The organism is Bacillus solitudinis (assembly GCF_002797395.1).
Classification (GTDB): domain Bacteria; phylum Bacillota; class Bacilli; order Bacillales; family Bacillaceae_D; genus Halalkalibacter_A; species Halalkalibacter_A solitudinis.
This window is the reverse complement of sequence record NZ_KZ454943.1, coordinates 2,902,543-2,947,646: the sequence shown is the minus strand read 5'-3', so window position 1 is coordinate 2,947,646 and position 45,104 is coordinate 2,902,543. Positions and strand designations below refer to the sequence as shown.

Here is a 45,104-nt window from a genome sequence, read left to right as displayed (position 1 = left end):
TACTAAGTCTGTTTAATCGGGAAATTTAATTTACATTGTAAGTTAAACTTGGGCGGGAGGGATTAAACTGGATAAAGATTTGGTTTTCGAAAAGTTGCGATTTGATTTTGAGACAAAACTTAAACGAAGTTTAAAAAATACCGAATTAGAACTATTGTTGTGGATGGCAAATAGGGTTGCTGGAAATGTGAGTGTTTAACTTGCATTAAATTACATACTGAGAAGCCCCCACAAGGAGGGGTTTTTTTATTATTTACAGATTGTTCTTTAACCCTCTTACCTCCGCTTCAAATTCAAGCCGCACACAATTTACTACGGTCATATCACCTCTACTAGCTTTTTCCAACCAACTCTTACCGATTGGGTTACGCTACCTTGCATCTATCCGATTTCCAAAAAATTAATCACTGGAGCTAATTCCTACAAATTTATTTGACCGTCTAACAATGTTAAGAGAACATCTAATCAGATACAAAAAATCTGAAAACCTTACACTAGAGAAAAAGAGATGACTTTTGGTACTAGACCTAAGTCGAATGAACACTTATTTTGTCGAATCTATTCCAATAAATAGAATAAGTTGTCATAATAAATTTTAGGAAAATAGGAGGGGTTCAATTTGAGTAAAAAAGAGAAAAAACCTTTAGCAATCGAGACTGCTAAAAGGCTTATAACAATTTATATGAAAGATACAGGTGAATCATATAAGGATATCACACAGGGAACTATTAAAGGTAAACTAGGTAATTTTTATATTTGTATAAATGAACAAGGATTTCGATTGTTTAAACTCTCAGCTAATCAAAAAGAAATTATTCAGGAAGGACAATACCACTGGAATGATTTTGACTCTGTAACAATTGATAAGTTTGCTACAACCACATTATTTAATTTTTCTGGCAAAACCCTTCTTGATTTAAAAATAAATATGCCTAATACTTTCATACAATCTATTAATTCACAAGAACATATTAAAATTGAAATTGTTAGTAGAAAATGGGTCAATAAAATACTTGGTTTTCGTTCTAAAAAAAGATGGAAAATGGTTACTGCTTCAATCTTTTATTCATTTATAGCACTTATGTTTATAGGTATCGCAAACTCAGAGCCTAGTACTGAGGTTACGGCTATTTCAGAGCCTTTACCTGTCGAAAATCTTGCAGAAGAAGTTAGTTCTAATGTTGAAGAACCCATAGAAATACCTGAGGAATCACCTACTGAATTTGAAGCAAAACTTGATATTGAACAAACAGATGGTCAGGTGACATTAACAGCAAACACAAATGCTCCAGACGGTTCTATTTTTGAAATGTCTGTACTCAATTCAAATTTTGATATTGAGTCTGATTTCATTGAGGTTAAAGATGGAGTGGCCGCTGTCACCTTTGATCTTTCTACTTGGGATGTCGGGTATCTTTCAGCCATGGTTAACTTTCCGTTTAATTATGACGAGAACCCACAACCTGAGGCGATAAAAACTGTATATGGTACAGCTGGTGAAAACATGACCGGTGATTTAGCATCAGCAAATAATATTGATGGTTTTAATGGTGGTATTCAACCTATTACTTTTCCTTATCCCGATGAAAAAACTGTAAAAGCTCAAACTGATAAAATTTTCAATGAAGCAATTTCGGAAATGATTTCTCTTTCTGAAGGTATTATTGTGGAAATCATGCCTCGCTTAGGAGGAAATGATTGGAGGTTAGTTGATGTAATTGTAAGTGATAATTGGTACTACTCTGCCCCGCATGAAAAAGAGAGATTTGCCGAACAAATAGGTGGACTTGTGCAACAAATAGTTTTAAATAGTGGAAAAGCGGAAGGTTCAATATCGGTATATTTTAAAGATACTTATAACAAAGAGTTAGCAACTCCAAAGATGTTGGGTGGATACAAAATAAAAGAGTAAACAATAATTAGTCCCTTAAATAGGGACTTTTACTCTATCTAATGTTGCGATTTGATTTTGAACTTAAACGAGGTTTAAAGATAGGGAAATAGAAACTAAAAACCTTGTTATTAAGCCCCCAACAAACTGAGGGCTTTTTCTTATTACAAGCTATTCTTCAACCCTCTAACCTTCGCTTCAAACTCGAGGCGCATACAATTAGCGACCGTCATTTCACCTCTCTTAGCTTTTTCTAACCAACTCTTATTAAGAGGGTTACGCTGCCTTGCATCCGTCCAGATTTCCAAAATTTTAATCACTGGAGCTAATTGAGTCTTTGTCATATTGTCATCCTCCTCTTTATTAATATCGATACCATTTTTATACTTAACAACGTCTGCTCTAACCTTGTCCATGTTAATAACCGGACATGCCTTCCAGCTGTACCCTGGCATTTCGCTATGGCCCTTTATCTCAAAAGCATTAGGTAACTTCTCAGGTAAATAAACAGCTAGTAACCAAAGTAAGCCTTGGTACTGTGGATCGGTGGGGTCTTCAAAACGAAAATCACCAGGTAAACAGATACCTAGTGAATGTTTGTTGCTATTGCCTACGTGAGGAGTGATGATATTAAAGTCCGCACACAACTTTATGGTTCCGTCTGGTTCCACTCCAAGGGGATATCCTCCTATGGACCAGTTATTTTTTGTGATGTGAAAATTAAGGTAAGACTCCATGTTAGTACCTGCTAATTTCCGTAAGGTAAGCCCGTGATGCACAATTACAGAACGAATGTCTTCTAGCTTTCTATAGGTGAGCTTTTTCGTTGGGTGACGCGGTGTTTTGGTTCGAATGTCCACAATGTTCATTGTTTATCATCCTTCCCTTTAATATCTGTCATTTGTTCAAATCGTTTAGTTAAAAAGTCTGGAAATGGCACGCCTAATCTATTCATATTTTCTAAAAGAGAAATACCTTCTGTACCAATCAAAAAGAAAATCATGGCATTGCGCATAAACCCCGAATCACTACCAGCTATCACATCAAGTTGATTGGCCACTATAACTAGGGATATCATTGCACCCTTTTTAACCAATCCAGCAAACGCCCTTTTTGAACTAGTTTTTTCTGTACTATTTTTATCTAAGCTTGCTGCTACTCCTGTTAAAAAATCCACACCCATTATGATAGCTAATGCAATAACCAAATTATCAAGACCCCCTAAAAGAAAAGCTCCACTTGCAAAAGCCCCGCCTGTTACAGTTGTATAAAGTGTATTCGTTTGGTATTTCATATTACATCTCTCCTCTAAGAGCCCTCTCTTAATGTAAGGGCAAAATAAAAAGAATCCTAGATTAAGGATTCTTGATAACCATTATGTTTAGACATGTTTTTTAGTTAGTGTTCTATTGCCTGTAAACTTTTTAGGTGTTCTCTAATTTGTTTTGTAAGAGACTTCTGCAGTTCAGCTACTTTTTCATGAAATTCAGTGTATACTTCCTTATGTTCTTCAGGAGTCAGTTTCGCATCTCTTGAAAATGTAAAAGTGGCACTGTACTTCACATCAAACTCATACATTTCGAAAATCTTGCCCTGTCGACTACAAAGATTTCTTAGTTCTATAAACTTTTCATACAATTTTTCTTCATAAAAAGGGGCATACTTAGTTATTATATTTGAAAAGTCATTATAATTTGTAGCAAATTCAGCCCATTTTTTTTTGTTAAACTCTTCTAATTCTTTTTCATCATAAGGTATATTTTGAACACCACTTGGATACAATTTTTTAGTGCTTACAACACAACTAGATAGTTGTTCCCATATTTCGAGATATATAGAAAATTCCTTGTCGTACTGTAATTTAGTAACATGAACAGATTTATCAATTAAAGAATTAGCAACATTAATTTTATTTTGTAACTGACTTTTAAAATTCTCAATTTCAAGCGTATGTTCCTTTTTTTCTTTCTCTAGTATCCTTGTTGCCCATATTCTCCCCAACCAACTTGAGAGACCTAATAAAATCACCCCACTCCCACCAAAACTTAAAATGATTGCTCCTGCAAGGTTCCATACTTCCGTCAACTATTCCACCTCATTAAAGCTCGTTTAAGAGCGCTTCTTCTTCACTTCTTCAATCATTTTTTCTTCCTCGATGAATTGCTTCATCTGGATATTGATCCACGTAGAAACTTTAATGCCTTTTTTACTAGCATACTTACAAAATTCCTCGTAAACCTCTTCTTTCAGTGTGATATTGCGCCGTGTTGTTACCAATAAACCACCTAAGAACATGGTAATATTGTCCAACACATACGATTATTTATCAATACAAATTTTTATTTACTTATACACATTAGTGCGCAGTATCATCCTAATACGAAAAAAGAACTGACAATATCAGTTCCGGTTTTAACTTATCCATTTAATTTTGAAAGTAAAGATACGTTTCTATTCAATAAATCATGTAGACCTGCCATGTCTTCTACAATCCTTCTAGAAACCATGTCTCTTGCTCCAATATGGATAAACGCAGGATTGGTTTTGATGGTTTCAGTAAGAAAATTTCTACCAAACTCTTCAATGTCACCAGAGACTTCAGATCTTAATTCAAAATTACTTATCTTCTCAGCATATAAGTTATGAACCTCTATGTTTCTAATTCTTTCTCCACCATTTTCAAAGTCATTAAGAAAGCGTTGGCAGTAGCAATAGTCATCCGCATGAATTATTCCGCGTTCATTTAGTTCCTTTAGAATTTTATGGCCAGCTCTATATTTTCTTTCTGTTTCTTCAAGCTTAGCAATAAATTCATTAGCTGAGTTCATTTCATCTGCAACTAAAAGATGCATTAAGATCTCCTCAATATAAACACATAAACATTTATAAGCGAAATTGTCCATTGCCAGTAGAACCATTAATTTTAGTTCATCTGTCTTTTCCACAAAAAAAGAAGGTAAGCCAGGCTCTAACCCCCAATGCATCATCCTTTTCCTATCTTCGATGATTCCCTTACGTGTTTTTATCTCAGCTTCTACAAATTGTTTATAAAATTTCCCCATAGACCCTCACCTCTATGGTGATTATAAACTAAGCTACTGTCTGTTCACCAGTAAGAATCTCAGTAACAACAGCACGAAGATTACCCACGTTTGGCACACTATCAATGGTCATCCGCCCCGCCAAGATTAAAACCGCATAAGATTGAGCAATACGAGAATTTTTAGTGAATGTCATTTTGAACATCTCCTTTGATATTTGATAAAATAATTTAATTAGTGATAACACTAGAAACTACCTCGCGTAGATTGCTAAAGATAGGTATGTCATCAATTGTTTTCTTACCGTTATTAATCAACAGAACATAGTCTTGTACGAGCTTGCTGTTTTCATTGAACATTAGGCGGTACCTCCACTCATAGCTATCATCATCTCAAATAATTCTGTGTTAGATTGAGCCATTTCTAACCGTAAATTTTCAATTTCGCTTGGTGGTATATCTTCTAAAATGGCTTGATGTGGTGTAACTGAAACATCTATGCCGATTCCATCAGCTATTTTCAATCTTTTATTGCTTGGTATATCTACCCACAAGAAAGGCACTCCTTGAGGCTCTCTTGATAATCCTTGGGATTGAGATATTACATAACCTGTGTCATCATAAACGATTAGTGTGTTCATTTATTTGCAACCTCCTTTTAAATATATAAATCTTCAAAAGCAATGTAAGTTAGTCCTGTATGAGCTTGAGTAGGTGCAGTTCCATCAAAAGATACCGTAAATGAAGTCGTTGTAGGTTCTGAAGCTACTCGTAGTCCTACCTGCGTGTGGTTTTTTACAATAGACCACTGATAAGTTGAATTATTTGGATTTTGTATTTTCCCAGAGTGTGTAATTATTGTTCCTGCGGGATTACTATTATCGTAGTAAGTTAAAATTATGAATTTGGGTACGAATGGCAACCCACTGACTGTAGCTGTCGTTGACCAACTAGCACCATAATTACCTGGTATTGTTCCCATTTTAAACCCTTTACCTGTGTTAATTAATGGCACTTTATCAACCAACGAATTTAATGTTTCAGAACCTACACTTGATTGTCCTTTTGCGGTTAAATTTGCAGCCAAATCATTCTTACTATTTTGGATATGCGTTTTTAATTGTATAAAGGTATCACCAACTGTTGCTGGCGAGCCAATAACAGACGCAATATCCGTTTTACCGTTATTGGCAAATGTAAAAAGTTCATCTAATACCGTTTCAACATTTGTACCAGTGAAATGTGAGTTTGCATCCGCTACTGTTATGCTAGTTGCGTTATGTGCATCAATCGCATCCTCCGCCTGATGCGCAGTAACTTCTTGCTGCAATCCATCATGTTCTGCCTTTGTAGTGACAAAAATCCGATCTCCTATTGCCATACATTTAAACCTCCTCTAAAAATATAACGCCGTTTTCAATGCCAAACTTATAAGACTTAATTACAACTTCATCCTTCACTTTTATTGCTTCATCGGTATACTTTACTGCTTCCTCATATTGCTTTTGCAAATGATTTAAATTGTTAGCATTTGCGGCTGGAGGACTATCATTTTGAAAGTTGATTTTTTCATACGCCACATTCCCCTCCCCCTTTACAGCATTTTAATTGAAATTCGATCTCGTTTTAGACTCGGATTTCCTTCTAATTCTGCATACCATTCATAAATCAAATCGCCAGTTTCTTTCGGTGTCCAATCATAAAAATATCCCCCATCGTCTTTCCTATTAGCTGGACCTAAACTGAACTCTTCTTTTTTCTGATAACCGCTGTTGTAAACTTTTAGTTTAACAAGGTCAGGTTCCGCTACATTGCCATCCCAATCGTAGAAGATGGACGAAAGGCGAACCGTATTCCCGAATTGATACATCATTCTTTCCTCACCTCGACTTTGCGAACAGAATGAGCTACAGATACATTTCTTTCTCTACCATTTGTGGTGAGCTTCCGACTTCTTCTATCCCCAATAACTTTTAGAGAAGCTTTGCTTGTCGTTAAACTACGAACCGCTTCTTCAACTTCTAAAGAAAGGCGTGCCGACTTTTTGATATCAATGGTTTTCTTCGCTAAATCTGATAGATTGCTCACTTCATCTTTCACTCGGACATAAATTGTCGCTATACCAATTGAAAATTCGTTGAATATCAGTTTCCCATAAAAATAATCTCCCTGATAAAGAAAAATCACATCATGGCGCTTACCCGAACTGTCCACAATGTGAATGTCTTGATACTCAGCCAGTATCTCATTTGAATCAACAATGATTTCAGTCTCAGCGTCTGAAACGGTATATGTTGGAGCAACAATCTCGATAACCGGGGGAGTCGTGTCCAATTCTAAAACAAAGCTACTCATAAGGCGTCCACTCCCCCTGTTCGTTTACTCCATAAATATTTATACGATACTCCCTGTCTTCTTGAAGCTCATAAAAATAAATGACAAATATCTGTTCAACTCCCGCTGGTAAAGTGTAATCTTGAGGGTAAAGGTCCTCGGAAGGATATAGATTTTCAGAAGGAAACAAATCATCTGATTTCCCAACCAACAATCCTGAAAGGTAGTTAATCCCTCCTGCACAAGCGCGGTATCCTTTTAATAGCTGGTCAGCTTTAAACGTTACAATACACGTATCATAGCCATCTTCATCACTTATTTTATAAGAAGATACGTTAATAATATTTATTTGAGGAGATGCCATTAGCTATCCCTCCTTACACGCTCCAGTTGCCTGCGGAATCTTTTACGAACACCTTGATAATCTTTTCTCCGTCACCAGCACTTGCTGTTTCAAGGTCCGCTCCATTGATAGAGCAATTAATAGAAGTGTCCGCGGCTCCTGTTGTGCCAAACATATTTGTTGATCCATTTGCTGTTGAAATTTGTGTTCCTGTATCATGTGCTGCACCTGTAGACGAGACAACTTTTACTTTGTACTCAGCGAAAGCTTGGTCTGACATAAAGCTGAATGCTGCAACATCCTTACCTGATTTTTTAGAAACCTTGGAAACGTCAGGTCCTGAAATCGTCACGATTGGCTTAGTTGTGTCAAGTGTAATAGAGTCACTTACTTGTGCCGATTCATTCTGGACATCATCTCGTAACTTAAGATAGAGTGTCTTTGGCCCATCTGTACTTGAAAGCTTAACTTGTTTCGTAGACTGATAGGTAATCCAAGTAGATTCAGCCTCTGTAGGTTGAATGGTCGCTTCATTTGTAGCATCGACTTCTCCCCAGATTTTCATTTGATAACCTGTCTTAGTTCCGTCACCTGTGTTAATTGCACAATTCACAAACACATCATTTGAAAATGCCGCACCGCCCTCGATTACAAAAGTTGGATTCGATGGTCCGGTCGTGTCGAGCGTTAGAAGAAAATAGTTAGACATTAATTAACCTCCTCGAAAAATAATTTGCCGTTATCAAAGCCCAGCTTGTATAAAACCCCTGTTGTTTCGTCTGTTTGATTGATGCGTCGTTCTAAATCTTTAATTGTCATAAATACCAGTGAACTATCAATGGTGGCTGTGACATTCTCCGCATTCCCTACAAGCGTTTGAACATCAATATTCTTTTCGATGATGTCACTTCCACCACCGGCTGGGATATATTCAGCGAGTGCACCTGCATTTGCATAGCAATAAAGTACTTCTCCTGCGTCAGAGTCTTGTGCGAAAACCCCGATTTCACGCCAATAAAATCCCTCTGTCATTTCTTGATTAGAGAGAACAGCGCCTACAACAGCACGCCCACCACTTAATATTTTTAATTTAGTAATATCCAACGATTTCTTTTCGTTTTTTAAAGCATTCAGTTCCAAAATAGATGAAGATCCTAATTCTCCATCTCCTAAAACGATTCGAGTGTAATTAAGTTGGACACCCGTCTGGGCTTTCGATTGAAGCGTCTTTCCTTTATTTGTGAGGGTTAAACCGCCAAATGTACTCATTATTAATCACCTACCTGCTTGTATGTCTCATAACTACCAATATGAACGAAGCCACCATAAAAAAGATTCATTTTTTCTATTTGTAAAATAATAACGCTCTCTAAATGAGAGCGAATGTTTTTAACTGAGTCTAGCGCACGAATAAAATCAGAAGCTCTTTCTTGTGTGACCGACTCATTGGGTGTCTCAACTCTAAACATATACGGTGCTCCTCCATAATCAAACCACTCTACCACTTCACCTTCATCAAATAAGGTTTCAATTAGTACCTCTACTGCTCGAGGGGTGCCTTTAATTTGATGGATATAAACACTTTCTTGAACTAGCTTTCTTTTAGTCTCTATAGAAAGAGATTGATCATAGAAGTCCACATGCAAATAATAAGCAAGGTGGTCGAGTATCGGTTCAGGTTGCTGGTTTACTCTAGGTAAGATAACTAAATCCTTTGCTTGCTCAGCAATGACTAGAAATCCTGAATCAACAGCTTTTGAAGCAGCTACAATATCAGGATTTGTCCTTAAATTTTCAGGTAGAAGGTCGAGTAACTTCACTTCGTAAATCGTTCGGTTACTCATTATTCTAGCCCCCCGTAAATTACTGTTTTTGTTCCAATTACAGCGACTTCATTTTCAGCTATTGTTGCAAATATGGGTGACACAACATCTGCTCGTTTTGCTCCTGCCAATATTATTCGAGCCATTAGTTCAGATGGGTTAACATCCCGGCCGATTTTACTACGTTGCCATGTAATGTATTCATCAATGGCCGCTTCTATTTGAGCTTTAAGTTCAGTCTCGGTTAACGAATCATCTGATCGAATGTAATAAGTCACATCAAGGTTATAGCTCACAGTGATAGGAGCATTAACAAGTACATTGTCAGTCAACGGTCGTCTCTCTTTATCACTTAAATACACATTTATCCCTTCTAGAAACGTTTGTGTAGGAAGGTCCCCATCTTTTAGAAGTAATCTAATATCGACAACACCTGCTGATGGAGAAGTAATTAGAACATCTTCCACTAATGGACTGTATTCACGAGTAAAATATTCATAAGCTCCTGTAGGACCAGCAACTGAAAAACCTTCTGGAGCCAAGTGAATACGATCTCGAAATGAATCGTCACCTTCCCTATCAATACCACCAAGACTCTCTTCAGTATTTTCAACAGTAGCTATCCAGGGTAATGGATCTACCAAAATATTGATTTGACCTGGAGTAAAACCATTACCAACAACACCTACTTGTAAGCATTCAGTTAAAAATTCAACACTCATTTGCCCTGCTGGGACCACAGTATCTTCCATCACAGCAAAATAAATATCTCCTCCTGGACTAACCCTAGTTCCTTGTGGAATGGTTTCATCTACTGGTCTAGCTTCACTTAAGTTGAATTTCGTCCTCACACGGCTTGCTGTGGCATCAAAACGGTTCGTTCGACTAAATGCACCTAAACCTTCAAGAAAGTCCCCTCTGGAGTATTTCAGGAGGTTTTGCTTAGCTGAATCATCGATTATTACACGCAACTGTAATTCTCTTAATGCTTGAGAATATAAAAAGATACGAATTGGGTCTCCAGGTCGTAGTATCTTTCTAACACCTGTTTGTTCAAAATAGGCTTGTTCATAGCCGCGGATCATATCATTCAAGATTTGATTAATATCCTTTTCTACAAAAGAAACTTCAGGTAAATCACTCAGCTTCAAGGTCAATTGTAATCACCACCTTTGGTATGATACGTCCTGTTTGTACATCCTCATCAAAAAGAACCTCTTGCACAGTTGCACGAGGTTCGAAACGTCTTGTTTTCTCCCTGTATTCAACAATTAAGAAACCTTTTGCAATAGGTAAAGGCTCGTCTAAAAAGTCTGTACTCACTCCGAAGCTACGGTTAAAGGGCACACTACCCAAAGGGGTGGTGTACAGCACTCTAAGATTCTCATAAACTTCCTCAGTTCCTTGTGCAGAAAAATCAATAGATTCGATGGTTACAGCTTCATAGTCGATCATCGTAATTCCTCCACATACTCTTCTAGTTCGATATCAACACTTCCACTAAACACTTCTCCTCGATTCATGACCACATTCCACATTTGGGAAACGCTTGAAACTTTCCATTTATCTACACCAAGTACTCGAGTTCCGATAACTAATACTTCTACCGTTCCAGATCGGCACTTCCTAAGCCATCGTTCCATTTCTTCACGAGGCTTTACACCATAATTTCCATTAAGGTTTACGGTAAACGATACGGTGTCTAAATCAGGTCCAATGAACTCCGAGGCGGGTTTCCGACCGATTACATCATGTTTAGCCCATCGGCTTTGTGTCTCACGTTGGAATCCTTGAAAGGTTAGAATACGCTTATCATTCGATTCAAAAATAATATCACCATAAAATCCTATCATGATCCACCTCCCAGCTGTTGAGGTGGATTCTCTCTCGAATAAAAACGACCTAAACAATAGCCTTGCTCTAGCGCATTGCCCTGGAACACACAAAGCACTTGGTCATTCACTGAAGGGAATGTAACGGACTCTAACACGGGTAAAGGAGAGCTTACTAAGTTGTCTTTATCAGGGAAAATGACTTCCACCGTCCCATTATTTAAGTTTCTTGAATTCACTCGACCAACACGTATTAAGTTACGAGCAAGTGTCATGGCATCCATTAGTATCCCTCCAGTACTTTTCGTGCTTCGATTGTCGTTTGAAATCCACCAATTGAATGTGTTGCTTTTTCAATGTAGTACTTTCCAGTAAATGCCCCAAACTCTTTAATGTTGACACAAACCCCACCTAACAGTTCTACATTGCCTACCAAAGTTAGACTAGCTATTGTTTCTCGCTTGTTTAACTTTCTAAGCGTCCGTTGTGCCAATCGTCTTGCTTCGTCACCGCTACGTACCTTTTTATTCACTTGATATATTTTGCTGTTCTCATCAATTTCTCCAATTGTATGCAGATAGGAGATAGTTTGACCTGAGGAAGAGTCATGATATTTCACATTAACCCCTGCATATTTGGTGTTTGCTAGAGAAGTTCTAAATGAATAACCGATAACCCTATCATTTGATTCACTATAGGTTACCACTGCCTTTCTTCTTTCGAATTCTCTTTCATCAAAAATAACAATCTTTGAATCTGTTAGCTTCATTGCAAGAGCTTCTTCCTCACACAAATCAGAGAGAAAGGAAGAATCAGACACTTCTGTTTGAGCTTTCTCCACAAAACGTGGATTGTTGGTACCCATGAATTGAAGTTGTAAACCTGCGCGTTTTGCTATGTCTCCTGCAATGGCTCTTAGTGTGATGTTTCTCCAAGACTTACTTCTAGCAACGGAAGAAAAATTACTATTCAGTGGTGAAGCTACAGCATTTAGTGTTATCACACCAGGTCTTCCCTCATAAGAAGGTTCATCAACAAAAAAGCGACCACATGGCAGAGACTGTTTGTCACCCTTTTGTCGCCAGTTGGTCGTTTGTATTGTTGGTAAGATGATGTCACCCTTCTCTGGGAACCAATCTCGTAACCATATCTTCTTATCGTCCTTTAAAGTAAGACTAACACTGTCACTATCCCCACTTGCATTGTCCGTATATTCAAAGCTTAATAAATCCTTAGAAACTTCATCCGTAATGTCAATACCTTGATAAGTAACTGCCACCGATGCTCGTCTTGCCTCCATTAAGACTCTCCTCTCTTCCAAGGAGGTAGATTAGAAATAGGAGTCACTTCAACATCGGGAATCGTCAGCTCAGTTCCTGACCCAAAAGTCAAGACACTTGCATGTTCGATGTTTGCTTCAATGATTTGTAAGGCTAGCTTTTCATCACCATATTGTTCAAATGCAATTTTGTCGAACGTATCACCAGACACCGTTGAATAGTTCACTTCTACCACCTCCTAATTATTGAATGAGAGTCGATTGCGTTCTTTATTATAGCGATCCATGAATCTCTTAAATTCTGCATAATTCATTCCTAAAGCTTGCCTAATAGTTTCTTGATCTGCATTACCTTCAACTGTAATGTTAGGGCTATAAACAAATGTAAAGTCATTGTCTGTTCCATTGTTATTATTTGTTGTTCCTTTGTCTCCTGAAGGATCATCCAGTAAAGCTTGAAGTTTGGATAATGGAAGAACCGCTTCTTGTTCAGCTCCTTCACCGATCATAGCTAAGGTTGCCCCTGTGGTGATACCGCCTTGGGCCAGCATTGGGATTTTTGGTATGTTTACTCCAAACGTTTTGCCACCAAGACCAGGTACCCAATCTGGAATACTTACATTAACATTATTTAAACCACTGATTGCCGCATTTGCGATACTTATTATTCCATTTACTTTTCCTTTGAAAATACCGACAACACCGTTCAAAATGCTTCCGAACCATCCTCCAATACCTGAAAACAAACCCGTTATCGCATTGTAGGCTCCTGTAAAAGTATTACTAATGGCAGGACCAACTGGTGAAACCCATCCGATAAAACTAGTCCAGAGACCAACGAAAAACGCACCTACCTCTTTATAGTTTTTTATTAAAAGATAACCGATCCCGATTAGAGCACCGATCCCTACTATGATTAACCCAATAGGATTTGCGGTCATGGCAATATTCCATGCTATTTGAGCTGCTGCAAGTGCGCCCTTGACTAAGATAATCGATTGAGTAACAGCACGATAAGTTATTAATGCAGCAGTAATTCCACCTACAATTGGAGCAATCCAAGACCAATTATTTGTAATGAAATTATACGTATTAACTGCACCATCTAATAGTCCTGCTAAGACATTAACAGCTGCAGGTATGCCATTTTGGAAAAACCATGAGATATAGGGCTTAGCAGTTTGGAATATCCCTTTTATATGCCCACCTAAATCAATAGCAGTTGCTTGTAACGCCTGTATAGTGGGCATGTTATCTTGAATGGCCACTTGTACCCTTCTAAAAACCGAGGTTCCCTTTTCTCCAACCCATCCTATTACATTTCCGGCAATCGTCATGGCGTTAGTTACTTTTTCTCGCAAAACTGGAAGTTTTGAAATACCATAATCCAAGAATTTCTGCATGACTGGCATCGCACTACCGGCAACGACATTGAATAAACCGCCGAGTGCCCGATTTGCCTGATCCATTGTATCTGTCCACAGAATGGCTGAATCTACACCTTCGTCACCGATAACAATACCAAGGTCATGTGCTTTCTTTTTCATTTCGTCTACACTACCAGCAGCGCCATTTAAAAGAGGCATAAGCTCTTGTCCGGCTTTCCCGAATAATTCAAAAGCTAATTGGGCCTTTTTTGATCCTTCGGGCATCTCCTGAAGCTTTTTTACCGTTTCCTCAAACATTTGCTCTTGCGTCTTCAATGCTCCTGAACTATCAGTGGCAGACAATTTGAGGGCTTTAAATGCTTCAGCGCCTTTGCCTGTTCCTTTTGTAGACTCATCCATCCGTTGATTTAACGTTTTAAGACCCGTTTGCATTTTTTCAATATCGGTTCCACTTTGTGAAAGAATGAATTCCCACTCTTGAAACCCTTCTCTACTTAAACCTATTTTTTGACTTAATTTGTCTATCCTATCTCCAGTGGCGGCAAACTTATTTGCCATCATGACAGCAGCGCCCGCGGCAGCAGTTCCGGCGGCTGCAATACCTACAGAAAGCTTTGCGGCTGTTTTAACAGCACCGCCAATATTTTTTTTCATATTAGACAATTGTTGGCCAGCAGCGGAAAAGTTTTTCTTTACAGAAGGATCTAATTTCGCTCCTAATTTAAAAGCAATATCGAAAATCTTTTGACTACTCATTTTCTTCTCCTCACCTCCTCTACCTCACTGATTACGTCAGAGATTTCGTGCAAGTTCATATCCAAAAATGTCTGAATACTTGTATGAGTAGAAAAAGAAAGACGGATGCATACTTTTCTAAGTTTGCGTCCGTCAATTGGTCTTAACCATTTTTGCTTATCTCGTTTGGCAAGACCTATACGTTCAAAAAATTCATCACCCTGTTTTTCACCTTTAGACCATCAGAAGCTGGAAGGTTTTCGAAAAATTCAACTGGCTTATCCGACCCCTTCGAAGCCACAATGCAAGCATAGCCTGTGGTCATTTCGTTCATGATCGCCATCTGTCCTGATGCGTTAAAGTGTTTATCAGCATCTATTAAATCTTTTGTAGTTAAATTTTCTATTCCTGAGATGTCAACTTCTGTGTACTCCTTACCTTCAAAAGAGTAAGGTTTCTTAAACGTGATTTTATAATCGTCCATCCTCTATTCTCCCCTTAAATCATATTTCGAATATTGCCAAGGATATCTTCTCCATCCACAATAAAGACAAAGTTCAACTTGTCATATTCAAGCACTGTTCTCCCATTCTCTTCAATCTTAATATAAAGAATCTCCATCACATTCGCCGTCTCAGTCATTCCTCCAACCGCAACCGATCCTAAGTTTAGATTTTTGGGCTGACCTCGAAAGGTTATTTTCAAAGCTCGCGGACGAGAAACACCCCCCGCCATATCGTAGCTTGATTGTGCTGCACGTAAAACGATTGAACGACCACGTTGACGGAATAACTTAAACGACTGTTCGGTAATAGTTCGGAATTGAATTTCTAATTCTTGTGCTCCGAAATGACCTGGTGTTACCGATTCAAACTCTCCAGCAATACCAGCACCGCTAATTGTTTCAGTCATTGCTTCAAAGTTAGGTAAAGTTACACTAGCATTAACGCCTACTAACTTATCAACATCGTCATAAACGTTATAGTTAATGACTTTCTCTGGAATTGGATTACTCATGCTTACTCACCTCCAAATAAAGAGTCTGTTAGAATAGTTGGATCAAATTCAAGTACATTTACAATTTCTTCAGCAGGTGTAAAGAAACCAATTTTTTGAATGAATTGGATCTTGCCGTCAAGAATCTGAGAGGTTGGATTGTCTGCTTCCCTAAATTCAATTCGAGCACCAGCAATTTGACCACGAGCTTGAAAGCCATTTGCACGAATGTTTTCACTGTCTACAATACTTTCAATTAATCGATAGTTTGTAGAATCATCAACTTTATCAAAGTAATTTTGAATAAATGAGTTGCCCCACCAATCAAACATACGACGAACAGCGATAAAACGATCTTTCGGGTCCATTACCTCTCCTGCATCTGCATCAAATGCAGCCGTATTATTACCCCAAATTCTCCATCCGTTCATGTTGACAGCTGTAATAATCCCTTTCGCATTCAAAACATTTCCCTGTACCTGGTCTAAAAATACTTCTTGTCCATTGTCATTTACCATAGCGCTTATGGAAATACGCTTATTAGATGGTGACTTAAAAGGTACACTTTCATTTTCCGCGTCTGTACGTGCCATTCTTGCTGCTACAATCGCACTGTACCAATAAGTTTTTCCTCTAATTTTCGCTTTTGGCCAACAAATAATAGACGACTTATCATCATATAAGTTTGTTTCTTTATTCGTAATTGCATTTTCTTTAGTCACACCCGTTACATCAAGAACAGTCGAAGCGTTAAAACTTCCATTAATCTTTTGCGACTTAGCAACGATAATAGCCCCTACTTCACTATGATGAGAGAAGCCAGGAGCCAATAAAATTGTTGGTACCACGTTTAGTTTTGGATAAATTAACGTAACAGTTTCTACTCCTGTATAAGTATTAGTAGCAGAATCATAACCTCCAATAATATCTGCGTTAGTAACAGCTGTAGGATTTAGTTTGTCAAAATCGACTTGTAATTCTGTTCCTGAAATACTTCCTCCGCTTAATACAGAAATAATTACATGACCTTTAGTATTAAAATTTGCAATATAATCTGTATCTTTAATATAGGTAGTTAAACCGTCGGAACTTTTAACTACAAGTGACCCAAGTAAAATTCCCTCTTGCTCAATTTTAGATTCTTGGTTTACCACCGGGATTAACAGGCTGGCTACTGCTTCTTTATGAGTAGCTGGATCAAGAACATTTACAAACACAATAGGCGAGACTTTCATTTGCTTAAAAGTTGCATCCATAGACTGACAGAGTGTGTACTTCTCCCAATCGTCTGAATACCCTAGCTTTCTTTTTGCCTCGTCAAAGGTACGTGCCAAAATCGGTTCATTTACAACTAAAGACATATCTTCTGCTAAATTAATAGGGGCTGTCCCAAATACAACTTGGATAGACGATAATGCCTCGACTGGTTGTTGAATCGATGTTGGATTCTCCAAAATAGTTATACCATGCTCATATGCCATCAATTATTCACTCCTTTCACATATTCAAGAGCCTTTAAATAAAGCTGATTCTCTCGAGTTCCTTGCATCTTTATATTTCTGCGAATACGACCAAAATCTTCCGTTTCAACAAAGAGTTCTTTTACAACGGCGCTTTTTTCCATATGCTTTTTTACGTGTTCGGGAGGTTCACCACGATAGATACTATATTGCTGAACATTCTTTAAAGAAGGACCACAATAAATAACTTGCTTTTCACTAGTTTTTTTTCTTTTGCTCATATATAACCCTCCACATCTTCACGTTTTGAGTGCGGTAGTTCAAAATTAGCTTCAATCCAAGCAAAATGATAAGGCCCATTTTCTTCATCACTGTATTTCCAATTAAGAGGGTATTGTAATTCGAAGCGTCCCTCTATCATTGGTTGTCGTTCTAAACTCTGAATGATTTTTTGGGCTATACTAATCGCATCTCTATAACCCTGATTATTACTCTCTTCATCGTATACACCGATAACCAAAAAGAACTTAGCTTGATGAGGGGCGCCAAAATCTTGACGATCGCCACCGTCAAGGTAGACGATCACACAAGGGTAAAGAGTGCTCTCAGGATTTCTTGTCGAGGATTTAGCTTTTGTTGGAAGGTGTTGCTCAAAGACTTGAATCGTTTTTTGTACACCTTCAGAAGAATTTAACAATAAATCAATAACCGCTTTTTCAACACGCTTTTTCAATGCTGATTGTAGTTCAAGTGGAGTCATCGCTACGCTCTCCCTTTTTCAAGAATACGATTAATTTCATGCTCCAGACGCTTCTCGAAAGTTTCTTGCCCTTGTTTTTGGATTTCCTCACGTGCTCTTTCATTCTCTAGCATTTGTGGGACAGACGGACCGAATAAACGTTTAATAGGTAATCTAGATTCACCTGTCCGTTTAAAAACTTTGGGACCACTAATATCGGCCACGAAGCCACTACCTAAAGACTTTGCACCGCCTTTTTTTACAGCTGCTTTAATTGGTGTTTTTCGTTTAGGATTGATTGTTTTTGGTGATATTTTGAATCGTTCAAGAGGTATTACTCCGCCTTTTGATTGAACAGAAGCACCTAGACTTGCCCGAGAAGCTCTGAACACCTTCAAAGTTGGGCTTATGTCTCCAGCTTTGATGTTGTAATCTTTCCGAATTTCCTTTCTAGAATTACTGTTCATGTTTGTTACCCCACGGTTTAAAGCACTAGAGATAGCATTAGGGGCTTTTTGCGGAAACTGACTAAGACGTTCTTGAACATCATTGAGCATCTTTTCATCAGATGTAACAAGCATCTTCATGCACTCACCCACTCAACAGTAATGGTAAAAAGTCCTTCATCTTCTTGGACGTCGATGACCTTCCACAATGACCCGTCAACTCTCACACGGTTACCTGAACGTGGGTAGAAAGAAAGCCCACTCTTAGAAACATGAAAAAGGAGCTCCTCGGTATGGATCCCCTCTGTATGATTATTCATTTGTCGTTCTTTTAACTTGTCACTATCAAGAACAACGTCTACTTCTTCGTCCTCTATGATAGCTTTCACAGCAAATTCATCAGAATTAATAAAGGTCAATAAATCCGAAAAAAAATAATCCCTTAATTTAGGCATTACTCTTCACCATTATCAAATTGAGATAAGACAGTTTCTACTTTTCCCTCTTCCTTGATTCGTTCGATCAGCTTTTCAAGACCGATTTGGGCATTAAAAGTCACCTCAGCATCTTTTGCAGCTTCTTTTAATTCTTCAAGTTCAATTCCTTCAAAGGAAAGTTCAAGACCTTCTTTTGAAGGAGGAGAATTATTTTCAGCCACAAAAAAAGCGACTCCTAAACCAACGAGACGCTGTGCTTGATTCTTTTCAATTTTTTCAATTAGCTCCCCCGCTTCATAAGAAGCGCCATCATGAACTACTGGTTCTTTTAACTTTATCATGATTGATTACCCTCCTATAGGACTGTCGCCACATACCAAGAATCCACTTCATGAGGAACTGGAAGCGGTCGACTGTGGATTTGTAAGAAACGTGCCGCCGGGTCTTTCTGAATCCATGAATCTGGAATTCGTTCTCCTTCGTATGTTGTAAAATTATCTGTTTTGGCATTTGTCAATGTAACAGCGCCGTATAGCATAGAAGAACGTGCTCTTGTCGATCCTAACATAAGCTTTCCAGAGGGAATCATAGGTTGTTCGCTATTAGCAACTTCATCAAAATACCACTCGTCGTAGCTGTAAATATCTAATCCTAAAGAAGAAATAGAACCGATATAAGTAACACCGTTTGGTAGAGTAGTAGGGTTAATTTGACCTAAAACAATTCGACGATTATCCATTACGTCTTTAACCTTTTCATGACCAATAAAAGAATCAACAACATCGGATGCCATAATTACTCTATCAGGAGTAATTCCTGAATTTTGGATGACGGTTGTTCTCCATTGTTTTAAATTTGCAATTGGATCACTACCTGCATCACTCCACAAAGCTGTACCACTCAATGTTGTTTTGTTTGTGAAATCAAAATCTAATGTTCGCTCAATTCCTTCTCCTTTAATCTCAACTTGACCAGTAAATAGGATTTGAGACACCATCCATTCTTCACGGCGAGAGATAGCTTCATCTATATCAGATAAATCTTGTGCCAGCAATTCTGCAGCTCTTTGATCAGGATTTTTTGCTGAATAAATATTTTCTCCTAGTGACCGCTTATTAATATCGTCCCCAGTGATAATTCTCATCGGTTTAATAGAAGCGGGCTTAAATGTCTTAGTAGTGAAACCTTCTCGATCCATTACCTTTCCAGCTACCCTCGATGATACAAACGGTGCTAATCTACGACGACCCTTATAGTAATCAACGTCTACATGTTCGGATGTGAACGTTTTTGGAGTTGAGAAAAATGTATCTTTTAAGAAAGTATGAACCGGCTTTCTCATTTCAATTGCAGCTAACATTGTACGTGTATCATAGATATTAATTGGCATCAATTATTCCCCCTTAAGCTTCCTGGTTAGTTTTTAAGAAAATACCGATATCGCGTAATTTTCTTGTGTGTGTTGCGGTAGTATCAGTTCCACCAAAAGTAAGAGCATTCTCATTGAATTCTCCTGTTAAATAAATAGCAGCAGGAGTTGCTCCGCCTGTTGCATCAACATCCTCAGCAAGAATAGCAAAAGGAGTTTGAGAACCGTCTGTAGCTACTGAATCAACAGCTTTTGCCTCTCCACTTGCGGTTACAATACCTAAAACTGTACCTCTCACATATGAAGTACCTGTTACAAGAGTAATAGCATCTGTTACAACAGGTTGAATTCCACCAGCAAACAAATTATCTCTTTCAAAAGTGTCTAATGTCGGCATTATTTAACCCCTCCTCGATTTTTATTAATCGCATTAGCGATAGCTTTAGCATGGTCCTCAATTTCTTTCTGTTCATTCCCATTACCTTCTGGAGCCGAATCTCCTTCAATCCCCTCTAAATCTCCAGCATCAGACTTTCTATTTTCTAAAAATTGATTCCCTTTATTCTTGTGGCTTTCTTTCTGCTTGTTTCTGGACTCTTTCATTGCCTTTGTTTGTTTCATAACAGCCGATTCAACAGTCATAGTAGGATCTGCCTTTGCCTCGTTCATAATTTCCTCAAAACCAGGCTCAGTGTATTCATCAATCTCTTTAATTCTTGCATTCTCAACAGTTGCCCCTTCTTGAATAGCTTGGTTATAAAGTTCAGGGTACTTATTCTTTAATTCTTCTAATGTTTTCAAGTCTTCTTCCTCCTCATTACCTTTATTTATTTTATTATCAGCAACATTTTGACTGCTGTTCTTAAACATGTTGAAAAATTCAGCCATCATATCCTTAAATGAGTTTTGAGGTTCTTGCTCATTATCAGGAAAAGCTGGTTTCTTTTTAAAGGCTGATAAATCATGTTTAACACTGTTTACTATGAGTTGCTTCCCTTTAACCGAAGCTGTCACTTCAACCGAATGCAGTAATTCATCAGCAAAACCTTTTTCAACTGCTTCTGCTCCTGTTAACCAGGTCTCATCATCCATCATTTGCGATAATTCTTCATGAGAAAGACCTGTCTTCGCTTCATAGGTCGCTAGAATTGAGTCTTTCACTTTTCCAAGTGTGTCCATTGTCTTTTCAAAGTCTTTCGCGCATCCAACAGCAATCGTCATTGGGTTGTGAATCATCATCATGGCATTTGCTGGCATTTTAATAGAATCACCTGCCATTGCAATTAAAGAAGCGGCAGAAGCAGCTAATCCATCCACATAGACGTTTACATTGGCTACGTGTGCCTTTAATTGACTGTAAATCGCTTGTGCAGCAAAGACACTACCGCCTCCACTATTAATACGTACATCAATTTCAGTGACATCTCCTAAGTTCTTCAATTCTTTCGAGAAATTATAAGCCGTCACATCCTCTTCCATCCACCGATACTCTTCAATATCGCCATAAATCAAGACCTCGCCTTTTGTTTCAGACAAGTTTTTAACTTGCCAACTGTTTTTATTGCTCGTCTGAGTCGGGCCCATCCGGATTTTGTTGAATAGGTTCCGCATATTGTGTTTGACCATTGCTAATCACTCCTCCTTCCCTTCTTAAATTTTCCTCCACAACACGTAGGCTATGGTTTCTGAAGAAGTCACCATTGCCAAGCTCAACCGTTTCTTGAGTCCTGGTGCTTAGTCCTTCTTCAATCCGTTTAGTAGCTGCATTCACCTCCTTAAGCGGATCTAATTGACCTTGGCTTGGTCCATTCCATTCAGCTCCACAATATGCTTTTCTGGCTACTGGGTCTTCAAAGAAACCAGGTGCTTCAATTCGCCCTTTCGCAATTCCTTCTGCTAACCACTCTTCATAAATCGGTTGGCAAAAATCAGCAGCCATCCAAGACCGACGCATACGATACATTTTCCAAGCTTCAAGCAGTGCACCGCGACTCGCTGAATAACTGCTAGTGAAATGCTTAAGTAATATCTCATAAGGGAGTTCTAACGCTGCACCAATTTGGCGACAAATAGATGTTACAAAACCATCAAAGGCAGTGTTTGGTCTGCCAGGGTTAGAATTTACCACATCTTCATTATCCGCTAATGCAACAATTGAACCGTTCCCCATCTGATAAGTACCTTCGTCCATATCGCCAACTTGATCCTCAACCGGAACACCTTCACCCATTGGTCTTTCATCAGGATTATTACTTTTAATAAATACCGTAAACATGCCACTCACGACTGCGGCCATCAGTTCTGCCTCAGAATAACGAGCTAATTGTTTTAAAGATTCAATCACTGGCGCTAAAATCGGCACGCCTCTTCTCTGTTCAGGTCGTTCTGATTCCATTAGGTGTAAGATGTTTGGTCTACCTGTTGTTCTTCCAAATTTAGAAACCCTTACCCATTCTTGTTTCGAGAAAGTGGTGGAGTGAGGATGCTTTTGAGCAATATGATAGGCCACAACTTCACCATACTTGCCGATTTCAACTCCATTTACAATCTTTCCATCAAATTCAGTCTTAGGGGTGCTCACTCGATCAGCTTCTAGGATTTGGACCCGAATGTCATAAGGCATGTTTTCTCTTGGTATAACTGGAAGTAAAACAAAACTGTCACCACTTAAAAGCCAAGATAAAAACGCTAATTGTTGAAGGGAATAAAAATTATTCATCCGCTGTGCATCACAATGAATACTGTCTGCCCATAAAGAAAACTCTCTTTCAACCTTTGTTTCCCATGCGTCCTTCTCTTCCATTGACATCCCTAAATAATCGTAATCAATTTGTGTATTCAATTTGAGCCCAGTACCGATAACGCTTGTTCTAATTGCTTTTAATGCACCTGTTGCAAGAGGAGCGCCCATAAAAAGGTCTCTTGAGCGGTCTCTAAGTTTTTCTATATTGTGCTCTATGTCCTCAAGAGCGGAACCGGGTTGGGACATCCACCCTGCAAGGCTTTTCTTTTGAGAGTTTGCTCCATGACTCCCATAGCCTTGGTTGACAATTTTAGCCTTACTCCTACGATTTACTAAACGGTTTGGTGCTCTTACTCGATTGGTTTTACTCAATTCGATTTACCTCCTTCCTAAAGGTCCAAGGGCATAGCTCTCATAACTTTCCTTCGCCCTCTACCTTGTAATCTAGAAATTTCACTTCGCCAATACGTAACCTGTTTTCGAATTTCTGATATATTCGCCCTTGTTAAACTTCTTGTCCCAATACTGTAAGATTGTCCCGTAGAAACAGCTAATTCGGCTTCTAACCATGCCTCTAAGTGTTTATGAGCTCTTTCTAAGTTGATTACTGTCATCTTCTCACCTCATTTACATAAAAATAGCCCTCTGCAATGTCGCAGAAAGCATTAAGTAACCCCTTTAGATATCATTCTTCTCCGTTTTCTTGGTGACTTTTTCGGTTGTTGTCCTGTATCGATTCGTTCTTTGATTGCTTCAAGTTGTGGATTAAGAATTTCAAAAGCTGCCATAGCATAATTTCTTAAGTCGAATGGTTCATTTCGAGCACCGGACCTTCTCTTTTCCCATTTAATCACTGGTTGTCCGTTTTTATGTCGGATAACACGATGCTCAGCGGTTAAACCTTTAAAATATTCTGCATCATAACCTTTATCGGTGTCAATGGGAAAGTAGCAATAGCCCTCTACCTCATCATCTTGGATACTTAATCTCGAAACCAAGGCATCCTTTCCAACATCAACAGCAAGTGTAAAGAGCCAAACACCTGAATCATCTCTTCTTTTTGGTCGTTGAATGAAGGTTTTTCCGCTTCCCCCCACCCCTTTAATAGCCCAAACGCGCTGATATTCACGTTCTTTACAGTAGGAGTACACTCTTTTTGTATGGTGACCCCCGGAATCAATGCAGGTGGTCATGATTTTAAGGTTTTGACCATCTTTTCTGCTATATTCTTTGAAAAGAACTTGGTCTAGTGAATCCCAAACAAACTCTTGACCGGGGTCCCCCATGATCACACCGTATTTAATGCCCCAAGACTTTTTCCCGATGGACCAACCGACAATTTCATACTCTAGGCGGTTATCCTGGACATCGACAGCTGCCGTTAATAAAAGAACATCATTAGGAACTTCACAGTCATATTGTTTGCGGCGATCAAGAAGGTCTTCTGATTCAATTCCGTCACCTTTAGGTTCCCACGTTTCACCCAATGCAGTATTAACAAATACTTTTAAGGCTTCTGGACCCTTTTTATTGGCTTCTTTAAAAGAATCAATAATTTCTTGCCATTTTCGCCAAGGACTGACCATCTCATTAAGGTGAAATCCTCTATTTTTAGCATTAGGATTGTTTGCAATCCACTTCCCCTCACTTGACTTCCACTCATATTCGTCATGCAATGTTCCGCAACTCTTGCAGGCCATGCAGGCGCTGTCGAAGTGAAGCTGTGGAAAGCGCAGAGGTTGATACTCTCCACAAGAAGGGCAAGGCAAATTCCAATGTTCCTGTGTACTAAACTCGAATTCAGTTTCAATTCTACTTGCGCCCTTATTGGTCGGAGTCGAAACAAAGACTTTCTTTCTGTTTTGAAAGTTATTGGTTCGTTTTTCAGCTAAAGAAAGTGGATCCCCTTCTGTTCCAGCACTTATGGGAAAACGATCAACTTCATCTGCTAGTAGTATTCTAATTGGCCGTGATGCAAGTCCAGAAGGTGCATTTGCTCCAACCATAGCAATATATCCACCCGGGAACGTCTTCTGCATAACAGTATTACCACTATCTCTACTCTTCTCATCTGAAGCCTTTTTTCTTAATGTAGGTGAATCGCGAATCATTGGTGCCAATCGTTCTTTTGAAAAAGATTTAGCAAGATCCACTGTTGGCTGCATTAATAAGATAGGAGCCGGATCAAAGTCAATGTAATAACCGACTACGTTTAAAAGAAGTTCACTTTTACCAACCTGGGCAGAGGACATAATGATCACCTTTTCTGAATCATAGTCGTTTATACTGTCCAATATTTCTTTTTGATAAGGTGCTCGACTAGTTCTCCACTGTCCTGGTTCCGATGATGATTCACTCGATAACTTTCTATACATATCAGCCCATTCTGAAACTGTTAAATCAGGTGGTGGTGTGATAACAGACTTTATAATCCCTTTAAAAAAGGATTCAGTATCACTTTTTCTTTTTTGAACCATTGTTGTGAAGCTCCTTATCAATCTGATCCGCGACTGATTCACTTTCTTCATCGATAGAAAGCGTATCTTTACTTTCCGCATAAAATACATATGGATCATAATCTGACAGTTCAGTTAGGGCTTCGTACACTGATTCTTTTAAAATGCCTCTAATTTCATTGAAATCACTTTTACCTTGTAACGGTCCTGCTGTTTTAGAGGGGATTGCAAGGATACGGGCACGAAATGCCCCTAGCATATTATTCATTACTCGCTTAACATCTTCAGAACGGTGGAGTTCCCCCTTCATAATCTGAAGTTCTAACTCTGCCTTTTGACGTCTAGCTCTCGTCCACAATGCTTCTTCTTCTGTCTTGTTTAATTCTTCTACCGTATCGGTGTTTAGGTGATTAATGTAAGCTCGAATAGAAGCTGGCAAGTCGAATTTCCCATGAGTGATTTTTACTAACGCCCCGTCATTTTCTAATTGCCGAATTCTACGATCACTTAAACCCAATATTTCCGACATTTCTTTTGTCGTAACTATAAAGCTACTTTCCTTCTTTTCTTTAACTACCAAGGGGTTCACCACCTTTCTAAGATTATTTCCCAAACGTTATAAACAGGAAACGGAAACGACCTTTTTGAAATAAAAACTAGACCATTTCCGGGCTCGTACGCACCCGCAGTAAAATTTATTGCTCAGAAGGACCCAATTTTATTGTTGTTACTGTTGCAAAAACCTTCCTTATCCTCCACACCATTCCGCATTGGTTCAAAGTGAATTGGTTCAGACTTTAACCTATCATACTGCTCAATCCCTTCTGGTGTGCCTTCCATCCTTACAATTGCTTGGTCAATCGTTCTTATTACAATCATTCCTAACACTCCTTAGACATAATAAAAAGCACTCATAATTAAGTGCTTCAAACAAAAATAGGTTTGATATTTTAATCTATCCATCCAAAAAGAGGAAAAATATACTATTTTGACGAATATTGTAATAAAGGAGGTGATTATAATGATTATGCAATATGTCGATTCATCTAATCTGCTCCACATAGGGTATGATGCAAATTCACAGACACTTAGGATTGAGTTTCAAAATCATACTGTCTATGACTACTTTGATGTACCACCTCATACCTATAAAGGTTTAATGGGCGCACCGTCCCACGGTGGTTATCATGCAAGGCATATTAAAGACGTCTACCGCTATAGACGCATCCTCTAATCTTGATTCACTATGATAATTGCTGGACCCGTGAATTCACGTTCGCCTTGTCCAGTAATTATTTTCACCTTTTCATAGGGTTCAATATCTAATTTTGAAATTCCTTCCCGCGTTGACAGTTCTTTTGTTAAATCCTTTGTTGATCCCGTTTCCATAATGACACCTTCTTTTCTTTAGTATTTATTCACACTAAAAAGCACTCCAAATTTAGGAATGTATTCATACACAAATATTTTATCGATTTTTAAAGCATTATAAGTGTAGGAGGTGTTCCTATCGAATGATGCTCAAGTACAAAGATTTGTTTCTTTATATTAACTGGCCTGCAATTTGTTCCATCATCTTGTTAGTTAAATGGATTGCAGGCCTTTAAGATATTTGAATGAGGGATTTCATGCTCCCTCTTCTCTCTTATTATGTCCTTAATAAATGAAATTATAATTAAATTAACAGTTGTATTTTCAAAACTATTCAAGACGTAATAAAAAGCACCCTGTTAGGAGTGCTTAACTTTTCTCGTATTCGTTTAGGACTATTACATAATTATTATTTTTCCAATGGTGTAATTGATCAAGTAAGACTATATTGGATTTCGTTTCGAACCCAGAAATCATATCTCTAATTATCTCCGCTAACGAACGGTTTTCAAATCCTTCTTCATCTAATTCTAAGTCACATATATGTTGCTCAATTAGTTTCATAACCTTCCTCCTATCTATATAATTAATATTCGAGAAAATAAAGTTATTTCCTCCTAATAGCTCTGCCTCTACGTTCATATCGGTCTTTATTCATTCCCATATGCTCTACAAAGTTAAGTCTCTTATGGTCTTTAATAATAGTAATTATAATAAAGTGAAATTTATTTATTTATTTAATAATTCATATCCATTTAAATAAAAAGTAAAATAGCCCCAGCCAGCTAATGCTGCTGTCATAAATATGGCCCCTAAGGGCCTCACCATAAACTTAGGTACATATCTGCTTATTATTCCCGCTAAAACACCTGCAAGAATTATCATAATAATTAAAAGCCACAATGGTTTAGTGCTAATTGCATCACTCAATCTAATACCTTCAAACATTTAATCACCTCCTTTCTCTCTGTCTAAATTACGACAAAAGAGGCTTTCGTCCTACAATTTTCTTTCGTCAAATACCGACAATTGCTAGGACATTTAATATAAATATAGAATTAGTTAGAGAAAGGAGATGAACTTATGAGTAAAAACCAACATGTTACACCCAACGAAAAGGGATGGAAAGTACAAGGAGCAGGTAACGAAAAAGCTACCTCGATTCACAGGACTCAGAAAGAAGCAATTGATGCAGCCCGAACAATAGCTCGTAATCAAAAATCCGAAGTTATAATCCATCGACCAGATGGCCGGATCAGAGATAAAGACAGTTATGGTAACGATCCTTATCCCCCAAAAGGATAACAAAACAATGCACCCTAGTTGGGGTGCCTTTTAACGTTTTAATTCATTTGACCACTATATTGAGTAGTTACATTTAAAAAAAATCATCATATTAAAAGTTTGCAATGCCCTGATTTATAGAGTTGTTTATTGAAAGGCTATTTAATTATTCCTTCATCCAAAACCATCTAAACAGGGCCAAATCTATCATAATAGAAAAATTTGGTGAATAGGAGTAAATCATGACCAATATCGTTAAGAATCAACATTATGTTCCTCAGTTTATGCTTCGGAAGTTCGCAAAAGGTAAAAAACATAGAATTTTTGTTTATGACAAATTTGAACTTAAAAAATTCAGTTCAAGTGTAAGAAGCATTGCAAGTGAAGAACACTTTTATAACTTTGATCATATTGGAGATATTTCTCTTGGTCAGCAATTTGAGAGCCAAACCAATAAGAGATATGAGGACAAGTTTGCGTCTTTTATAAATGAGTTTCTACCTCAATTACTTCACGTAAATGAATATCAAATAAATGAAGATGAAAAAAGTATAGTTGCAAAATTTATGGCATTTCAGCATATCAGAACTAGAAAGTTCAGAGAAGAGAGCATTCGTGTAAATACTGATGCAAAAAACATTTACATGGACCAATCTCCCGTTCATCCAGCATTTGCTCATCAGCTGATGTATATGGATTTGGAATTGACAGATGTATATGGGAAAAATGCAAGCTCTTATCTTGATAAAATCACCGATACACTTTTGACTAATTATGATTGGATACTCGGTAAGAATAACACATCAAATTATCTTTATACTTCCGATAGTCCGTTTGCTATGCGTGAATCTCTCCAAGGTGTACATAATCGAAAAGGCGTTACCGGCTCCGTTGATTACACTATACTTTCCGATGAAATTTATTTTCCATTAACCCCCCGGTTTATTTTTTTATTGTTTGAGAAAAATTCTTTGCCTCGACACTTTAAAAAAGACCAATTGAATATCTTAGGTAGTAATGAAGTAATCAATCTAAATAAAGCACAGGTTCGAAGAGCATTCAGACAAGTATTTTCAACCGATGGAAATTTTGAAACAGCCGATAATATTGAATTTGAAACAAGAAAAAAATTAATTAATGAAGGATTGGACCCCCGTATTCTTTTAACACCACAACCAAAGAAAAACGATGTCTAAAGCATCGTTTTTCTTTAACAGGTTTATTTCTTCGTCCTGAACGTCACATATCTTAGAGGGAGTTATATTCAGCCATCTCTCAAATCCCTTATCATAACTACGTTTAATTAGCCTTGAAAATTGAACGTCACAACTATAAATTTATGTGATATTAAGGGTAAAGAAATATCTATACAAGCACCTTTTATTTAACTGATTTTAAACTTCCTCATCGCATTATCCATAGCATCTTGGTCAATGCCAATGTATCGAAGTGTCTCTGCCTGGTCGGTGTGATTAAGCAGCTTTTGGAGAAGTGCAATATTCTTTGTTTGAGTATAGAAGTGATATCCGAAAGTCTTCCTCAACGTGTGGCAACCAATTTCATCTAACCCATGAGCTTCAGCTGCTTCACGTAAAATTCTATATGCCGTCTCACGTACTATTGGTTTATTTCTGCCTTTACGTGATTGAAAGAGATATTCGTCATCTTTCATACCAGAGCAGTACCTTTGCAGTTCCCGATAAAGATCCGGTGTGATGCGCTGACGTTTTTGCTTCTTCGTTTTAAACTCTCTCAAACTAAGATAATGACCACTGACATCCTTAACTTTGAGATTCAAAATATCTTTTATTCTTAGTCCTGTATTAATACCAAGAAAAAAGATCATAAAGTTCCTCTCGCTTTTCAGACGTAAAAAAACGCTAATTTCATTAATCTTTTTAGGGTCCCGAATCGGTTGGACGAAATTCACATGCCATCACGCTCCTTTCAGAAAAATTACTTTTTACTTATAGGTGGCAAACGGGAGACAAGTTTTAATAAAAATAAAAAACCGCTAATTTGCTAGCGGCTCACAGAATAAGGAAGTAGACTTTTTAACTTTAATTTTTTCATCACATCTTGAAAGGATTTTATTAATAGTCCCCTTCTTTACTCCTAACATTTTGGCTGCTTCTTGCCTAGAAAAACAATGTCCTCTGACTAATACATAAATCTCTCTTTCTCTGCTTGTCAAATTACTTAAAGCTTCTTTAATTCTTTCTTTTTCAAATTCTGTGATGCCCGTATGGCTAGTGGTACTTTCAGCAACAAATGATTGCATTACAAGTGGGTCAAGTGGTTGCTCATTCTGATAAGCTGCTCTTCGTTCAATGCCTCTTCTATGTCCTGGACGACGACCAGACCGCATCCATTCAAGAGCATATTTCAAATCACTAGCCATGTTACCAAGAAGTATTTTATCATCCTCTATAACTGCATTACACTTCGCCACCTCGATTTGCTTCAATGATTCTTTGTACTCTTTAATAAGTTGCTGCATAATGAATCGCCTCCTATAATTTATTTTTGTCTTAAAGAACCCCGTCTACGTCCGTAAGTTGGTCTCCTTAAACCCATTAATTCCTCGAGGTCTTGCTTAGAAAGGAACTCTTTTTTATTTGATTTTTCTTTCTTCATAACTTTCTTTTCTAAAGGCATTCCATTTTTGTCGCACCAGTTACATAAATGTTTCTGAAATTCTGTCATTCTCCTCACCCTTTCTGAAATAAAAAAGAGGGCACCAACAAACAACGAACTAAATCGTCATTTATCAGTGCCCTCCGGTTCTCGGTTAGGCTAAAATATTTTTTTAAAACTTCGCTTCTTTTACGTACTGTTCATCATTTTTTCATAATCAATCGAGTCTGAATAAAAATCAAATAAATAGACAAACTGAAAATCGGAGGTGTACTCATGAAACAAACATTCGAGAAAAACATTCTAAGATTATTGTTAATCTTTGGTGTCATTGCATGTGCAAACTTAATCAGAAAACCACCAGCTAAAGATTGGATGATAGTATTTCTGTTCAAAGGATTTCTTTCATCCATACTAGATAAATTATTAGTTCGCGGAGGTTATATTAAATATCCAGTTCAATTAGCAAAATGCTGTGACATTAGCTATATATTTGATTATTTATTATTTCCAATAACATGTGTCTATTATAATCAAGTTACTAAAACCTCAAATATTTTTGGGATTTTGACTAAAACATTATGTTTTAGTATTCCTATGAGTATAATCGAACACTTTCTTGAAAAACGAACAGATTTAATTAGTTTCAACAAGGGATGGAATTCATTTATTAGTTTCCTTTCAATGACAATAACATTTCTAATTTCTCGTGCTTTCATAGCAATAATTAGGAAAGCTCCTAACAAGCCTGTTCCCGAAAACTAATTGAAGCAGGCTTATTACTTATTACACAGTTGCACTCAAAAATTCACCTTCTGCTTCTTTTAACAAACTCATGCTTCACCCTCCTGTCTTCACTTCAACTTCCTCAATTCCGTACTCTCCACCCGATCCACTTTTCCGCCCATCCAAACGGCTACTTGATTTCCATATCCAGAAGCAGGTGGATCAATTGCTATTACTAAACCGTCCTTCACTACAAATATCTGATTCGTGCTCACATCTATCTCAGCTGTCCTTTTTTCAAAGTTTACTAGGATTGCATTTTGTTCCATGCCATTCCCTCCCAAGCGTGATATAATAAACGTACCGTCATTTATTAAGTCATCCTGCTTGAGAGGGGGGCTTTTTATTTAAATAATTTAGGTATTCGCTTGCTTGCTTTCTTCTTCAAAATTTTTGCGCCGATATTCTTTGTGCCGTTTCCTTGCTTTATTGCCTTAGCGCTATCAATTACCTCGTTAGTTTGCTCAACAACTTCTTTTAATTTCAATAAAAATTTCATTAGTATCCCTCCGCTTGTCTCAAATGATTAATACGATTTTTGTTTTCGTAGGCTTCTTCAACTTCTTCCCACTTAAAACCTATATCATGAATAAGATCCACCAGTGATTGAAAAACGTAGCAGTAATTTGTTGCACTACGTGTGATATAAAATAGGGTGATGCGGTGATAAAGCATGATGAAGCTATTTGTTATATCTGTTTCGAAGTCATTTTCTACTGGAATGGCAATACAATTAATGGCTAATATCTCATATTTGTACTCAATCCCTAACGAGAGAATAAAATGCAGAAAATCAACTATTTCTTCAAGTAATTCATCTCTTCTTGGAATTTGGTCATTGCTCCAGAACTTAAATGCTCCCCATTCGTTTATTCCTTCTCCCAACTCAACGAGTAAAGCTAAAATTTTTCTTGAAAAAAGTGTGCTTGGGATTAACTTTTTGCTTTCAATGATGTTCTGATCCAAATCTCTTTGTCTATCAAATAGCGTCTTCAAATTCATTTCTATGTTCCCCTCTCAATAATTCAACTGTAATGACTACGCAATCTTCGCACATTTCAACAGGTATTCTTTGGCCAGTCGTAATATCAATGGTCGATAGTAATGTCTTATGAATCTTTTGATTCTCGCTTCCGCAGAAAGGACATTTCATTTTCCGACCTCCTCGCTTTTTCTAACCATTTCCACTCACGAATAAGTTCTGTTAGTGTTAACTCGCTTATCTTGCGGCCGTTTGAAAAGCTAATACCTCGGCTCTTGAGATTGAAAATATATTGCTCGCGTTTATTCTCATACGCACTCAACAACTGACTCATCAACAGCCACCTCGATTCGGATTCCGTGTTCTGCAAAAAGTTGAAGCAAATACTTTTTCCGCGCTTCGTATCGTTCTGCTAATTCTTCTTGGGTGAAGCTTTGACAAGGGTTGAATTGATAACCAAACCCCATGTCTACATAAGGTTGGCAATCAGTTTGACCGCAAATATAGCACATCGTTTCCCCTCCTAACCTAGCAATTTTTTCTCAAATTCTTGATTCTCTTCCTCTGCCTCAGCATCACGAACGCTCTCCTCAGGCATGTGAACTTCATAAGCCATTTTCCTCACACGACTTTCTACACGTCCGCCAGGATACAAAGTGTCAGATGACAAATGATCAATTGGTAAATTTGCTGTAAAAAAAGTAATTAAGTTATTGTTCATCCGGTATTCTAAAATCTCGGTCATCATGCGTTCCTTCCAAGCGTTCCTATCCTTCTTTCTACTTGTCGATTCCTCTACACCGATATCATCAATAATTAACAATTGAGCACTTTTAAAAGCATTAACTACTGTTGTTGTGCTTTTATCCGAATCAAAAGTGGATTGAATCTCAGAAAATATATCTGTTGCAGGAATATAAAGCGGAATAACACCATGCTTTTTTAAAAGTGCGTTGCCTATGCTGATAGCAAGTCTTGACTTTCCACTACCTTTTTTTATGCTAAAAAAGTAAATGCCTTTGCCATCACCTTTTATCTCCTCGAACTTATCAACAAATTTAGCGGCGATTCTTTTTGCGTAAGCGGCGGCGCTCCTCGATTCATCAGTTTCGTATTTCATCAAGTCAAAATTGCTAATACTCGCATCAAGAAACTTGTCAGGTATTTTCGCATTTCGTAATGTCTTCTCAAGCTCTTTTCGTTGCTGGCGCTCTCCGTTGCACTCGCATACACGATAAGTGATATGATTCGTCTCAAGCTTCTCTTTCTTTTGGAGAAAGTGATAATACGTATCTTCAACATGCTGCCATCCTGTACTGTCACAAGTTGAAAAAGGACAGCTAGAAGTCGCATTCAGTATCCGGTATCTCTCCGTTTTTCCCGACAAGACGTTGCTTTTGTGTTGTTCCAGTTGTCTCAGCCGTTCCGCTAGACGTGGATTGGCTTCTGACATTTCCTTGAGGGCGTCTTTCACGCTTTTCATTTTGTTCTTCCCCTCCTTCTAACGCCTTCTGTCGCTCAATTTGTTCATGGTGTCTGCTAAGTATGTACTGAGCAACGTAGCTAAACGAATTAATTTGGTCACGAGAATGTTTAGGTTTAAATTGATTAAAGACCTCGTTCGTCCATGTCAACGCCTCATTCAAACCTACACCGTTGTCAATGACTTCGACAATCGCTTGAATATCATGTGCTGAACAAAACATCCCTGAGCCTTTTTTCTGTAAATAAAATTGCTCTAGCGCTTGAATTGCGTTTTCACGTTCAGTTGTCTTTGTGATTTCAGGCGCTTGCTCTTTATCATCTTCATCAACAACAATATCTGTAGGAGTATCTGGTATAGGTCTGTTCAAATTGAACACATCCTCTGTTCGTTCTGAACACACGGACTGTTCATTTTGAACACATGGACTGCTCATCAATTTTTTTAAATATGGATAGTTGATCGTGTACCATTTTGTCTTATCATACTTTTTGGAATTGAAATTATCTGTGATAAGGAGCTTGTCCCTCTCAAGTTCGCTAATCGTTCGACGGATGGTACTCTTACTCCAAAACGGCAATTCTGCACACCAATCATCATGCGTCTTATAAAACCATAGTTTATTATCATGCTTCTTCTGGCTTTTTTGTAACCAATAGTGAGATTGTTGCAAAATAATTGCTTGATTCAAACCGATTTTTGTTGCAAGTGACGGCAAGACCAGTAACGGATATTCGTTAAGCAAATAGTTCCCCTTCATATGCTCACCTTATGACTCGCCAAATTTGGAGAGTCCCATGTTTTAATAAATGACAACGCTTCTTCAAATTGGAAACGTCTTATATCGCGAAAAGAATCAACATCAAATTTCATACGTAAGTCTGAATGTAATCGAACGTAATATTTCCTCCTTGCCTTATCACTAATGGATAAGAATCTGGACAAAATGACGTGACGTATTACGTTTTGAATCTGCTTCTGCTCCCAGGATACTAGTGTGATATCACTTTGTAATTCCAACAATTTTTGCTCGTGTTCACGACTCTCCAAAATATGGCGAATCCTATTAAATTCATTGATGTAGCGCTCTTTGAACTCAATCGCTTTTGCTCCTTTGTACCCCATTGCTAACATTGCAAAGCCATCTTGAGTGACTAGGTACATCGGCATTATTCGTCCCTGTTTATTCTTGTATGAAGACTCTCCAAAATTGGCGAGTCGAAACTTTTCAGAGCATTTAAGAGAGCGGATATCCCGTAACACCTTATCGTGTCCTTTCTCGAAAGCTTCAGCAATCGTGGTACTGTCTGTAACAGGTCTTGTCTCATCGATGAACACAAGGTTCGTTTCTTTTACTTGTATCACAGTTCATCCCTCCCTTATAAAAGTTTGTTTTGATTTCTTGGCTTAGGGACTTGTCTATTTTTAAATGGTAATGAGAGGGCCTGTTCACGTTCGCACATTGCATATCTCCCTTTCATATGAGAAAACCGTAATTCAGGGTGATATTTACGAATAAAAAACCTAGCATACTGCTCAGTATTAAGAGAGTAATAGAATGCTGGTAACGATATCTCAACAAACACAATCATTCCGCCTTTATCCTCATCACAATTATTGGTATAATAATCCTTGGGTTCGCGTATTATACCGCTTTGGTGTGATGCGCTTTTTCTTTTTTTCTAAAATAATGTGTTTCTACATCGACTTCATCAAGAGCTAATTTTCTTGATACTTTTGGAACACCACTGATAAGACCCAACACATCGATATGATTTAAAGCGTAAAAGCTCTCTTCCTTTGTCCACCTATAGGGAATAACAGGTCTTGCTAATTGGTCTCCAAGAGCTTTAATTCGTTTACCAATCGTGCATTTACCGCAAATGGCGTGGTATGAAGCACTTCGGTCTGCTTTAACATGTTGGCATGTATGGCAATAGTCCTGTTGAAGAATATCGATTCTTCTTAGAACATCTTTTCTACTCATTGTTATCACCTTCTTTCTGATGCCAGCTGCACCGTTGAAGTTTCAAAATTTATTCATAAGGCAGAGAAATGATAAATATTGTTGAGACCTCAACGACAAAGCCGAAGCTTGTCGCACAATTATAATTGTGATAAAATTAAATCATCGTGAATAAACTTTTGAAGGGCTAACTGTTAGAGCAGTTGGCTCTTCTTTTTTTATGTGTAAAAGGTAAAAGCTCTGCTGAAATTTAATTCTCTTCATTTCGATGTTAAAAGCTAGGTTATACATCATCTTTCTTTCTTGTTTCGTAGAATTAAACCCATACCTCATTTGAAGATCCATTGCTTTTGCTTTCAAAGCGCTTGAAATATGTTTCATGCCCATTCCATCTAACTCTGCCTCTGTTCCTGCTTTCATGATTTTTACATAATCCGATAAAATTATTCGTTGTGATGAGCGTTTTACTAAAAATAAATATCTACGCATTGCATCGATAATAAGTGCTAGTTCTGCTCGATTAGATTGCTTTAGTGGTTGAGTTTTCATATAATTCCCTCCAATTTAAAATTGAAATATCCGTATGTAACCTGTAATCACCTGCATAATACTTTGCAGAATAGTTACACCATCAATCCCATATAAAAATGCAATTGCCACTTCCTTGGCACAAGTTTGTTCTGCCCATAACATAAATGTAGTAAGGTCTGGAGTTTTTCGGTCATTCTCGAATTTACTGACGCATGATTGAGAAAGATTAAGTTGGTGTGCTAAATCCTCTTGGCTGTACCCCTTTCTTTCCCTCATCGCACGCATAAGTATTCCATATTTCAACGTTTTCACCACCATTCCATATTGGAATAGAACCGGTATAGATTCGGGTTTATAATTGACTTATAAATACTTGTCCTATTGATAAAGACTCACAGGGAGTCTTCACTCGATGCAGCAGCTTCATTTAAAGAGAGTTTTTGGTCAGTAGTTAATGAATTCCAAGCTGACCACCCTGCCCTCTGGTATGCTTTTAGCCGTTTATCAAATTCCTCCTGACTTAGTTCACCAGGACTCACCACATGAACGACAGTTTTGCCAAATCGATAAGTAGCATCGTACTTTTGCTCTGTCATCGAATCACCTCGTGACAGTATATGAGGTAAACGCTGTGGGACAGCCATATTAATTTCAACCTCCTTTTTCGTTAATTTCAAATTTATAGAATTACACTTGCACAATGAATAAACAATTAAATTCAAACCCTTATGCAGTAAATGTTTTACTCATAACGTGTAACTTTTCATCAAAAAAAAGCATTTGTACATCTACGTTTAGTAAATCAGCAATTTGTTTTGCCTTTTCAAGACTAGGTTTGGTTCTGCCCATTTCAATGTTAGCATAACCACTAACAGACTTATACCCAAGACTTGAAGCCATAAAAGTCTGGGTTTTACCTTGAGAAATGCGAGTTTCACGCAACTTAGTTAGTGTCACTTTTTATCACCCCTTTTACTCAATTCGTGTAACTCTTAACCACATAATAACTTACTCTTTTTGTGTAAGTCAACTAATTTTTATTCTTTTTGTGTAACTATTTATTTTATTAGTGTAAAACATGATAAAATTTACACAGAAAATGAAAAAAAGGTGATCATATGGAAGGCGTCACTGGAAAAAGACTTGAAAAGTTGAGAGAACGAGAAGGTTGGACAAAATCTCTTGTCGCTAAAAAGTTAAATATAAAGACCGTATCTACCTATGCAAATTGGGAGTATGGAATCCGTCAACCAGATAATGAAATGCTTGTTAAGCTAGCAGATTTATACGATGTAACAACCGATTATCTCCTCGGTCGAGTAGACAATCCAAAAGGTATGCTCAACATTTCCTACGACGGTGGCGGGTTAAATCCAGAGGATGAGGACGAGGAAGAATACTTAAAGCAGCAGCTGGAGCAGTACCGTAAGATGAAGAAGCGTATGCAAGATCGATTGAAAAAGGACGAGCGATCATAAATAAGGATACTAAGAATAAATGACCACAAGACACGCTTTGCTTATTTTAAGCGTGTCTTGTTTGGTTAACATAAATATATAGAGCTTCATGGGGGAGATAAATTTGCTTTCTTTGTTTACACTTAGGAATATTTTCAAGAAAGATTTTGAACAATTTTTTAGAGACCATAATGTAAAAAAAAGGACAGTCCGTATACAAGCTGCAAGTGGACAAGAATTGTATGTACCGATTAAAGCTATGCTTGAAGAAGAGCTAAAAGAAGAAACATCGTTTTCGCCTGAGGATCTTGATCGTTTTTTCTATGATCAATTATTCTACTCTAATAATAATTGGCACTGTATTTACCCTTTTGATGAAATAAAATTTGCTAATCACCGCGATATTAAAGAAGTTACTAATTTTTTTGTGGAATTTAAAGTGGAGTTTAAAACAAATCAACTTCTAACAGCTGACTTGTCAGCATATGATTTTACTTTGTGTACAACACGTATTGAATCTAAAGAAGGTGAAGCAGAAAGCATTAATTTTTTATTCAAAATTGGGAACGTTATTGTTGATAATTTTAACCAACATTTCTTTTGTGGTGTTACAATTGATTTAGTACAGAATCTTGTTCTATTTAAATTTAATCAAAATTTAATCGATAACTTCAATCTAGATCAATTAGATATACTTAAGCGTTTAAAAGGCATCTTGAACGGCGAAAATGAAGATAATTCTTTCTTTAATGAACTGAGCCTTAACGTAACAAGCTTTTCAGAAGAAACTCCAAAAAAACTAATATCTTATCATTTCAAAGAGTTAAGTGCGGAAGCTGAAGCACTTCTATCTGCTGAAGTACCTGAAAACACTGAAAAAGATATAGAAGATTTTCTAACTGAAAAAGGCTTGCCTTGCAACGATGACTATATTCAGCAAATAAAATCTGTATTGTTCCAAGACATTTCAAAAAAATGTGCTGATACTCTTTTTTCAAGTGGTTGGGTTTTCCGTTTTATTTTTAGGGAAGGACGATATACAAGAGCTTCAACCCGTACTGAGAATAGAAGTCCCATCTATGGTTCAAAAGTTTATTGGCATCTAAAAGAGCTTATCTTTAAAAATAATGAAATGTCTGAAGCCGGATTCTTTTGGTACCTACCAGGGTCAACCCAAGAAAAACCAAATTATGTAGATGTCCGATTTGAAGGCAGAAATGATTACCTAATAACCCACTACTATTACACAATGAGAGGACCAGACAGAAAGGAGAAGGAGGAATTTGTACTACAAAAAGTTAGAGCATATTTACAGGAGCCAGGACATTAAAAGCCTCTTTCCGAAAATCACAATTGAAAAAATTGATTTATTTATTAGAAAAACAGATGCATTTTCAACTTTTATAAGCCCTTATAAGTTTGCAATGGAAAATGGCATAACTATAAATGAAAGTGTTAAGCTTTTTATGTACTTAACTTACGAAGATGATGGGCTTTTTGATACTATATTTTATTTTGAATGTTCAAGAAGTAGTTGTCATAGCAGTAGGATATATTTTAGTAACATAGATGAAGACGTACTTCATTGTGACGAATGTGGAAAACGTTATAGTTTACAAACAATTCGTCCCTATATCAAAGTATTATTTAAGTTAAAAGATGATATAGATATACCTAATGAAATTTTGACTAAAAAAAAGTCGGACCCGAATTCAACTTATCAAGCACTAGAAGGGTTGCCTGATCATTTAAAGCCAGAATCCCCTTCATCTTTAACTGAATTTTCACAAGCCCACGATGAAGGGGATGACTCTGAGGGTGTCGATATTGATTTAGTCTTCAAGGAAAATATCAATAAAAAAGGTAACCCTATCAGCCCATTGGTTGAACGATTTAAAAAGAAAGTAATGGAGATCCAAACTTCTCATGTTAAATAATAAATTCTTGCAATATGTTTGCATAAGTTGGGGGTTCTCAGTAGGTTTAATTTTATCTTTTTTTATTTTCACCTTAATGTTCCCTAATGACTTCGAGAATCCTTTAGATACGATTTTCACTGCTTTTATGGGTATAATTGGTACCGGAATTGGTGGATTAATAGGTGGTTACATCGCTTACCAAGTTGCAATATATCAGACTCAAACACATGTTGAACGAGAAAAGAATGAAAAACAAGAAAAACAAGAAAATATCTATAAAAAAACGCTTAGTGAATTAGAACATAATCATCATCACATTCTTCAACTTAATGAATTGTTAAGTGAAGTAAAGCATGAATTTAAGGAGTTATCCCTAGAGATTACAGAGGGTAACCAAGAGGTTTTAGAAGGTATTACAGTAATTTTATTGCAAATAGATTCAGAGTTTATATTAAGCATAAGTGAGAATTTAAACTTTGATGAATTCTTCGACTTACATATTGTCATAAAAAAGCTCTGCCTTCTCGAAAAATGTGCACGTTTCTTGTTTCAACAAAAGGTACAAGAATATATCGAAATAAATTTTAATAACCTATTTGATTATACAGAATCGTTTTTAAAGGAATATAAAGATTTAAAGAGTTAATTTCCAAGTCCAAATATTGGGCTTTTTCTTTTTCTTTACAACAAGAACGTACGTTTGTATAATTAGGAACATAGTCTTACATCATTTCTCGGCGGTGAGTAATAGTGCGTTATGCGACTTTCAAAGAACAAAAAATTACAGAAATTATGAAAAGCAAAGGTATTCTTACTGTTCAAGACTTACACATCGACAATGTTTGTGAAGTCTTTAAGATAGATCTTATCTTCCATCCTAGAAGATGCAACTGTATTAATGAAGACGAGGATGATTATGCAGTCATCTTTGTGGATAATCGACTCCCCTACCAGGAACAGCGGTATAAATTTTTCCATGAGTTATCTCACGTTCTCTTTCATCCTGGCAATCAAAAAGAAATGACCAGTGAAATGGAACAACTACAAGAGAATCAAGCTCGTTGGATTACCCTATATTCATCCATGCCTAGGCATATTTTTGAACCTATGGCTATCCGGTATCAATCAATCGAAAAATTACAGGAACTATTTGACCTTCCACAACAGTACATTATTGAGCGATTTCAAACGATACAGCGTGAACGTTTGCGTCAACAATTTCAAAACAGGCTTAAACGTTCTGAAATGTCAAGAAGAAAAAAGTCTCTACAGCCAGGCCTAGTCTATGATTCTACTTTATCAATTTTAAATCAATTAAAAAAACAAGTTGGAGAGGATAAATTGAACTATGATGTTAAGCGTTTATTACGATGAAATTGACGGGGGATTCTATCCTCAGTGGATGCTTTTACCTGCTGATACTGGGGAGGAATATGCTAATTACTCAATTGAAGCACCATTTGAACGATTCTGGCCAGAAGACTTTCATGACTCTATGACCGTTGTAACCGTGACTCAAGCCTCCCTAGTTCGTGACCCGTTCAATGAGAAAAACTTTTCTGTTCATATACCTAGTGTTGTAGATGATTTAACAAAGAATGGTGGTAATATGGAACATATAAACGATTCTCAGTACTTCCTTGTTCGCTTTGATGACCTAGAAGAGTTGTTGCAAATGAATGTACGACGTTTTTACCTTTCTTAATTAGGACATGCTCACATGAATATAATGGAATAGGTGATGCAAATGGAAAGAGTATGTATGTACTTACGAAAGTCACGTGCAGACATTGAAGCTGAATCTCGTGGCGAAGGTGAAACACTTACTAAACATAAAAAAGCTCTCTTAAAAGTCGCTCAACACCAAAAGTTAAACATCATCAAAATTAGACAGGAAATCGTTTCTGGTGAAAGTCTTATGCATCGTCCTGAAATGTTAGAACTTCTAAAGGAAGTCGAAGAAAGAAAGTATGATGCAGTCCTTGTAATGGATATGGACCGTCTTGGACGCGGTAATATGAGAGAGCAAGGATTGATTCTGGAGACCTTCCAACAGGCTAAAACGAAAATCGTTACACCGCGGAAAACATACGATCTTTCTGATGAATGGGACGAAGAATATAGCGAATTTGAAGCATTTATGGCACGTAAAGAACTCAAACTCATTACTCGTCGTTTACAAGGTGGTCGCCTTCGTTCCATTGAAGAAGGTAATTATATAGCGACCAATCCTCCTTATGGCTATATTCTAAAAGACTTACAGAACGGTCGTACATTGGAACCACATCCAGAACAAGCCGATGTTGTAAAACTCATCTTTGACCTCTATACAAAACAAAAAATGGGTGGCAGTAAGGTGGCTTTGGAATTAAACCGCTTGGGTTATAAAACATATACAGGACGCAATTGGGCTGCTCACTCAATACTAAACATCCTTAAAAATGAAGTTTACATTGGGAAGGTTGTTTGGAAGAAAAAACAGATTACTAAATCCGCAGTGCTTGGTAAATCAAAAGATACAAAAACACGACCGCGTAATGAATGGGTTGTTGTGGATGGAAAACATGAAGCTCTTGTGTCAGATGAAACATTTTATACAGCTCAACAGATACTTAAAGGGAAATACCATGTCCCCTACCAATTAGCTAGTGGTGTAACCAACCCACTCGCTGGCATAATCATCTGTAAGAAATGCAGTATGAAGATGGTTCGAAGACCTTATACAAAACAAAGTGAGCATCTTATCTGCTACAATCGTTCATGCAATTGTAAAAGCACTCGTTTAAGTCTAGTTGAAGAAAAATTAATACAGGCACTACGTGATTGGTTAAGTAATTATAAAGCTACATGGGAAGAAGAACAGCCTGAAACAAAAGAAGAACGTCCACTCCTGGAGGTAAAAAAACAGGCGTTGCTGAATTTAGAAAAGCAACATGAGGAACTGCTCTTACAAAAAGGTAAATTGCATGACTTTCTTGAGCGTGGGATTTATGATGAGGAAACTTTTATTGAGAGGTCCCAAACACTTGTTAAAAAAATCGAGGAATTCACACAATTAATCAAACGAACAAAAAAGGATATTACAACGGAAATGGAAAGAGAAACAGCACAACAACAGATTATTCCTCAATTGACCTACGTAATACAAGTTTACAATAAGCTTCAGGATGTAGAGAAGAAAAATGAATTACTTAAATCAGTTTTAGAGAAAGCAGAATATAAAAAAGAAAAGCACCAAAAGCTCGATGATTTTGAGCTGGTGCTGTATCCGAGGTTGCCATTTGGTTAAAATGGCAACCCTTTTTCATTTGAAAATACTAACAAAAATTGATTATATTTTGTTAATATTAGATATTATAACTTAACAGTCACAATGGGGTGTTTAAATGTTCGATATCCATGAAAAAAATTTAGTTTTATACGGATTTAAAGAATACGCTTTAGAAACTTTACAGTTAATGCCAAGTACATACTCACGTTATGAGGTGATTCTAGAAGATTTTCTTGATATCCTAATTTCAGAAAAAGTAGAAAATGATAATTTTGTTAAGATTTTTAGCGAGGCAAATATTTCAAGAATAACGCGAAAAACAAATTCTGTTCGACCAACTTTAATTAATTTGCTAGATTTCTATCAAAAAGAGGGATTTTTAGAAGATGAAACGCTTTATTATAAGCTTCTAAACATAATTAAAAACGTCTATAGTTCTCAAAAAGATTCAATTCCTTTAAAAGAAAATACTAATTTCTTAACTCCTCAAGAGATACGTAATTTATTTAGTGACAAAGTGATATATAAAAACAGACAGGAATCTTTATTAGTACCACTGATTAGTTCATTAGCCTTCTTTTGTATGTTTAAACAAGAATTCATACTAAATTTAAGGCTAGATGACATTGACCTAAAAAATAAGTTAATACGTAATATTAGAAGAAAAGATAATTTGCATTTAGTTGAATGGATTGAGATGAATGAAATAACTTATAATTATTTAAATCAGTATTGGGGATATAGAAATAATATTGAAGTTAATTCAAATTATCTATTACTATATGATAAAAACCAGATTACCAATGGGCATATAACAAATTTATTTGGTAGTTTGAATAGAAATGACAATAAGGATTTAGTAAATAGCAAAAAAATATCAACTGATATACTAGTTAAAAGTATGATTTTTTATATTCTTGATGCAACAGATGGTATAGGAATCTATGACATTCTTCTTCTCCAAGAAAAGAATAAATATTTTTATGATGCTTTAAACGAATATTTATCTATAAGAAAAAGTGAAAATAAAGATAGTGTTATTAAACAGTATTCATTAGAATCAATACTCCGCAAAAATCCTATAAAACCACAGATTGGATTATATTCTGAAATTAAAGATATTAATATAGAGGATTTGGAGGCCTTTTTCATGGAAAACGATAGAAATCTTCAATCAGATAAAATAACTATACAGAGACTTGTTAGAGATTCTCGAATTGCTCAAAGTTTAAAACAATTTTATCAACATGAGTGTCAAGTTTGTCGTTTGAAATTAAAAAGGGCAGACGGGTCTTTTTTAACTGAAGCTCATCACATAAAACCTTATAATAAAAAACATCGTGGTGATGATAGAAAAGAAAATTTAGTAGTTTTATGTCCGAATTGTCATGCTCAATTTGATGACTCTTACTTCGCTATACACCCCGACACAAATAAAGTTCATTGTATTTTTGGAGAAGATGACCCTAAACATGAAACTCCATTATTAATTTTAGAAGGTCATAATTTAGGAGTGAATTATTTACAGTACGCCTGGAAGGAGTTTGAACGGAAGAAACAAACCCTTTAAATCGTTAGCTTAACAATAAAAAGGCAATGAAATACCCTCACAGATAACCTGCAGACGTAATTTCATTTCCTTCTATATGTTATCTGTCTTGAAAAACCGAATATAATTTTTGTTAATTCATTTTGAACCAAAGTTCAGTTTCAGAACCTCTTTCCCAAACTAGCAAAGGTTCATCATTTTCGTTGACCATAAATGAAGCCCATCCTTCGTACTCTCCATCAATATATAAATCTGTACTCAGAACAGGTTCAGGAACTACGACAAATGAAAATTCACTATATACAGTCCCTGTTTTTGAAACTGCATCAATGAGTACGCCTCTCACCTGTAGTGGTTCTACTTGTAGATCTAAAGCCTTTACTCTGAATTTAGCTAAGACGTATTTTTTCCCCTCAGAAGCTTCGTCATTGAACATGTTTGCATTTTTAATCATGTCCCAAGCTAAAGATCCGTCAGTAATAGTTTCAACCAATTCAATTTCATATTTTTGGTAACCATAAAGCCAGTCAGTGGTTTCTACGACAAATGTTTCCCCT

The 45,104-nt window shown here is 37.0% G+C and carries 70 protein-coding genes and 1 pseudogene; 13 read left to right on the top strand and 58 right to left on the bottom strand.

What is annotated here, in order from left to right:
* Window positions 1-619: 619 nt before the first annotated feature.
* Window positions 620-1,912 carry a hypothetical protein gene (locus CEF19_RS14410; protein ID WP_100406693.1) on the top strand — a complete coding sequence of 431 codons (1,293 nt, stop codon included), beginning with the start codon at window positions 620-622 and terminating at the stop codon, window positions 1,910-1,912.
* Window positions 1,913-2,055: 143 nt separating this feature from the next.
* Here the strand turns inward: CEF19_RS14410 and CEF19_RS14405 are convergent, their stop codons facing one another.
* The 38 genes from CEF19_RS14405 to CEF19_RS23200 form a co-directional block, all read right to left on the bottom strand.
* The gene (locus tag CEF19_RS14405) at window positions 2,056-2,760 is read right to left on the bottom strand and encodes a peptidoglycan recognition protein family protein (protein ID WP_100406692.1); all 705 of its coding nucleotides are present in this window, start codon (window positions 2,758-2,760) and stop codon (window positions 2,056-2,058) included.
* Window positions 2,757-3,185, bottom strand: a complete 429-nt coding sequence (locus CEF19_RS14400; RefSeq protein ID WP_100406691.1) for a phage holin family protein — start codon at window positions 3,183-3,185, stop codon at window positions 2,757-2,759. The genes CEF19_RS14405 and CEF19_RS14400 overlap by 4 nt, the downstream gene beginning before the upstream one ends.
* A 104-nt stretch (window positions 3,186-3,289) precedes the next feature.
* A complete protein-coding gene (locus tag CEF19_RS14395; RefSeq protein ID WP_100406690.1) occupies window positions 3,290-3,976 on the bottom strand; it encodes a hypothetical protein in 687 nt (228 codons plus the stop codon).
* A 24-nt stretch (window positions 3,977-4,000) separates the two neighbouring features.
* Entirely contained in the window at window positions 4,001-4,168 is a 168-nt protein-coding gene (locus CEF19_RS23545) for a hypothetical protein (protein WP_198510293.1), read from the bottom strand.
* A 140-nt stretch (window positions 4,169-4,308) separates the two neighbouring features.
* The gene (locus CEF19_RS14390; RefSeq protein ID WP_100406274.1) at window positions 4,309-4,953 is read right to left on the bottom strand and encodes a hypothetical protein; all 645 of its coding nucleotides are present in this window, start codon (window positions 4,951-4,953) and stop codon (window positions 4,309-4,311) included.
* 28 nt (window positions 4,954-4,981) lie between these two features.
* Complete coding sequence (locus CEF19_RS23540) at window positions 4,982-5,128, bottom strand: CD1375 family protein (RefSeq protein ID WP_198510277.1); 147 nt, start codon at window positions 5,126-5,128, stop codon at window positions 4,982-4,984.
* Between the two features lie 162 nt (window positions 5,129-5,290).
* Complete coding sequence (locus CEF19_RS14385; protein WP_100406273.1) at window positions 5,291-5,572, bottom strand: hypothetical protein; 282 nt, start codon at window positions 5,570-5,572, stop codon at window positions 5,291-5,293.
* 17 nt (window positions 5,573-5,589) lie between these two features.
* The gene (locus CEF19_RS14380; RefSeq protein ID WP_100406689.1) at window positions 5,590-6,312 is read right to left on the bottom strand and encodes a hypothetical protein; all 723 of its coding nucleotides are present in this window, start codon (window positions 6,310-6,312) and stop codon (window positions 5,590-5,592) included.
* A 4-nt stretch (window positions 6,313-6,316) separates the two neighbouring features.
* A complete protein-coding gene (locus tag CEF19_RS14375; protein WP_100406688.1) occupies window positions 6,317-6,511 on the bottom strand; it encodes a hypothetical protein in 195 nt (64 codons plus the stop codon).
* A 14-nt stretch (window positions 6,512-6,525) separates the two neighbouring features.
* Window positions 6,526-6,804, bottom strand: coding sequence for a hypothetical protein (locus CEF19_RS14370; RefSeq protein WP_100406687.1), 279 nt, complete (start codon window positions 6,802-6,804; stop codon window positions 6,526-6,528).
* Window positions 6,801-7,286, bottom strand: a complete 486-nt coding sequence (locus tag CEF19_RS14365; RefSeq protein WP_100406686.1) for a hypothetical protein — start codon at window positions 7,284-7,286, stop codon at window positions 6,801-6,803. The genes CEF19_RS14370 and CEF19_RS14365 overlap by 4 nt, the downstream gene beginning before the upstream one ends.
* Window positions 7,279-7,629: a hypothetical protein gene (locus CEF19_RS14360; protein ID WP_100406685.1), complete on the bottom strand. Its 351-nt coding sequence runs from the start codon at window positions 7,627-7,629 to the stop codon at window positions 7,279-7,281. Before CEF19_RS14360 ends, CEF19_RS14365 begins: the two co-directional genes overlap by 8 nt.
* A 13-nt stretch (window positions 7,630-7,642) precedes the next feature.
* Window positions 7,643-8,317 (bottom strand): hypothetical protein, encoded by a 675-nt coding sequence (locus CEF19_RS14355; protein ID WP_100406684.1) that lies wholly within the window; start codon window positions 8,315-8,317, stop codon window positions 7,643-7,645.
* The gene (locus CEF19_RS14350) at window positions 8,317-8,877 is read right to left on the bottom strand and encodes a phage tail-collar fiber domain-containing protein (RefSeq protein WP_100406683.1); all 561 of its coding nucleotides are present in this window, start codon (window positions 8,875-8,877) and stop codon (window positions 8,317-8,319) included. The genes CEF19_RS14355 and CEF19_RS14350 overlap by 1 nt, the downstream gene beginning before the upstream one ends.
* Window positions 8,878-8,879: 2 nt before the next feature.
* On the bottom strand, window positions 8,880-9,452 hold the full coding sequence (locus CEF19_RS14345) for a phage tail protein I (protein ID WP_100406682.1): 573 nt from the start codon (window positions 9,450-9,452) through the stop codon (window positions 8,880-8,882).
* On the bottom strand, window positions 9,452-10,588 hold the full coding sequence (locus tag CEF19_RS14340; protein ID WP_100406681.1) for a baseplate assembly protein: 1,137 nt from the start codon (window positions 10,586-10,588) through the stop codon (window positions 9,452-9,454). The genes CEF19_RS14345 and CEF19_RS14340 overlap by 1 nt, the downstream gene beginning before the upstream one ends.
* Window positions 10,569-10,886: a GPW/gp25 family protein gene (locus tag CEF19_RS14335; protein ID WP_100406680.1), complete on the bottom strand. Its 318-nt coding sequence runs from the start codon at window positions 10,884-10,886 to the stop codon at window positions 10,569-10,571. The genes CEF19_RS14340 and CEF19_RS14335 overlap by 20 nt, the downstream gene beginning before the upstream one ends.
* On the bottom strand, window positions 10,883-11,284 hold the full coding sequence (locus tag CEF19_RS14330; RefSeq protein ID WP_100406679.1) for a phage tail protein: 402 nt from the start codon (window positions 11,282-11,284) through the stop codon (window positions 10,883-10,885). The genes CEF19_RS14335 and CEF19_RS14330 overlap by 4 nt, the downstream gene beginning before the upstream one ends.
* Window positions 11,281-11,547 (bottom strand): hypothetical protein, encoded by a 267-nt coding sequence (locus CEF19_RS14325; RefSeq protein ID WP_100406678.1) that lies wholly within the window; start codon window positions 11,545-11,547, stop codon window positions 11,281-11,283. Before CEF19_RS14325 ends, CEF19_RS14330 begins: the two co-directional genes overlap by 4 nt.
* Window positions 11,547-12,563: a phage late control D family protein gene (locus tag CEF19_RS14320; protein WP_100406677.1), complete on the bottom strand. Its 1,017-nt coding sequence runs from the start codon at window positions 12,561-12,563 to the stop codon at window positions 11,547-11,549. Before CEF19_RS14320 ends, CEF19_RS14325 begins: the two co-directional genes overlap by 1 nt.
* Window positions 12,563-12,769, bottom strand: coding sequence for a tail protein X (locus CEF19_RS14315; RefSeq protein WP_198510292.1), 207 nt, complete (start codon window positions 12,767-12,769; stop codon window positions 12,563-12,565). The genes CEF19_RS14320 and CEF19_RS14315 overlap by 1 nt, the downstream gene beginning before the upstream one ends.
* Window positions 12,770-12,781: 12 nt before the next feature.
* Window positions 12,782-14,686 (bottom strand): phage tail tape measure protein, encoded by a 1,905-nt coding sequence (locus CEF19_RS14310; RefSeq protein WP_100406675.1) that lies wholly within the window; start codon window positions 14,684-14,686, stop codon window positions 12,782-12,784.
* A 175-nt stretch (window positions 14,687-14,861) separates the two neighbouring features.
* Window positions 14,862-15,149 carry a phage tail assembly protein gene (locus CEF19_RS14305; RefSeq protein WP_100406674.1) on the bottom strand — a complete coding sequence of 96 codons (288 nt, stop codon included), beginning with the start codon at window positions 15,147-15,149 and terminating at the stop codon, window positions 14,862-14,864.
* A gap of 14 nt (window positions 15,150-15,163) precedes the next feature.
* Window positions 15,164-15,682, bottom strand: coding sequence for a phage major tail tube protein (locus tag CEF19_RS14300; protein ID WP_100406673.1), 519 nt, complete (start codon window positions 15,680-15,682; stop codon window positions 15,164-15,166).
* A 2-nt stretch (window positions 15,683-15,684) separates the two neighbouring features.
* Window positions 15,685-17,142 (bottom strand): phage tail sheath family protein, encoded by a 1,458-nt coding sequence (locus CEF19_RS14295; protein WP_100406672.1) that lies wholly within the window; start codon window positions 17,140-17,142, stop codon window positions 15,685-15,687.
* On the bottom strand, window positions 17,142-17,402 hold the full coding sequence (locus CEF19_RS14290; protein WP_100406671.1) for a hypothetical protein: 261 nt from the start codon (window positions 17,400-17,402) through the stop codon (window positions 17,142-17,144). Before CEF19_RS14290 ends, CEF19_RS14295 begins: the two co-directional genes overlap by 1 nt.
* A complete protein-coding gene (locus CEF19_RS14285) occupies window positions 17,399-17,881 on the bottom strand; it encodes a hypothetical protein (RefSeq protein ID WP_100406670.1) in 483 nt (160 codons plus the stop codon). Before CEF19_RS14285 ends, CEF19_RS14290 begins: the two co-directional genes overlap by 4 nt.
* Before the next feature lie 2 nt (window positions 17,882-17,883).
* A complete protein-coding gene (locus tag CEF19_RS14280; RefSeq protein WP_227521995.1) occupies window positions 17,884-18,447 on the bottom strand; it encodes a phage tail protein in 564 nt (187 codons plus the stop codon).
* Complete coding sequence (locus CEF19_RS14275) at window positions 18,444-18,761, bottom strand: head-tail joining protein (protein WP_100406669.1); 318 nt, start codon at window positions 18,759-18,761, stop codon at window positions 18,444-18,446. The genes CEF19_RS14280 and CEF19_RS14275 overlap by 4 nt, the downstream gene beginning before the upstream one ends.
* Window positions 18,761-19,084: a hypothetical protein gene (locus tag CEF19_RS14270; protein ID WP_100406668.1), complete on the bottom strand. Its 324-nt coding sequence runs from the start codon at window positions 19,082-19,084 to the stop codon at window positions 18,761-18,763. Before CEF19_RS14270 ends, CEF19_RS14275 begins: the two co-directional genes overlap by 1 nt.
* 14 nt (window positions 19,085-19,098) lie before the next feature.
* On the bottom strand, window positions 19,099-20,133 hold the full coding sequence (locus tag CEF19_RS14265; RefSeq protein ID WP_100406667.1) for a major capsid protein: 1,035 nt from the start codon (window positions 20,131-20,133) through the stop codon (window positions 19,099-19,101).
* A 13-nt stretch (window positions 20,134-20,146) separates the two neighbouring features.
* Entirely contained in the window at window positions 20,147-20,509 is a 363-nt protein-coding gene (locus tag CEF19_RS14260) for a head decoration protein (protein ID WP_100406666.1), read from the bottom strand.
* The gene (locus tag CEF19_RS14255; RefSeq protein WP_100406665.1) at window positions 20,509-21,738 is read right to left on the bottom strand and encodes a head maturation protease, ClpP-related; all 1,230 of its coding nucleotides are present in this window, start codon (window positions 21,736-21,738) and stop codon (window positions 20,509-20,511) included. The genes CEF19_RS14260 and CEF19_RS14255 overlap by 1 nt, the downstream gene beginning before the upstream one ends.
* Window positions 21,671-23,227: a phage portal protein gene (locus CEF19_RS14250; protein ID WP_100406664.1), complete on the bottom strand. Its 1,557-nt coding sequence runs from the start codon at window positions 23,225-23,227 to the stop codon at window positions 21,671-21,673. Before CEF19_RS14250 ends, CEF19_RS14255 begins: the two co-directional genes overlap by 68 nt.
* 17 nt (window positions 23,228-23,244) lie before the next feature.
* On the bottom strand, window positions 23,245-23,469 hold the full coding sequence (locus tag CEF19_RS14245) for a DUF6148 family protein (RefSeq protein ID WP_100406663.1): 225 nt from the start codon (window positions 23,467-23,469) through the stop codon (window positions 23,245-23,247).
* Window positions 23,470-23,520: 51 nt separating this feature from the next.
* Complete coding sequence (locus CEF19_RS14240) at window positions 23,521-25,332, bottom strand: phage terminase large subunit family protein (RefSeq protein WP_100406662.1); 1,812 nt, start codon at window positions 25,330-25,332, stop codon at window positions 23,521-23,523.
* Entirely contained in the window at window positions 25,310-25,891 is a 582-nt protein-coding gene (locus CEF19_RS14235) for a hypothetical protein (protein ID WP_198510291.1), read from the bottom strand. The genes CEF19_RS14240 and CEF19_RS14235 overlap by 23 nt, the downstream gene beginning before the upstream one ends.
* A gap of 122 nt (window positions 25,892-26,013) precedes the next feature.
* Window positions 26,014-26,190 (bottom strand): hypothetical protein, encoded by a 177-nt coding sequence (locus CEF19_RS23200; RefSeq protein WP_157800968.1) that lies wholly within the window; start codon window positions 26,188-26,190, stop codon window positions 26,014-26,016.
* A gap of 142 nt (window positions 26,191-26,332) precedes the next feature.
* Between CEF19_RS23200 and CEF19_RS14230 the strand changes: the two genes are divergently transcribed.
* Window positions 26,333-26,545: a KTSC domain-containing protein gene (locus tag CEF19_RS14230; protein ID WP_100406661.1), complete on the top strand. Its 213-nt coding sequence runs from the start codon at window positions 26,333-26,335 to the stop codon at window positions 26,543-26,545.
* Here CEF19_RS14230 and CEF19_RS23195 read toward each other — a convergent pair.
* The 3 genes from CEF19_RS23195 to CEF19_RS14220 form a co-directional block, all read right to left on the bottom strand.
* Complete coding sequence (locus CEF19_RS23195) at window positions 26,542-26,700, bottom strand: BC1881 family protein (RefSeq protein ID WP_157800967.1); 159 nt, start codon at window positions 26,698-26,700, stop codon at window positions 26,542-26,544. The genes CEF19_RS14230 and CEF19_RS23195 overlap by 4 nt on opposite strands.
* Before the next feature lie 351 nt (window positions 26,701-27,051).
* Complete coding sequence (locus CEF19_RS14225; protein ID WP_100406660.1) at window positions 27,052-27,246, bottom strand: hypothetical protein; 195 nt, start codon at window positions 27,244-27,246, stop codon at window positions 27,052-27,054.
* A gap of 165 nt (window positions 27,247-27,411) precedes the next feature.
* The gene (locus CEF19_RS14220) at window positions 27,412-27,630 is read right to left on the bottom strand and encodes a hypothetical protein (protein WP_100406659.1); all 219 of its coding nucleotides are present in this window, start codon (window positions 27,628-27,630) and stop codon (window positions 27,412-27,414) included.
* 135 nt (window positions 27,631-27,765) lie between these two features.
* Between CEF19_RS14220 and CEF19_RS14215 the strand changes: the two genes are divergently transcribed.
* Together CEF19_RS14215 and CEF19_RS14210 are read left to right on the top strand one after the other, a co-directional pair.
* Window positions 27,766-27,987, top strand: coding sequence for a DUF2188 domain-containing protein (locus CEF19_RS14215; RefSeq protein WP_100406658.1), 222 nt, complete (start codon window positions 27,766-27,768; stop codon window positions 27,985-27,987).
* Between the two features lie 221 nt (window positions 27,988-28,208).
* Window positions 28,209-29,162 (top strand): DUF4238 domain-containing protein, encoded by a 954-nt coding sequence (locus CEF19_RS14210; RefSeq protein ID WP_100406657.1) that lies wholly within the window; start codon window positions 28,209-28,211, stop codon window positions 29,160-29,162.
* Between the two features lie 188 nt (window positions 29,163-29,350).
* Here CEF19_RS14210 and CEF19_RS14205 read toward each other — a convergent pair whose 3' ends face one another.
* From CEF19_RS14205 to CEF19_RS14195, 3 genes are all read right to left on the bottom strand, one after another.
* Window positions 29,351-29,896, bottom strand: a complete 546-nt coding sequence (locus CEF19_RS14205; RefSeq protein ID WP_100406656.1) for a site-specific integrase — start codon at window positions 29,894-29,896, stop codon at window positions 29,351-29,353.
* Window positions 29,897-29,980: 84 nt separating this feature from the next.
* Entirely contained in the window at window positions 29,981-30,466 is a 486-nt protein-coding gene (locus tag CEF19_RS14200; protein WP_100406655.1) for a sigma-70 family RNA polymerase sigma factor, read from the bottom strand.
* 20 nt (window positions 30,467-30,486) lie between these two features.
* A complete protein-coding gene (locus CEF19_RS14195) occupies window positions 30,487-30,672 on the bottom strand; it encodes a hypothetical protein (RefSeq protein WP_100406654.1) in 186 nt (61 codons plus the stop codon).
* A 207-nt stretch (window positions 30,673-30,879) separates the two neighbouring features.
* Between CEF19_RS14195 and CEF19_RS14190 the strand changes: the two genes are divergently transcribed.
* Window positions 30,880-31,368, top strand: a complete 489-nt coding sequence (locus CEF19_RS14190) for a CBO0543 family protein (RefSeq protein WP_100406653.1) — start codon at window positions 30,880-30,882, stop codon at window positions 31,366-31,368.
* 89 nt (window positions 31,369-31,457) lie between these two features.
* Here the strand turns inward: CEF19_RS14190 and CEF19_RS14185 are convergent, their stop codons facing one another.
* The 13 genes from CEF19_RS14185 to CEF19_RS14135 all read right to left on the bottom strand — a co-directional run bounded on the left by CEF19_RS14185 (window position 31,458) and on the right by CEF19_RS14135 (window position 37,308).
* The gene (locus CEF19_RS14185; RefSeq protein WP_100406652.1) at window positions 31,458-31,658 is read right to left on the bottom strand and encodes a DUF3954 domain-containing protein; all 201 of its coding nucleotides are present in this window, start codon (window positions 31,656-31,658) and stop codon (window positions 31,458-31,460) included.
* Between the two features lie 74 nt (window positions 31,659-31,732).
* A complete protein-coding gene (locus CEF19_RS23190) occupies window positions 31,733-31,888 on the bottom strand; it encodes a hypothetical protein (RefSeq protein ID WP_157800966.1) in 156 nt (51 codons plus the stop codon).
* Window positions 31,888-32,391 (bottom strand): dUTP diphosphatase, encoded by a 504-nt coding sequence (locus tag CEF19_RS14180; protein ID WP_100406651.1) that lies wholly within the window; start codon window positions 32,389-32,391, stop codon window positions 31,888-31,890. Before CEF19_RS14180 ends, CEF19_RS23190 begins: the two co-directional genes overlap by 1 nt.
* Complete coding sequence (locus tag CEF19_RS23185) at window positions 32,369-32,542, bottom strand: hypothetical protein (RefSeq protein ID WP_157800965.1); 174 nt, start codon at window positions 32,540-32,542, stop codon at window positions 32,369-32,371. The genes CEF19_RS14180 and CEF19_RS23185 overlap by 23 nt, the downstream gene beginning before the upstream one ends.
* Before the next feature lie 137 nt (window positions 32,543-32,679).
* On the bottom strand, window positions 32,680-32,883 hold the full coding sequence (locus CEF19_RS14175; RefSeq protein ID WP_100406650.1) for a hypothetical protein: 204 nt from the start codon (window positions 32,881-32,883) through the stop codon (window positions 32,680-32,682).
* Window positions 32,884-32,894: 11 nt separating this feature from the next.
* Entirely contained in the window at window positions 32,895-33,824 is a 930-nt protein-coding gene (locus CEF19_RS14170; RefSeq protein ID WP_227522099.1) for an ATP-binding protein, read from the bottom strand.
* Window positions 33,712-34,614, bottom strand: a complete 903-nt coding sequence (locus CEF19_RS23770; RefSeq protein ID WP_227521994.1) for a hypothetical protein — start codon at window positions 34,612-34,614, stop codon at window positions 33,712-33,714. The genes CEF19_RS14170 and CEF19_RS23770 overlap by 113 nt, the downstream gene beginning before the upstream one ends.
* Entirely contained in the window at window positions 34,611-35,219 is a 609-nt protein-coding gene (locus tag CEF19_RS14165; RefSeq protein WP_100406648.1) for a Rha family transcriptional regulator, read from the bottom strand. Before CEF19_RS14165 ends, CEF19_RS23770 begins: the two co-directional genes overlap by 4 nt.
* A 280-nt stretch (window positions 35,220-35,499) precedes the next feature.
* Window positions 35,500-35,841, bottom strand: a complete 342-nt coding sequence (locus CEF19_RS14155) for a zinc-finger domain-containing protein (protein WP_100406646.1) — start codon at window positions 35,839-35,841, stop codon at window positions 35,500-35,502.
* A 141-nt stretch (window positions 35,842-35,982) separates the two neighbouring features.
* Window positions 35,983-36,369, bottom strand: coding sequence for a hypothetical protein (locus CEF19_RS14150; RefSeq protein ID WP_100406645.1), 387 nt, complete (start codon window positions 36,367-36,369; stop codon window positions 35,983-35,985).
* A 15-nt stretch (window positions 36,370-36,384) separates the two neighbouring features.
* Window positions 36,385-36,654, bottom strand: a complete 270-nt coding sequence (locus CEF19_RS14145) for a helix-turn-helix domain-containing protein (RefSeq protein WP_100406644.1) — start codon at window positions 36,652-36,654, stop codon at window positions 36,385-36,387.
* A gap of 89 nt (window positions 36,655-36,743) precedes the next feature.
* Entirely contained in the window at window positions 36,744-36,995 is a 252-nt protein-coding gene (locus CEF19_RS14140; protein ID WP_100406643.1) for a hypothetical protein, read from the bottom strand.
* Window positions 36,996-37,077: 82 nt separating this feature from the next.
* Complete coding sequence (locus tag CEF19_RS14135) at window positions 37,078-37,308, bottom strand: helix-turn-helix transcriptional regulator (protein ID WP_100406642.1); 231 nt, start codon at window positions 37,306-37,308, stop codon at window positions 37,078-37,080.
* A 161-nt stretch (window positions 37,309-37,469) separates the two neighbouring features.
* Here CEF19_RS14135 and CEF19_RS14130 point away from each other — a divergent pair, with 161 nt between their 5' ends.
* The 8 genes from CEF19_RS14130 (at window position 37,470) to CEF19_RS14095 (ending at window position 44,568) form a co-directional block, all read left to right on the top strand.
* Window positions 37,470-37,829, top strand: coding sequence for a helix-turn-helix domain-containing protein (locus tag CEF19_RS14130; protein WP_100406641.1), 360 nt, complete (start codon window positions 37,470-37,472; stop codon window positions 37,827-37,829).
* Window positions 37,830-37,932: 103 nt separating this feature from the next.
* A complete protein-coding gene (locus CEF19_RS14125) occupies window positions 37,933-39,138 on the top strand; it encodes a hypothetical protein (RefSeq protein WP_100406640.1) in 1,206 nt (401 codons plus the stop codon).
* On the top strand, window positions 39,092-39,745 hold the full coding sequence (locus CEF19_RS14120) for a hypothetical protein (RefSeq protein ID WP_100406639.1): 654 nt from the start codon (window positions 39,092-39,094) through the stop codon (window positions 39,743-39,745). The genes CEF19_RS14125 and CEF19_RS14120 overlap by 47 nt, the downstream gene beginning before the upstream one ends.
* Entirely contained in the window at window positions 39,735-40,373 is a 639-nt protein-coding gene (locus CEF19_RS14115; RefSeq protein WP_100406638.1) for a hypothetical protein, read from the top strand. The genes CEF19_RS14120 and CEF19_RS14115 overlap by 11 nt, the downstream gene beginning before the upstream one ends.
* Window positions 40,374-40,477: 104 nt before the next feature.
* Window positions 40,478-41,101 (top strand): ImmA/IrrE family metallo-endopeptidase, encoded by a 624-nt coding sequence (locus CEF19_RS14110; RefSeq protein ID WP_100406637.1) that lies wholly within the window; start codon window positions 40,478-40,480, stop codon window positions 41,099-41,101.
* Window positions 41,076-41,432, top strand: a complete 357-nt coding sequence (locus CEF19_RS14105) for a hypothetical protein (protein ID WP_100406636.1) — start codon at window positions 41,076-41,078, stop codon at window positions 41,430-41,432. The genes CEF19_RS14110 and CEF19_RS14105 overlap by 26 nt, the downstream gene beginning before the upstream one ends.
* A gap of 42 nt (window positions 41,433-41,474) precedes the next feature.
* Window positions 41,475-43,016 (top strand): recombinase family protein, encoded by a 1,542-nt coding sequence (locus CEF19_RS14100; protein ID WP_100406635.1) that lies wholly within the window; start codon window positions 41,475-41,477, stop codon window positions 43,014-43,016.
* A 97-nt stretch (window positions 43,017-43,113) separates the two neighbouring features.
* Window positions 43,114-44,568: an HNH endonuclease gene (locus CEF19_RS14095; protein WP_100406634.1), complete on the top strand. Its 1,455-nt coding sequence runs from the start codon at window positions 43,114-43,116 to the stop codon at window positions 44,566-44,568.
* A gap of 112 nt (window positions 44,569-44,680) precedes the next feature.
* On the opposite strand, the pseudogene CEF19_RS14090 reads toward CEF19_RS14095, so the two are convergent.
* A pseudogene (locus CEF19_RS14090) lies at window positions 44,681-45,104 on the bottom strand (hypothetical protein); the annotation flags it as partial.

Excerpts from the sequence above, each read along its gene's own strand:
- CEF19_RS14405 (WP_100406692.1), bottom strand. The coding sequence starts at position 2,760 with ATGAACATTGTGGACATTCGAACCAAAACACCGCGTCACCCAACGAAA.
- CEF19_RS14400 (WP_100406691.1), bottom strand. The coding sequence starts at position 3,185 with ATGAAATACCAAACGAATACACTTTATACAACTGTAACAGGCGGGGCT.
- CEF19_RS14390 (WP_100406274.1), bottom strand. The coding sequence starts at position 4,953 with ATGGGGAAATTTTATAAACAATTTGTAGAAGCTGAGATAAAAACACGT.
- CEF19_RS23540 (WP_198510277.1), bottom strand. The coding sequence starts at position 5,128 with ATGACATTCACTAAAAATTCTCGTATTGCTCAATCTTATGCGGTTTTA.
- CEF19_RS14385 (WP_100406273.1), bottom strand. The coding sequence starts at position 5,572 with ATGAACACACTAATCGTTTATGATGACACAGGTTATGTAATATCTCAA.
- CEF19_RS14380 (WP_100406689.1), bottom strand. The coding sequence starts at position 6,312 with ATGGCAATAGGAGATCGGATTTTTGTCACTACAAAGGCAGAACATGAT.
- CEF19_RS14370 (WP_100406687.1), bottom strand. The coding sequence starts at position 6,804 with ATGATGTATCAATTCGGGAATACGGTTCGCCTTTCGTCCATCTTCTAC.
- CEF19_RS14365 (WP_100406686.1), bottom strand. The coding sequence starts at position 7,286 with ATGAGTAGCTTTGTTTTAGAATTGGACACGACTCCCCCGGTTATCGAG.
- CEF19_RS14360 (WP_100406685.1), bottom strand. The coding sequence starts at position 7,629 with ATGGCATCTCCTCAAATAAATATTATTAACGTATCTTCTTATAAAATA.
- CEF19_RS14355 (WP_100406684.1), bottom strand. The coding sequence starts at position 8,317 with ATGTCTAACTATTTTCTTCTAACGCTCGACACGACCGGACCATCGAAT.
- CEF19_RS14350 (WP_100406683.1), bottom strand. The coding sequence starts at position 8,877 with ATGAGTACATTTGGCGGTTTAACCCTCACAAATAAAGGAAAGACGCTT.
- CEF19_RS14345 (WP_100406682.1), bottom strand. The coding sequence starts at position 9,452 with ATGAGTAACCGAACGATTTACGAAGTGAAGTTACTCGACCTTCTACCT.
- CEF19_RS14335 (WP_100406680.1), bottom strand. The coding sequence starts at position 10,886 with ATGATCGACTATGAAGCTGTAACCATCGAATCTATTGATTTTTCTGCA.
- CEF19_RS14330 (WP_100406679.1), bottom strand. The coding sequence starts at position 11,284 with ATGATAGGATTTTATGGTGATATTATTTTTGAATCGAATGATAAGCGT.
- CEF19_RS14325 (WP_100406678.1), bottom strand. The coding sequence starts at position 11,547 with ATGGATGCCATGACACTTGCTCGTAACTTAATACGTGTTGGTCGAGTG.
- CEF19_RS14320 (WP_100406677.1), bottom strand. The coding sequence starts at position 12,563 with ATGGAGGCAAGACGAGCATCGGTGGCAGTTACTTATCAAGGTATTGAC.
- CEF19_RS14310 (WP_100406675.1), bottom strand. The coding sequence starts at position 14,686 with ATGAGTAGTCAAAAGATTTTCGATATTGCTTTTAAATTAGGAGCGAAA.
- CEF19_RS14305 (WP_100406674.1), bottom strand. The coding sequence starts at position 15,149 with ATGGACGATTATAAAATCACGTTTAAGAAACCTTACTCTTTTGAAGGT.
- CEF19_RS14300 (WP_100406673.1), bottom strand. The coding sequence starts at position 15,682 with ATGAGTAATCCAATTCCAGAGAAAGTCATTAACTATAACGTTTATGAC.
- CEF19_RS14295 (WP_100406672.1), bottom strand. The coding sequence starts at position 17,142 with ATGGCATATGAGCATGGTATAACTATTTTGGAGAATCCAACATCGATT.
- CEF19_RS14290 (WP_100406671.1), bottom strand. The coding sequence starts at position 17,402 with ATGAGCAAAAGAAAAAAAACTAGTGAAAAGCAAGTTATTTATTGTGGT.
- CEF19_RS14285 (WP_100406670.1), bottom strand. The coding sequence starts at position 17,881 with ATGACTCCACTTGAACTACAATCAGCATTGAAAAAGCGTGTTGAAAAA.
- CEF19_RS14280 (WP_227521995.1), bottom strand. The coding sequence starts at position 18,447 with ATGAAGATGCTTGTTACATCTGATGAAAAGATGCTCAATGATGTTCAA.
- CEF19_RS14275 (WP_100406669.1), bottom strand. The coding sequence starts at position 18,761 with ATGCCTAAATTAAGGGATTATTTTTTTTCGGATTTATTGACCTTTATT.
- CEF19_RS14270 (WP_100406668.1), bottom strand. The coding sequence starts at position 19,084 with ATGATAAAGTTAAAAGAACCAGTAGTTCATGATGGCGCTTCTTATGAA.
- CEF19_RS14265 (WP_100406667.1), bottom strand. The coding sequence starts at position 20,133 with ATGCCAATTAATATCTATGATACACGTACAATGTTAGCTGCAATTGAA.
- CEF19_RS14260 (WP_100406666.1), bottom strand. The coding sequence starts at position 20,509 with ATGCCGACATTAGACACTTTTGAAAGAGATAATTTGTTTGCTGGTGGA.
- CEF19_RS14255 (WP_100406665.1), bottom strand. The coding sequence starts at position 21,738 with ATGGTCAAACACAATATGCGGAACCTATTCAACAAAATCCGGATGGGC.
- CEF19_RS14245 (WP_100406663.1), bottom strand. The coding sequence starts at position 23,469 with ATGACAGTAATCAACTTAGAAAGAGCTCATAAACACTTAGAGGCATGG.
- CEF19_RS14240 (WP_100406662.1), bottom strand. The coding sequence starts at position 25,332 with ATGGTTCAAAAAAGAAAAAGTGATACTGAATCCTTTTTTAAAGGGATT.
- CEF19_RS23200 (WP_157800968.1), bottom strand. The coding sequence starts at position 26,190 with ATGATTGTAATAAGAACGATTGACCAAGCAATTGTAAGGATGGAAGGC.
- CEF19_RS14230 (WP_100406661.1), top strand. The coding sequence starts at position 26,333 with ATGATTATGCAATATGTCGATTCATCTAATCTGCTCCACATAGGGTAT.
- CEF19_RS23195 (WP_157800967.1), bottom strand. The coding sequence starts at position 26,700 with ATGGAAACGGGATCAACAAAGGATTTAACAAAAGAACTGTCAACGCGG.
- CEF19_RS14225 (WP_100406660.1), bottom strand. The coding sequence starts at position 27,246 with ATGAAACTAATTGAGCAACATATATGTGACTTAGAATTAGATGAAGAA.
- CEF19_RS14220 (WP_100406659.1), bottom strand. The coding sequence starts at position 27,630 with ATGTTTGAAGGTATTAGATTGAGTGATGCAATTAGCACTAAACCATTG.
- CEF19_RS14215 (WP_100406658.1), top strand. The coding sequence starts at position 27,766 with ATGAGTAAAAACCAACATGTTACACCCAACGAAAAGGGATGGAAAGTA.
- CEF19_RS14210 (WP_100406657.1), top strand. The coding sequence starts at position 28,209 with ATGACCAATATCGTTAAGAATCAACATTATGTTCCTCAGTTTATGCTT.
- CEF19_RS14200 (WP_100406655.1), bottom strand. The coding sequence starts at position 30,466 with ATGCAGCAACTTATTAAAGAGTACAAAGAATCATTGAAGCAAATCGAG.
- CEF19_RS14195 (WP_100406654.1), bottom strand. The coding sequence starts at position 30,672 with ATGACAGAATTTCAGAAACATTTATGTAACTGGTGCGACAAAAATGGA.
- CEF19_RS14190 (WP_100406653.1), top strand. The coding sequence starts at position 30,880 with ATGAAACAAACATTCGAGAAAAACATTCTAAGATTATTGTTAATCTTT.
- CEF19_RS14185 (WP_100406652.1), bottom strand. The coding sequence starts at position 31,658 with ATGGAACAAAATGCAATCCTAGTAAACTTTGAAAAAAGGACAGCTGAG.
- CEF19_RS23190 (WP_157800966.1), bottom strand. The coding sequence starts at position 31,888 with ATGAAATTTTTATTGAAATTAAAAGAAGTTGTTGAGCAAACTAACGAG.
- CEF19_RS14180 (WP_100406651.1), bottom strand. The coding sequence starts at position 32,391 with ATGAATTTGAAGACGCTATTTGATAGACAAAGAGATTTGGATCAGAAC.
- CEF19_RS23185 (WP_157800965.1), bottom strand. The coding sequence starts at position 32,542 with ATGAAATGTCCTTTCTGCGGAAGCGAGAATCAAAAGATTCATAAGACA.
- CEF19_RS14175 (WP_100406650.1), bottom strand. The coding sequence starts at position 32,883 with ATGTGCTATATTTGCGGTCAAACTGATTGCCAACCTTATGTAGACATG.
- CEF19_RS14170 (WP_227522099.1), bottom strand. The coding sequence starts at position 33,824 with ATGTCAGAAGCCAATCCACGTCTAGCGGAACGGCTGAGACAACTGGAA.
- CEF19_RS23770 (WP_227521994.1), bottom strand. The coding sequence starts at position 34,614 with ATGAAGGGGAACTATTTGCTTAACGAATATCCGTTACTGGTCTTGCCG.
- CEF19_RS14155 (WP_100406646.1), bottom strand. The coding sequence starts at position 35,841 with ATGAGTAGAAAAGATGTTCTAAGAAGAATCGATATTCTTCAACAGGAC.
- CEF19_RS14150 (WP_100406645.1), bottom strand. The coding sequence starts at position 36,369 with ATGAAAACTCAACCACTAAAGCAATCTAATCGAGCAGAACTAGCACTT.
- CEF19_RS14140 (WP_100406643.1), bottom strand. The coding sequence starts at position 36,995 with ATGGCTGTCCCACAGCGTTTACCTCATATACTGTCACGAGGTGATTCG.
- CEF19_RS14130 (WP_100406641.1), top strand. The coding sequence starts at position 37,470 with ATGGAAGGCGTCACTGGAAAAAGACTTGAAAAGTTGAGAGAACGAGAA.
- CEF19_RS14115 (WP_100406638.1), top strand. The coding sequence starts at position 39,735 with ATGTTAAATAATAAATTCTTGCAATATGTTTGCATAAGTTGGGGGTTC.
- CEF19_RS14105 (WP_100406636.1), top strand. The coding sequence starts at position 41,076 with ATGATGTTAAGCGTTTATTACGATGAAATTGACGGGGGATTCTATCCT.
- CEF19_RS14100 (WP_100406635.1), top strand. The coding sequence starts at position 41,475 with ATGGAAAGAGTATGTATGTACTTACGAAAGTCACGTGCAGACATTGAA.
- CEF19_RS14095 (WP_100406634.1), top strand. The coding sequence starts at position 43,114 with ATGTTCGATATCCATGAAAAAAATTTAGTTTTATACGGATTTAAAGAA.